This is a genomic window from Planosporangium thailandense (assembly GCF_011947195.1).
Lineage (GTDB): Bacteria > Actinomycetota > Actinomycetes > Mycobacteriales > Micromonosporaceae > Planosporangium > Planosporangium thailandense.
The window spans coordinates 1-56,848 of sequence record NZ_JAATVY010000022.1; the positions used below are offsets into that span (position 1 = coordinate 1).

Annotated in this window: 54 protein-coding genes, 2 tRNA genes and 1 other RNA gene (1 of these 57 cut by a window edge); 36 read left to right on the plus strand and 21 right to left on the minus strand. The window is 71.1% G+C overall.

Features of this window, described 5'->3' with window-relative positions; genetic code table 11:
- Positions 1-109: 109 nt before the first annotated feature.
- Together HC031_RS24170 and HC031_RS24175 are read right to left on the minus strand one after the other, a co-directional pair.
- The gene (locus HC031_RS24170) at positions 110-919 is read right to left on the minus strand and encodes a class I SAM-dependent methyltransferase (protein ID WP_167927705.1); all 810 of its coding nucleotides are present in this window, start codon (positions 917-919) and stop codon (positions 110-112) included.
- 69 nt (positions 920-988) lie between these two features.
- Positions 989-1,393, minus strand: coding sequence for a VOC family protein (locus tag HC031_RS24175; protein ID WP_167927706.1), 405 nt, complete (start codon positions 1,391-1,393; stop codon positions 989-991).
- Positions 1,394-1,514: 121 nt separating this feature from the next.
- On the opposite strand from HC031_RS24175, the gene HC031_RS24180 reads away from it, so the two are divergent.
- The 3 genes from HC031_RS24180 to HC031_RS24190 all read left to right on the plus strand — a co-directional run bounded on the left by HC031_RS24180 (position 1,515) and on the right by HC031_RS24190 (position 4,508).
- Positions 1,515-2,933, plus strand: a complete 1,419-nt coding sequence (locus tag HC031_RS24180) for a sugar porter family MFS transporter (RefSeq protein WP_167927707.1) — start codon at positions 1,515-1,517, stop codon at positions 2,931-2,933.
- Positions 2,934-2,980: 47 nt separating this feature from the next.
- The gene (gene yidD / locus HC031_RS34875) at positions 2,981-3,472 is read left to right on the plus strand and encodes a membrane protein insertion efficiency factor YidD (protein ID WP_167927708.1); all 492 of its coding nucleotides are present in this window, start codon (positions 2,981-2,983) and stop codon (positions 3,470-3,472) included.
- A 223-nt stretch (positions 3,473-3,695) separates the two neighbouring features.
- Positions 3,696-4,508, plus strand: a complete 813-nt coding sequence (locus tag HC031_RS24190) for an LPXTG cell wall anchor domain-containing protein (RefSeq protein ID WP_167927709.1) — start codon at positions 3,696-3,698, stop codon at positions 4,506-4,508.
- A 91-nt stretch (positions 4,509-4,599) separates the two neighbouring features.
- Here the strand turns inward: HC031_RS24190 and HC031_RS24195 are convergent, their stop codons facing one another.
- The 4 genes from HC031_RS24195 to HC031_RS24210 all read right to left on the minus strand — a co-directional run bounded on the left by HC031_RS24195 (position 4,600) and on the right by HC031_RS24210 (position 8,050).
- Positions 4,600-5,469 carry an NAD(P)H-hydrate dehydratase gene (locus tag HC031_RS24195; protein ID WP_167927710.1) on the minus strand — a complete coding sequence of 290 codons (870 nt, stop codon included), beginning with the start codon at positions 5,467-5,469 and terminating at the stop codon, positions 4,600-4,602.
- Positions 5,453-6,184 carry a histidine phosphatase family protein gene (locus HC031_RS24200; protein WP_167927711.1) on the minus strand — a complete coding sequence of 244 codons (732 nt, stop codon included), beginning with the start codon at positions 6,182-6,184 and terminating at the stop codon, positions 5,453-5,455. Before HC031_RS24200 ends, HC031_RS24195 begins: the two co-directional genes overlap by 17 nt.
- A 39-nt stretch (positions 6,185-6,223) precedes the next feature.
- The gene (locus HC031_RS24205; RefSeq protein WP_167927712.1) at positions 6,224-7,207 is read right to left on the minus strand and encodes an aldo/keto reductase; all 984 of its coding nucleotides are present in this window, start codon (positions 7,205-7,207) and stop codon (positions 6,224-6,226) included.
- Positions 7,208-7,282: 75 nt separating this feature from the next.
- The gene (locus tag HC031_RS24210; protein WP_167927713.1) at positions 7,283-8,050 is read right to left on the minus strand and encodes a lysozyme; all 768 of its coding nucleotides are present in this window, start codon (positions 8,048-8,050) and stop codon (positions 7,283-7,285) included.
- A 357-nt stretch (positions 8,051-8,407) separates the two neighbouring features.
- Here HC031_RS24210 and HC031_RS24215 point away from each other — a divergent pair, with 357 nt between their 5' ends.
- From HC031_RS24215 to HC031_RS24240, 6 genes are all read left to right on the plus strand, one after another.
- Complete coding sequence (locus HC031_RS24215) at positions 8,408-9,409, plus strand: efflux RND transporter periplasmic adaptor subunit (RefSeq protein ID WP_338090810.1); 1,002 nt, start codon at positions 8,408-8,410, stop codon at positions 9,407-9,409.
- Entirely contained in the window at positions 9,406-10,119 is a 714-nt protein-coding gene (locus HC031_RS24220; protein WP_167927715.1) for an ABC transporter ATP-binding protein, read from the plus strand. Before HC031_RS24215 ends, HC031_RS24220 begins: the two co-directional genes overlap by 4 nt.
- Entirely contained in the window at positions 10,116-11,417 is a 1,302-nt protein-coding gene (locus tag HC031_RS24225; RefSeq protein ID WP_167927716.1) for an ABC transporter permease, read from the plus strand. Before HC031_RS24220 ends, HC031_RS24225 begins: the two co-directional genes overlap by 4 nt.
- Positions 11,418-11,471: 54 nt before the next feature.
- Positions 11,472-12,065 (plus strand): hypothetical protein, encoded by a 594-nt coding sequence (locus tag HC031_RS24230; RefSeq protein ID WP_167927717.1) that lies wholly within the window; start codon positions 11,472-11,474, stop codon positions 12,063-12,065.
- Between the two features lie 825 nt (positions 12,066-12,890).
- On the plus strand, positions 12,891-13,511 hold the full coding sequence (locus HC031_RS24235) for a DUF6230 family protein (protein WP_167927718.1): 621 nt from the start codon (positions 12,891-12,893) through the stop codon (positions 13,509-13,511).
- 84 nt (positions 13,512-13,595) lie between these two features.
- Complete coding sequence (locus HC031_RS24240) at positions 13,596-15,437, plus strand: DUF6114 domain-containing protein (protein ID WP_167927719.1); 1,842 nt, start codon at positions 13,596-13,598, stop codon at positions 15,435-15,437.
- A gap of 72 nt (positions 15,438-15,509) precedes the next feature.
- Here the strand turns inward: HC031_RS24240 and HC031_RS24245 are convergent, their stop codons facing one another.
- A complete protein-coding gene (locus HC031_RS24245) occupies positions 15,510-17,183 on the minus strand; it encodes a DUF885 family protein (protein ID WP_167927720.1) in 1,674 nt (557 codons plus the stop codon).
- Between the two features lie 117 nt (positions 17,184-17,300).
- Entirely contained in the window at positions 17,301-18,368 is a 1,068-nt protein-coding gene (locus tag HC031_RS24250; protein WP_167927721.1) for a PHP domain-containing protein, read from the minus strand.
- Positions 18,369-18,479: 111 nt separating this feature from the next.
- Here HC031_RS24250 and HC031_RS24255 point away from each other — a divergent pair, with 111 nt between their 5' ends.
- From HC031_RS24255 to HC031_RS24265, 3 genes are all read left to right on the plus strand, one after another.
- Positions 18,480-20,042, plus strand: coding sequence for a M48 family metallopeptidase (locus tag HC031_RS24255; protein ID WP_167927722.1), 1,563 nt, complete (start codon positions 18,480-18,482; stop codon positions 20,040-20,042).
- A gap of 28 nt (positions 20,043-20,070) precedes the next feature.
- The gene (gene mtnA / locus HC031_RS24260) at positions 20,071-21,078 is read left to right on the plus strand and encodes an S-methyl-5-thioribose-1-phosphate isomerase (RefSeq protein WP_167927723.1); all 1,008 of its coding nucleotides are present in this window, start codon (positions 20,071-20,073) and stop codon (positions 21,076-21,078) included.
- Positions 21,079-21,280: 202 nt separating this feature from the next.
- A complete protein-coding gene (locus HC031_RS24265; RefSeq protein ID WP_167927724.1) occupies positions 21,281-21,988 on the plus strand; it encodes a glycosyltransferase in 708 nt (235 codons plus the stop codon).
- A gap of 13 nt (positions 21,989-22,001) precedes the next feature.
- Here HC031_RS24265 and HC031_RS24270 read toward each other — a convergent pair whose 3' ends face one another.
- On the minus strand, positions 22,002-22,727 hold the full coding sequence (locus HC031_RS24270; protein ID WP_338090811.1) for a M23 family metallopeptidase: 726 nt from the start codon (positions 22,725-22,727) through the stop codon (positions 22,002-22,004).
- 149 nt (positions 22,728-22,876) lie between these two features.
- Here HC031_RS24270 and HC031_RS34880 point away from each other — a divergent pair, with 149 nt between their 5' ends.
- The 4 genes from HC031_RS34880 to HC031_RS24290 all read left to right on the plus strand — a co-directional run bounded on the left by HC031_RS34880 (position 22,877) and on the right by HC031_RS24290 (position 25,005).
- Positions 22,877-23,461: a hypothetical protein gene (locus tag HC031_RS34880; RefSeq protein WP_240942896.1), complete on the plus strand. Its 585-nt coding sequence runs from the start codon at positions 22,877-22,879 to the stop codon at positions 23,459-23,461.
- 147 nt (positions 23,462-23,608) lie between these two features.
- Entirely contained in the window at positions 23,609-23,776 is a 168-nt protein-coding gene (locus HC031_RS24280; protein ID WP_167927726.1) for a hypothetical protein, read from the plus strand.
- A gap of 183 nt (positions 23,777-23,959) precedes the next feature.
- The gene (locus HC031_RS24285; protein WP_167927727.1) at positions 23,960-24,493 is read left to right on the plus strand and encodes a tRNA adenosine deaminase-associated protein; all 534 of its coding nucleotides are present in this window, start codon (positions 23,960-23,962) and stop codon (positions 24,491-24,493) included.
- Positions 24,494-24,504: 11 nt separating this feature from the next.
- A complete protein-coding gene (locus tag HC031_RS24290) occupies positions 24,505-25,005 on the plus strand; it encodes a nucleoside deaminase (RefSeq protein WP_167927788.1) in 501 nt (166 codons plus the stop codon).
- 39 nt (positions 25,006-25,044) lie between these two features.
- On the opposite strand, the gene deoD is transcribed toward HC031_RS24290, so the two are convergent.
- Complete coding sequence (deoD, locus tag HC031_RS24295; protein WP_167927728.1) at positions 25,045-25,752, minus strand: purine-nucleoside phosphorylase; 708 nt, start codon at positions 25,750-25,752, stop codon at positions 25,045-25,047.
- 77 nt (positions 25,753-25,829) lie between these two features.
- Between deoD and HC031_RS24300 the strand changes: the two genes are divergently transcribed.
- A tRNA-Ser gene (locus tag HC031_RS24300) sits at positions 25,830-25,916 on the plus strand.
- 60 nt (positions 25,917-25,976) lie between these two features.
- Here HC031_RS24300 and HC031_RS24305 read toward each other — a convergent pair.
- Both HC031_RS24305 and HC031_RS24310 read right to left on the minus strand, forming a co-directional pair.
- The gene (locus tag HC031_RS24305; RefSeq protein ID WP_167927729.1) at positions 25,977-27,596 is read right to left on the minus strand and encodes a methyl-accepting chemotaxis protein; all 1,620 of its coding nucleotides are present in this window, start codon (positions 27,594-27,596) and stop codon (positions 25,977-25,979) included.
- 435 nt (positions 27,597-28,031) lie between these two features.
- Positions 28,032-28,121 (minus strand) — tRNA-Ser (locus HC031_RS24310).
- Between the two features lie 52 nt (positions 28,122-28,173).
- Here HC031_RS24310 and ffs point away from each other — a divergent pair.
- The 10 genes from ffs (at position 28,174) to HC031_RS24360 (ending at position 39,063) form a co-directional block, all read left to right on the plus strand.
- Positions 28,174-28,268, plus strand: an RNA gene (ffs, locus tag HC031_RS24315) — signal recognition particle sRNA small type.
- Between the two features lie 60 nt (positions 28,269-28,328).
- Entirely contained in the window at positions 28,329-31,085 is a 2,757-nt protein-coding gene (locus HC031_RS24320) for a DNA polymerase III subunit gamma and tau (protein ID WP_167927730.1), read from the plus strand.
- Positions 31,082-31,501, plus strand: coding sequence for a GNAT family N-acetyltransferase (locus tag HC031_RS34065; RefSeq protein ID WP_338090812.1), 420 nt, complete (start codon positions 31,082-31,084; stop codon positions 31,499-31,501). The genes HC031_RS24320 and HC031_RS34065 overlap by 4 nt, the downstream gene beginning before the upstream one ends.
- A gap of 34 nt (positions 31,502-31,535) precedes the next feature.
- Complete coding sequence (locus HC031_RS24330; protein ID WP_167927731.1) at positions 31,536-31,859, plus strand: YbaB/EbfC family nucleoid-associated protein; 324 nt, start codon at positions 31,536-31,538, stop codon at positions 31,857-31,859.
- A 7-nt stretch (positions 31,860-31,866) separates the two neighbouring features.
- On the plus strand, positions 31,867-32,460 hold the full coding sequence (gene recR, locus HC031_RS24335) for a recombination mediator RecR (RefSeq protein WP_167927732.1): 594 nt from the start codon (positions 31,867-31,869) through the stop codon (positions 32,458-32,460).
- A gap of 416 nt (positions 32,461-32,876) precedes the next feature.
- Positions 32,877-33,854: an ABC transporter permease gene (locus tag HC031_RS24340; RefSeq protein ID WP_338090813.1), complete on the plus strand. Its 978-nt coding sequence runs from the start codon at positions 32,877-32,879 to the stop codon at positions 33,852-33,854.
- 96 nt (positions 33,855-33,950) lie between these two features.
- Complete coding sequence (locus HC031_RS24345) at positions 33,951-35,720, plus strand: ABC transporter substrate-binding protein (protein WP_338090814.1); 1,770 nt, start codon at positions 33,951-33,953, stop codon at positions 35,718-35,720.
- A 105-nt stretch (positions 35,721-35,825) separates the two neighbouring features.
- Positions 35,826-36,827 carry an ABC transporter permease subunit gene (locus HC031_RS24350; protein WP_167927734.1) on the plus strand — a complete coding sequence of 334 codons (1,002 nt, stop codon included), beginning with the start codon at positions 35,826-35,828 and terminating at the stop codon, positions 36,825-36,827.
- An 11-nt stretch (positions 36,828-36,838) separates the two neighbouring features.
- A complete protein-coding gene (locus HC031_RS24355) occupies positions 36,839-37,915 on the plus strand; it encodes an ABC transporter ATP-binding protein (protein ID WP_167927735.1) in 1,077 nt (358 codons plus the stop codon).
- Positions 37,916-37,944: 29 nt separating this feature from the next.
- The gene (locus HC031_RS24360; protein WP_167927736.1) at positions 37,945-39,063 is read left to right on the plus strand and encodes a dipeptide ABC transporter ATP-binding protein; all 1,119 of its coding nucleotides are present in this window, start codon (positions 37,945-37,947) and stop codon (positions 39,061-39,063) included.
- A gap of 55 nt (positions 39,064-39,118) precedes the next feature.
- Here the strand turns inward: HC031_RS24360 and HC031_RS24365 are convergent, their stop codons facing one another.
- The 4 genes from HC031_RS24365 to HC031_RS24380 all read right to left on the minus strand — a co-directional run bounded on the left by HC031_RS24365 (position 39,119) and on the right by HC031_RS24380 (position 43,151).
- Positions 39,119-39,481, minus strand: coding sequence for a hypothetical protein (locus tag HC031_RS24365; protein WP_420813677.1), 363 nt, complete (start codon positions 39,479-39,481; stop codon positions 39,119-39,121).
- Positions 39,373-40,044, minus strand: coding sequence for an HNH endonuclease family protein (locus HC031_RS24370; RefSeq protein WP_420813678.1), 672 nt, complete (start codon positions 40,042-40,044; stop codon positions 39,373-39,375). The genes HC031_RS24365 and HC031_RS24370 overlap by 109 nt, the downstream gene beginning before the upstream one ends.
- Positions 40,045-40,150: 106 nt before the next feature.
- Entirely contained in the window at positions 40,151-41,881 is a 1,731-nt protein-coding gene (gene leuA, locus HC031_RS24375; protein ID WP_167927738.1) for a 2-isopropylmalate synthase, read from the minus strand.
- Positions 41,882-42,206: 325 nt separating this feature from the next.
- On the minus strand, positions 42,207-43,151 hold the full coding sequence (locus tag HC031_RS24380; protein ID WP_338090815.1) for an aldo/keto reductase: 945 nt from the start codon (positions 43,149-43,151) through the stop codon (positions 42,207-42,209).
- Between the two features lie 113 nt (positions 43,152-43,264).
- Here HC031_RS24380 and HC031_RS24385 point away from each other — a divergent pair, with 113 nt between their 5' ends.
- On the plus strand, positions 43,265-43,627 hold the full coding sequence (locus tag HC031_RS24385) for a MerR family transcriptional regulator (RefSeq protein ID WP_167927739.1): 363 nt from the start codon (positions 43,265-43,267) through the stop codon (positions 43,625-43,627).
- A gap of 22 nt (positions 43,628-43,649) precedes the next feature.
- Here HC031_RS24385 and HC031_RS24390 read toward each other — a convergent pair whose 3' ends face one another.
- On the minus strand, positions 43,650-44,390 hold the full coding sequence (locus tag HC031_RS24390) for a hypothetical protein (protein WP_167927740.1): 741 nt from the start codon (positions 44,388-44,390) through the stop codon (positions 43,650-43,652).
- A gap of 167 nt (positions 44,391-44,557) precedes the next feature.
- Here HC031_RS24390 and HC031_RS24395 point away from each other — a divergent pair, with 167 nt between their 5' ends.
- From HC031_RS24395 to HC031_RS24410, 4 genes are all read left to right on the plus strand, one after another.
- Positions 44,558-45,823, plus strand: a complete 1,266-nt coding sequence (locus HC031_RS24395; protein WP_167927741.1) for an aspartate kinase — start codon at positions 44,558-44,560, stop codon at positions 45,821-45,823.
- Between the two features lie 5 nt (positions 45,824-45,828).
- A complete protein-coding gene (locus HC031_RS24400) occupies positions 45,829-46,887 on the plus strand; it encodes an aspartate-semialdehyde dehydrogenase (protein ID WP_167927742.1) in 1,059 nt (352 codons plus the stop codon).
- Between the two features lie 120 nt (positions 46,888-47,007).
- Positions 47,008-48,519: a DHA2 family efflux MFS transporter permease subunit gene (locus tag HC031_RS24405; RefSeq protein WP_167927743.1), complete on the plus strand. Its 1,512-nt coding sequence runs from the start codon at positions 47,008-47,010 to the stop codon at positions 48,517-48,519.
- 15 nt (positions 48,520-48,534) lie between these two features.
- On the plus strand, positions 48,535-49,140 hold the full coding sequence (locus HC031_RS24410) for an acyl-CoA-like ligand-binding transcription factor (protein WP_167927744.1): 606 nt from the start codon (positions 48,535-48,537) through the stop codon (positions 49,138-49,140).
- A 66-nt stretch (positions 49,141-49,206) separates the two neighbouring features.
- On the opposite strand, the gene HC031_RS24415 is transcribed toward HC031_RS24410, so the two are convergent.
- Positions 49,207-50,850, minus strand: coding sequence for a DNA repair helicase XPB (locus tag HC031_RS24415; RefSeq protein ID WP_167927745.1), 1,644 nt, complete (start codon positions 50,848-50,850; stop codon positions 49,207-49,209).
- Positions 50,851-50,985: 135 nt separating this feature from the next.
- Between HC031_RS24415 and HC031_RS24420 the strand changes: the two genes are divergently transcribed.
- Positions 50,986-51,831, plus strand: coding sequence for a L,D-transpeptidase (locus HC031_RS24420; protein ID WP_240942897.1), 846 nt, complete (start codon positions 50,986-50,988; stop codon positions 51,829-51,831).
- A gap of 44 nt (positions 51,832-51,875) precedes the next feature.
- On the opposite strand, the gene HC031_RS24425 is transcribed toward HC031_RS24420, so the two are convergent.
- Positions 51,876-54,269: a helicase-associated domain-containing protein gene (locus HC031_RS24425; RefSeq protein ID WP_167927747.1), complete on the minus strand. Its 2,394-nt coding sequence runs from the start codon at positions 54,267-54,269 to the stop codon at positions 51,876-51,878.
- Between the two features lie 200 nt (positions 54,270-54,469).
- Here HC031_RS24425 and HC031_RS24430 point away from each other — a divergent pair, with 200 nt between their 5' ends.
- The 3 genes from HC031_RS24430 to HC031_RS24440 all read left to right on the plus strand — a co-directional run bounded on the left by HC031_RS24430 (position 54,470) and on the right by HC031_RS24440 (position 55,778).
- Complete coding sequence (locus HC031_RS24430) at positions 54,470-54,664, plus strand: hypothetical protein (protein ID WP_167927748.1); 195 nt, start codon at positions 54,470-54,472, stop codon at positions 54,662-54,664.
- A gap of 11 nt (positions 54,665-54,675) precedes the next feature.
- A complete protein-coding gene (locus HC031_RS24435) occupies positions 54,676-55,320 on the plus strand; it encodes an HAD family hydrolase (RefSeq protein ID WP_167927749.1) in 645 nt (214 codons plus the stop codon).
- 71 nt (positions 55,321-55,391) lie between these two features.
- Complete coding sequence (locus HC031_RS24440; RefSeq protein ID WP_167927750.1) at positions 55,392-55,778, plus strand: cold shock domain-containing protein; 387 nt, start codon at positions 55,392-55,394, stop codon at positions 55,776-55,778.
- An 80-nt stretch (positions 55,779-55,858) separates the two neighbouring features.
- Here the strand turns inward: HC031_RS24440 and HC031_RS24445 are convergent, their stop codons facing one another.
- Both HC031_RS24445 and HC031_RS32620 read right to left on the minus strand, forming a co-directional pair.
- On the minus strand, positions 55,859-56,680 hold the full coding sequence (locus HC031_RS24445) for an MqnA/MqnD/SBP family protein (protein WP_167927751.1): 822 nt from the start codon (positions 56,678-56,680) through the stop codon (positions 55,859-55,861).
- Positions 56,677-56,848 carry the 3' portion of a futalosine hydrolase gene (locus tag HC031_RS32620; protein WP_338090816.1) on the minus strand. The gene runs 482 nt beyond the window's last position, so 172 of the gene's 654 nt are visible here — the last part of the coding sequence; its start codon lies off the right edge, out of view; the stop codon is at positions 56,677-56,679. The genes HC031_RS24445 and HC031_RS32620 overlap by 4 nt, the downstream gene beginning before the upstream one ends.

Below are 56,848 nucleotides of genomic sequence, written 5' to 3' on the forward strand. Positions count from 1 at the left end.
CCAGATCGGCCGGCTCGGCCGACGGTGGCTTGCTGTCGGTCACCGAGCTGATCCGGTCTCGCCCTGCAGAACAGCCATGTACCACAAGGCGTCAGGACCGCCGGGAACGTCACACCCGGCCGGCGACGGGCCCGCCCGGCGGCTTGCGGATCAGGCCGTACGCGCCGGTCTTGCCGTCCTCGGGGCAGATGAGCAGCGGTGCGGCGGCCCAGCTCCCGAAGTGGGTGAACGCCCCGTTGCCGTCGACGTCGTCGGCCAGCAGCACACCACCGGCGCTGAGGTACCGCCAGACCGTGCCGAACTCGAACAGCATGTTCCCGTGGGTGTGCAGCCCGTCGTGGACGAAAAGCTGGATCGAGCCCAGCCGGGCGAGGACGGTTGGCAGAAACCTCCGGCTCGAGCCACGGACATACGTCCATCGCCGGCGCAGCTCGGGCCGTACCGCCGCCGACGCCTCCCCGCGCCAGGCCAGGCTGAGGTCGGGCAGATCGATGCTCCACAGCGCGCCCCGCCCGTTGCGCTCCATCGCCTCGAGCAGCACGGAGGTCGTGACCCCACGCGCGACGCCGGTCTCCACCACCCGCTCGGGGCGGAGATGCCGGGCCACCGTCCAGACGGTGCGTGCCAACGCGGCGCCCGCGTCGTGCCCGCAGGAGCCGGGCAGCCGTGCGGTGATCGACCCCCAGACGTCGTCGAAGCCGGCGCACTCGGCAGCGTCGGCAGGTAGGTCCAGCAGCTCGTGCAGCCGGTCGTCGCGCTCCCGGCAGGGCGCGACGCGCACGGACAGGACGGTGTCCAGCGATCGTTCGAGCCGGCCACGTACCCGGTCGGCGGCCTCCGTGGGCCGGTGGAGCAGCGCGGCGGCGCGGTACACCTGGTAGCCCAGGCGCCGCCCGGCGGACCGTTCCGGTGAGTTCATCGACCTCCACCCGTGGGCGGTCGGCCTACCCGAAGGCCACCGTGGGAAACCCGTGGCAAATCGGTGGGGTCAGTCGCCGGCGGGCAGGTGGCGCTGGTCGCGCCGCAGCGGGTGGTCGGCGGGCACCTCGATGAGGACGATCCGTACCCCGTCCGGGTCGGAGATCCACATCTCGACGAGCCCCCACGGCTCGAGCCGCGGCGGCCGGATCACCGGTACGCCGGCGGCGAGCAGGCGTTCGTGCTCGGCGCCCACGTCGCGTACCTGGAACGCCAACTCGACCACGGAGCCGGGCTCGCCGCCGGAGCGGCCGGACACTTCAAGCAGCCCCTGGCCGAGAAAGAAGACCACGCCGGGGCTGTCCGGCGGGCCGAACTCACGGTAGATCGCCAGGCCGAGGGTGTCCCGGTAGAAGCTCTGGGTACGCCGGAGATCCGACGGGCGCAGCAGGATACGGCTGGCGAGCACCTCCATGCGTTCGATCCTGCTCCGCGTACGCGCGGGTCGCCGGACGGGTGGCTGCCGGCGCCGATGCCTGCGATCCTGGATATGCACAGCCGCCGACCCGACAGGGGCCTTCACTCGGGGGTGAGCCATGGCGGACCAGGCCGCCGGTGGAGCCACCGGAGCGTCGGTAGCGGGCCCGAGGCCGGTGTGGCCGATCCTCGGGCCGTCGCTGGTCGCCGCGATCGGTGGCTTCCTGTTCGGGTACGACACGGGCGTCATCTCGGCCGCGCTGCTGTACCTGTCGCCCGCCTTCCACCTCTCCGACACCGACAAGCAGGTCGTGGTCGCGTCGCTGCTGCTGGGCGCGATCGTCGGCGTGCTCGCCGCCGGCCCGCTGGTGGACCGGATCGGCCGCCGCCGCATGCTCATGGCCGCCGCCGCGGTGTTCGGCGCGGGTGCGCTGGCGTCCGGGTTCGCGCCGAACGCGGCCGTTCTGGTCGTGGCCCGGTTCTTCCTCGGGGTCGCCATCGGGACGGCGTCGCTCGTCGTACCGACCTACATCGCCGAGATGGCGCCGCGCGCCATCAGGGGCCGGCTCGTCTCGCTCCAGCAACTGATGATCACTGTCGGGATCTTCGTGTCGTACCTCGTCGGCTACGCCTTCGCGGCCAGCCACGGCTGGCGGTGGATGCTCGGTCTGGCCGTGGTGCCGGCCGCCGTGATGTTCGCCGGCCTGCTCGGCCTGGCGGAGAGCCCGCGCTGGCTCCTGGCGCGCGGACGCGACGCCGAGGCCTGCGAGATCATGCTGCGCACGCGGTCGGTCGAGGAGGCGGAGGCGGAGATCGCCGAGATCAGGGCGCTGGCCGAGGTGGAGCGCCGGTTGACGTTCCACGACCTGCTCACGCCGCAGCTACGTCCGGCGGTGCTGCTCGGGGTGGTGGTGGCCGCCACCAACCAGTTGGTGGGCGTCAACGCGATCATCTACTACACGCCGACGCTGCTCACCCGTACCGGCTTCGGGGCGAACGCGGCGATCCTGTCGACCGTCGGCATCGGGCTGGTCAACATGATCGTGACGATCGTGGCCCTGTCGGTGGTCGACCGGCTGGGCCGGCGCCCGCTGCTGCTCGGCGGTATCGCCGTCGTCGTCGTGGATCTGATCTTCCTCGGCGCGCTCTATCTGCTGCCGGCGCAGGCGGGTCCGCTCCGCTGGTTGACGGTCGCTGCCCTCTGTGTCTACATCGCGGCCTTCGCCGCCAGCCTGGGCCTGGGGATCTGGTTGATCAACAGTGAGATCTTCCCGACCGCGGTGCGGGGCAAGGCGGCCGGGTTCGGGACGGTGACGCACTGGGGACTGGACTTCGTGATCTCGCTGACGGTGCTGACGACCATCAACGCGCTGACCGCCACCGGCCTGTTCTGGATGTACGCGTTCTTCGGCGTCCTCGGCTTCGCCTACCTGTACCGGCATCTGTCGGAGACGAAGGGGCGCAGCCTGGAGGAGATCGAGACCTCGCTGCGTGGGCGTCCGAAGGTACGCCGGGCCGCCCGGCCGCGGCTGACCTGAGCGCCGGTGTGCCACTTGCGCGCCCGGGGTACTAGTCGGCTATGCGCATGCGTCGGCCCCGTGGCTACTACGACCCTCGATACGGTGACCCCTACGCGTACCGGGGCTGGGGACGCCCCCGGTACTCGGCCGGCAATTCGTGCCTGCGGGACGCGTGCCTGCTCGAGACCGGCTGCTGCGTCGCCGAGGCGCTCGACGGCAACTGTCTGATCGCGGGGCTGCTCCTGGTGCCGCAGTTCGTCGGAGCGACCACCGCCGCCATGCTGACCGCGGGTCGCCGCGCGAACGTGAGTGCCGGCGGGCGGCCGTCGCGGCTGGCCGCCGGGCTGGTCGGCGCCATCCGGGTCTACCAGCGGGAGATCAGCGCACGTCGCCGGCCGTGCTGCCGGTTCACCCCGAGCTGTTCGGAGTACGCGGTGGGTGCGCTGCAGACCCACGGGGTACGCCGTGGTCTCGGCCTGGCGGCGCGCCGGCTGTTGCGCTGCCGGCCGGGCGGCGCGCGGGGCGCGGATCCCGTACCGGCGCCGGCTGTCGCCTGAACCAGTGGCCCGCGGCGCGGTCGGTGACGGCGCCGCGATCATGGCGCTACGCAGGGTGGTTGCGAGATCGTACGTTCGGACGAGGGCGTGATCATTAAATCGGTGACAGTCGGGACCGTATGAGCAATAGATGGCGTATTGTCCGTAATTGTTCACGTTGCGTACCACGGCCTCTGTTTGGGAAGTTCGACGACGCCCAATTCCCCCCGGACAAGGACATCGAATGATCCATCGTGGGCTCGTGCGCACCGCCATCGCCGCTGGCGCGATGTTTGTGGGCGCAGCCGTCGCCGCCGCCCCGGCCGCAGCGGCGGAAACCCCGTCTCCCGACTTCGGCTTCGCGAAGCTGACGCTCCCGCACGTTCCGCTGAAGGCCGGCGACTTCAGCCCCAAAGGCTGTGACGGCATCCCCGGCGGCGCCAAGACCGGCACCGACGGCTGGGTGTTCAACCAGCCGGTGAAGGGCGCGACCGACTACGGGTACATCGTCGGTCTGCTCGATATGGACAACAAGCAGGTCGTCACGCTCGGAATCAGCGCCGACGGCGTCACCGGCCTCGAACTCGACCAGTCGGCGGCGCAGGGGCTCAAGGACGGCACGCTCGGCAGCAGCGCCGTGAAGTCGCTCGCGGCCGCGGCCGCCGCCGACGACTCGTCCGACGGCGTCAAGGAGGTCCCCGCGCCCAAGGGCGTCGCCGGCGGCCTGACCTCGACCGGCGAGGGTTGGCTGCAGACCCCCGCAGGCTGGCAGTTGGCGAGCGGCGCCCTGCTGTACTCGCCGCAGGTCGAGGGCGCGCCCGAGGACTTCACGCTCGCACGCGTCTGCGCCCCGAAGACCGAGAGCAGTCCGACGCCCACCGCGAGCGTGCCCGCGCCCCCGTCGAAGGCGCCCGGTGCGGGTGGCGGTAGCGGCTCCTCGCTGCCCGTGACCGGCGCCAACGTCGCCGCCGTCGCCGGCGTCGGTGTCGTGCTGGTCGCGATCGGCGCGCTGTTCGTGCTGCGCCGCCGCCGCGACACCACGAAGTTCGTCGCCTGAAGCAGGGCAACGACGCTCGTCGCCTGATACGGCAACGCTGAAAGCGCCGGCCGGGTCACGTAACCGTGGCCCGGCCGGCGCGTTCTCCCTCCTACAGCTCGGCGATCGTGTGCGGTACCTCGTCGAGGAGTTCGCGCGCGAGGAATCCGATCCGGCCGAACCGGGCCGCCAGCCGCTGCCCGCTGCCGGCGTGGGCGTACGCGCCCCAGCAGGCGGCCTGTGCCGGATCCGCGCCGCGCGACAGCAGCCCGGCGACGATTCCGGCGCGGACGTCGCCGCTGCCCGACGTGCCCAGGCCGGCGTCGCCGCTCTCCTCGCGCCAGATCCGGCCGTCAGGAGCGGCGATGTGGCCGAACAACGAGACGACGGCGCCGTAGCGCTCGGCCAGTGCGGCGGCGGCGCGGCCGAGGTCGTCGTCGGGCTCGCGGCCGAGCAGGTACTTCGCCTCGGTGAGGTTGGGGGTCAGGACGACCGGACGGTCGCGCCCGGCCAGCAGGTCGGGTTCGTGGCTGAGCGCGCCCAACGCGTACGCGTCGAGCACCAGCGCGGTGCCCGGACCGGCCGCGTCGAGGATGTGGCGCAGCAGGAGGCCGGTCTCCTCGATGTTGTCCAGGCCGGGGCCGACGGCGATGGCCCGCGCCTGTGCGGCCAGGTCGACCAGCCGCCGCGGTGGGCGTCCGGCGACCGAACCCTCGGCCGTCTCCGGCAACCCGATCACCAGCGCTTCGGGTACCTGGATGCTCAGCGCCGTGGCGGTCGACTCGGCCACGGCGAGCTGGAGTACGCCCGCCCCGGCGCGCAGCGCGGCGACGCCCGCGAGCAGCACCGCGCCGGGCGTGAACCGGGAACCGCCGACGACGAGCACGGTTCCCCGGCTGCCCTTGTCGCCGTCGGGTGCGGGCAGCGGCCACTCCCGCAGCAGCCGCGGGGTGATGACCGTCGCCTCAGACCGGCTCGGCACGGACCTCCTCCTCTCGCGTCGGTGTCGCGCCTTCGCGGTGCAGGTGGTCGATGCGGTTGAAGTCGACCAGGCGGAGGCGCCCGTCGTCGCCGCGCCCCCAGCTGCTGATGGAGCAGTTGGCGATCGTGCCGTCGTGTGCGAGCCGGGTCAGGTCGGCCTCGGTGAGGTCTTCGATGAGGTACCGGAGCAGGTAGACCACCGCCTCGTGCCCGACGAGCAGCACCCGGCCGTCGGCGTGGTCGCGGCGCAGGTCGCCGAGCAGGCTGCGCAGCCGCAGCGCCACGTCCGCCCACGACTCACCGCCGGGGGGCCGGTAGTAGAACTTGCCGAGCCGCCGCCGGCGCTCCGCCTCGGCGGGCAGCCGGGTCTGCACCCCGTGGGTGGTGAGCAGGTCGAGGATGCCCAGCTCCCGGTCGCGTAACCGCTCGTCGCGTACCAACGGGACGGCCAGCCCGGCGAGGGCGAGCTCGGCGGTCTGCACGGTCCGCAGGTACGGGGAGACCACGGCGATCTCGGGCTGCTGCTTGTCGGGCAGGTCGGCGAGCCAGTGCCGGACGGCGGCGGCCTGCTGGTGCCCGGTCTCCGACAGCGGCACGTCGGCGTCCCGTTCCGGGATGTCGATCAGCTCCAGCCCGCCGGCCTCGGCCTGTGCCGCGGCGAGATTGCCGGTGCTCTCACCGTGCCGGATGATGCCGAGCCATTCCAGTTCCGCCATATGCCCACCGGTACCCGTCCGCCGGCTGACGGTAAACCGTCACCAGCGGTGGTGCACCTGCGGCGCGACGAGTTCCCGGTAGATCGCCGCCACCTCGTCGTGGGTGGCCTGCGGCAGCGGTGGCAGGACGGCCGCGGCCGCGTTCGCGCGCGCCTGTTGCGGGTTGCGGGCGCCCGGGATCACCGCGGACACCGCCGGGTGATCGATGATCCAGCGCAGCGCGAACTGTGCGGTCGTGGCGCCAGGCGGAACCAGCGGGGCGAGCCGGCGGACGACCTCGAGGCCGGTCGCGAAGTCCACGCCGGAGAACGTCTCGCCGACGTCGAACGCCTCACCGTGCCGGTTGAAGGTGCGGTGGTCGTTGTCCGGAAAACGGGTGCGCTCGTCGTACTTCCCGGACAGCAGGCCGCTGGCCAGCGGTACCCGGGCGAGGATGCCCACCCCGGCGGCCCGCGCGGCCGGGAACACCTCTTCCAGTGGTTTGAGCCGCAGCACGTTGAAGATGATCTGTACGCTCGCCACGCCGGGTCGCGCGATCGCGGTCAGCGCCTGCGCGCAGGTCTCGACGCTCACGCCGTACGCCTTGATGCGCTTCTCCTGCACCAGGGTGTCGAGGGCGTCGAAGACGGCGTTGGACGAGAACACCGGCGTGGGTGGGCAGTGCAGCTGCACCAGGTCGAGCGTGTCGACGCCCAGGTTCGCACGGGAGCGGTCGGTCCAGGCCCGGAAGTTGTCGAGGGTGTAGAACGCCGGATCCTGCTCGACGCGCCGGCCCATCTTGGTCGCGACGGTGATGCCGGATCCCTCGGGCGAGCGCAGAAAGCGGCCGATGAGCCGTTCGCTGCGCCCGTCGCCATACACGTCGGCGGTGTCGAAGAAGGTGACCCCGGCGGCGACCGCCGCCCGCAGCGTGTCCAGCGCGTCGTCGGTGTCGACGTCGCCCCAGTCCGCGCCGAGCTGCCACGTGCCCAGACCCACCGCACCGACCGGAGTCCCGGTGCGGCCGAGGATGCGTTGCTCCATGATGGAAAGCCTATCGATCTTGGGCGCTTGTGCTACCCGTAGGTCTCACAAGCGCCCAAGGTCCGTTGGGTCCGATCAGCAGGGACCGTCGCAGGCGAGCACCTTGAGCCGGTCCCAGCTGCCGTTCCACACGTCCTGGTCGCCGGGGACGGCGCCGGAGTCGGCGTACTGCCACATCGAGTACGTGCCCCAGCCGGCCGGCAGCGCGCCGACGCTGCTCGCGTACCGGGCTATCCAGAGCGGGTCGTTGGCGGCGAAGCCGGAGTAGTTGCCGGTGCAGGTGCTCCACCAGTCCGTGGTCGTGTAGATGGTGGCCCACCGGCCGGTGCGCGCGTGGTAGGTGTTGATGAAGTCCCGGATCCAGCCGACCATCCCGCTGGCGGACTTGCCGTAGCAGGTGGCGCCGTACGGGTTGTACTCGATGTCGAGCGCCCCGGGCAGCGTCCTGCCGTCCTTGGACCAGCCGCCGCCGTGGTTGACGAAGTAGTCGGCCTGGGTGGCGCCGCTGGACCGGTCGGGCAGCGCGAAGTGGTAGGCCCCGCGGATCATGCCCACGTTGTACGAGCCGTTGTACTGCTGGGCGAAGTACGGGTTCGTGTACCCGCTGCCCTCGGTCGCTTTCACGTAGGCGAACCTGGCGCCGTTGTTCCAGGCGGCCGACCAGTTCACGTTGGTCTGGTAGCCGGAGACGTCCATGCCGGGCACTCCGGCGGGCGCGGCGCTGGCCGCGGTCGTGGTGAGGAAGGTGAGGGCCGTCATGGTCGCGACGGCCGACAGGCCGGCCAGGAGTCGTCGTCCTCTCCGGCGGGTGGAGGCGGGTGTGGCGGGCGTGGGGCTGCTCATCGGTCCTCCAGCAATAGAAGTGTGTCGATGAGACTGGATGCGACGGCTGAATTGCGCAAGGGGTTGATGAGTAACAGTCACGACCTGAAAGATGTAGGAAAGTCACACCGTGGGGCGGCCGAGTCGTCGCGTAGATATCAATCGATATGCTTCCGTGTGCCGCCCGGCGCCGTCGACTGCCGCGCGGCTTGACGCGGGGTCGTAGCTTGCGGGCCCGAGGCGTGGAGCGGGCCGTACGTGCGGGATCGAGCCATCCGCGCGAGCCGCCCGCGCGCCATGCGTCCAGTGAGATCCGTGAAGCCGGAACCGATCCAGCGGGGGTTACGGGTGCGAAGGAAACGACTTGTCGGGGCGGGCGTGTTGGTGGTCGTGGCGGCTGCGGCCGCCGGGTGCGGTTCGTCCGGCCCGGCGCCGACCACCCCCGGCCTCGCCGCCCGTGGCACGACCATGACGACCACCAAGCCCAGCCGGCAGGACCTGGCAAACCGGGTGAGCCTGACGGGCAAGGTCACCATGAACCCGGTGTTCGGCCTGGCGGCTCCCGTCGCCGGGCAGGTGCGCTACTTCGACGTCAAGCCCGCGCAGGCGACCCCGACCAAGCCCACCAGGGTGGCGAACGTCTGGGCCGGCGGCAAACCCACCAACGTGGACGTACCCGCGGGCGCGACGTTCGCCGGCCGACTGGTCGACGACCGGGTGACCGTCGCCGCCGGCATGCCCATCGTCTCGGCGAAGCTCGCCGGGTACGGCATCGTCGCCGACATCGACGCCGCGCAGGCGTACAAGATTTCAGACGGGCTCGCCACGGTCTCCGCTCAGATAAAGAACGGCCCCGGCCCCTTCACCTGCACGGTGCTCGGCACCATCGCCGCGCTACCGGCCGGGACGGTCCCGGCCCCGCCGGCCGCCCAGCCCAGCGGGGCCGCCGACCGGCAGTCGGGCAAGCAGGCGCCACCGCCGGCCGACCCCGGACCGCCGGCCGATCCCGGACAGCAGGCCGGTGGCGGCGGCACCGACGCGGCGTCGGAGCCGACCGGCATGCGCGTGGTGTGCGCCGCGCCGGCCGACGTGAAGCTGATCAATGGGGCTGCCGCGACCGTCGAGGTCGTGACCGCGAAGGCCACCAACGCGCTCGTGCTTCCCGTCGAGGCGGTCGCCGGCGGCCAGGGCAAGGGAAAGGTCGACGTCGTACGACCGGACAAGACCCGGGAGACCAGGGACGTGGTGCTCGGGCTGACCGACGGCAAGGTGGTGGAGATCAAGTCGGGGTTGACCGGTGACGAGACGGTGGCCGTACCCGGCCCGGACCTGGCGCCGGCCAAGCCGGACGGCAACGGCTCGTCGGAGGGGCCCCGATGACCAGTCCCCTGATCGAGCTCACCGGCATCACCAAGACGCTCAAGGGCCAGGGGGAGCCGCGCCCCATCCTGTCCGGTGTGGACCTGACGGTCCACGGTGGTGAGAGCGTGGCCATCCTCGGCCGGTCGGGCTCCGGCAAGAGCACCCTGCTCAGCCTGATCGGCCTGTTCGACCGGCCGGACGGCGGCCGGTACATGCTGGGTGGCCGCGACATCACCCGGCTGCCGGAACGCAAGGCCGCCGCGCTGCGCAGCGCCCAGTTCGGCTTCGTCTTCCAGCGGTTCTTCCTCCTCAAGCACCTGACCGCGGCGCAGAACGTCGCCATGGCGCTCGTCAACGGCCAGGGCTGGCTGCCGCGCCGCAAGCGCCGCGCCAAGGTGATGGCGGCCCTGGACCAGGTCGGCATCGCCCACCTCGCCAAGCAACGGCCGCCCCGGATGTCCGGTGGCGAGCAGCAGCGCGTCGCCATCGCCCGGGCGCTGGTCCGTGAGCCCGGAATCCTGCTGGCCGACGAGCCCACCGGGGCCCTGGACACCGAGACCGGAAAGCTCGTGATCGGCGCGCTGCACGCTGCGACCGAGCGGGGCTGCGGACTGATCCTGGTCACCCACGACCGCGACCACGCCGCCCGGATGGGGCGCGTCCTTCAACTGGACGGCGGGGTCCTGAACCCGGTGACCGAACCGGTAATCGAAAGGGTCGGCGCATGATGCGGCTGTCCGGGCGGCTGCGCTCCTCCCTGATCATCGGTGGGCAGGGCATCCGGGCCCGCAAGCTGCGCACGCTGCTGTCGATGGTCAGCCTGTTCCTGGGCGTGCTGGCCGTCGTGGTGGTGCAGGCCGGCGCCTCGATCGCCGAGCACGCCCTGCTGAGCGAGGCCGAGTTGACCCAGGGCAAGGACGGTACGCGCCAGCTCTTCCTACCGACCGAGGGCGGCGCCCTACCGGTCACCCTCGACACGCTGCGCGGCAGGTCGGACGCGGTCGCGGCCATCCAGTCCATGGCGATCATCGGCGAGCCCCGGGTACGGCCGGTCAACCCCGGCGCCGGACGGATCGACGACCCGGCCGGGTCCGGCCCCGAGGTCGTCTGCGATCCCCGGGGCTGCCATCAGGTCGGCGACGCGGCCGAGGCGCCGCCCGGTAAGGCGATCGCGCTCCAGCTGACCGCGTTGACCGGCGACATCCGAACTTTCCGCCCGTTCCGTCCGTACGCCGGGCAGTGGCTGGACTTCTCGTCGGCGCCGTCGCTGTCGCCCCGGATCGTGCTCAACCGGGAGGCCGCGAAGGGCTTCGCGCGCTACCACGTACCGGCGCAGATGCGTATCGACGGGGCGACAGCGGACGCGACGCCCCGGATCATCGGTGTGGTCGACGACGGCGGGTACCAGCCGGCCGCGTACGTGCGCGCCGACGAACTGCTCAACTGGCTGCCGGAAACGGCCCTCGCCGGCGACCGCGGCGCCTCGATGCTGGTGCTGTCGTCGCCGGACGCCACCGCCGTCGAGCGGACGCTGCGGGCGCGGCTGGTGGGTGCCGGGATGGCCCCGGATGCGATCCACGTGGAGACGCTCGACGCGCGTGGGCACGCCCGGACCGAACTGGCGATCATGCGCTGGATCTTCCTGGGCATGGCCGGCCTGGTGCTGCTGATCGGCGTCGCGGGCATCCTCAACGTCGGGCTCGCCACGGTGGGTGAACGGATCGAGGAGTTCGCGCTCCGCCGGGCCGTGGGCACGCCGCGGTCGCTACTGGCCGGCATCGTGCTGAGCGAGACCCTGCTGACCGGACTGCTCACCGCGGCGGCCGCGATCGGGGTCAGCGCCGTCGCGTTGCGCGCCGTCGGCGCGGTGCTGGGTGACCGGGTACCGCTCCTGCAGGGCATCGTCTTCCCGTGGCAGGCAGGGGTGGCCGGGGTCGTCGCGGGGCTGGTGGCCGGGCTTCTCGGCGGCTTCATCCCGGCCCTGCGCGCGGCACGCATCCCCATCGCCACGGTCATGCGTGCGTAGCGGTCGGTTTCCGGGCTGGAGGGTATGCCAGGGGGATCGGGGTAGCGGACCGGTATGACTGAAGGCAAGTTCCAACCAGGTAACCAGACTCCGAATACTCCGGATCTGAGCGAGACCGCACTGCGCGGCATGCAGATGCAACAGTTGATCGACCTGGCACACCAGGAACAGCTCGAGGGCGTCGATGACATGCGCCGAGACGACCTGATCAGGGCGATCAGCGCCCGGCACCGCGAGCGCCGCGAGCAGTCGGCTGGCATCGGTGGCAGCCAGGGTGGGGCCGGCGGGCAGGGCGGCGCCGGCGGGCAGGGCGGCGCCGGCCGCCAGGGTGACGCCGGCGGCCAGGACCAGCCTCGGGCGGCCGGCGGGCAGGGCGGCGCCGGCCGCCAGGGTGACGCCGGCGGCCAGGACCAGCCTCGGGCGGCCGGTGGGCAGGCCGGCGGTGGTCAGGTCGAGGGGAAGTACCAGCCCGGCAACCAGACTCCGAATACTCCGGATCTGAGCGAGACCGCGCTGCGCGGCATGCAGATGGCGGAGCTGCGCGACGCGGCCCGCCGGGAAGGCATCCAGGGCGCCGACGAGCTCCACAAGGAGGAGCTGATCCGGGAGATCAGCGCCCGCCACCGGGAGCTGCACCCGCAGCAGTGACCGGACCACCGGACGCGGGCGGCTGCCGGTAGGGGCGGCTGTGCCCGGACCGCCCGGCCTGTGCCTGAACCGCCCGGCCTGCGCCCGAACCGCCCGGCCTGCGCCTGAACCGCCCGGCCTGCGCGGAGCGTCGGCACCGCCCGTAGCACGCCGATCGGTGCCCCCGGTCGGGCCCGTGAGTCGGGTGCCAGGAGTAGGGCATTTCCGGACGAATGATTCGGACAGCCGGTACTCGGAGACGGTTAGTCGAACCGTTCTGACATTGGCGCATGCCGCTGTCTGAGATTAGCGCTCCGTCACTCCCGCTGTGTCCCGCTTCACCCCTGTCCCCAGGGGCGTTGCGTGTCGGCTCGGTCATTCGATGTACGAGATGAAGGGTCGAGCAAGGGGGTGCCAAAGGTCGCTCACTGTGCTTGCACGATTAGCGAATAGTGACGGTCATCGCGAACGGAATGGGCGTGACCAGGCCTGACATGCTCTGTTACCGAACCGTAACCAGATTATTTCTCAACTACGTGTGGTAACGCTCACAGCTGCAATATGGCCGCATTTGTCCGCCCGATTTCTATCTGTGATTGTGCCCACATCGCCATTTTAATTACTCGCTGTATTGATTGATCTATGTCGTTGTTACCGGCGAGTAGCGCGGGCTTGAACGAGTTGGGCGGTCACGGCAACATCTCTCGCACGCCACACTTCCGCCGGCACCGTTCGGGGCGGCCGGTGTGGTCCCGATCTGTACTTCATGCATGTCACCGCCGGCGACACCCCCAACCGCATCCCCCCGCGGTCACGCCGGTGGCACTGCTCGCGAGGAGGAACTCCGTGAAGGATGCACAGGGCGGCCCGGTGCGGGGCCGCATCAGATGGCGGCGATTCGCAGCCGTCGTAATCCCGGCCGCCGCAGCCGCTGGCGCCATCGTGTTCGGCATGGCCAACGGCGCCATCGCCGCCCAGTTCACCGTGTCGGGTCAGCCGTTCAAGGTCTCGGCCGACGCGCTCGACGGCCAGCAGTTCATCCAGTACGGCGGCCAGGTGACCGCCAAGAACCATGACGGATCGACGCGCACGGCCTACGTAGCGTCGTCGGTCATCGGCAACGCGACGCTGACCAACCTGTGTCAGTCGGTCAAGCCGGACGGGGTTCCGGTCAGCGTGATCATTCGCGCGGGCCAGGATCCCAAGCACCCAGTCACGGCGTCCAACCTCGCGATCGACATGACGGACCTGAAGGGCGACGCGACCTTCGGCGACATCAACATCGGTCAGGACGCCGGTGACCTCACCAGGAGCCCGGCACTGAACGGCATGTTCGGCCAGTCGGCCGCCACCGTCCACATCGAACACCTCAAGCAGGTCGCGCTCGGGACCCATGCCGGCACCTTCACGCTCAACGGGCTGCACCTGTACCTCAGCCTGGGAGACAACGCGGAGCAGTGCTTCTGACGGACGGCGTGAGGCCCGCGGCACCTGTCGTCCGCGGGCCTCGCCCACGTCGTGCGTCCTGATCGTCGAATGCTGGAGGAGTACGTGCCAAGCGCACACACGCCGCAGCCGGGCAACCGCGCCGGCGCCTGGCAGAAGTTCTCGACCTGGCGTCGGGAGCGGCCCTTCTCGGGCGGCCTGTTGTTGATTCTGTCCGGCATCGAACTGTTCCTCAGCAGCAATCTCGACCTCGGCGCGATGCAGGTCCACGTCGGACCGACCGGCTTCCTGTCGTACGTGATCCCGGCGATGCTGCTGCTCTGCGGTGGCGGCGCCCTGGTAACGCCACACCTGCGCCTGTTCTACGGCGTCGTCGGCTCGCTCGTCGCCGTGTACTCCCTGATCGGGCTCAACCTCGGCGGCTTCCTGTTCGGCCTGCTGCTGGGCATCGTCGGCGGCGCGTTGACCATCGCCTGGTCGCCGGTTGTCACTGCGACCCCCACCGTTGACGGCGACGTCGACGCGGAGGGCACCGATTACGCCGCCGGCCCGCAGGCCGCCGGCCCGCAGGCCGCCGGCCCGCAGGCCGCCGGCCCGCAGGCCGCCGGCCTCGGCGAAGCCGCACCGCGGCCGGGGTACGGGCACCCCCAGCCGTACGCGGGCGCCCCCGCCATGGACGAGACGGCCGAGATTCCGCGGCACGTGCAGGACCCCGAGCGCTGGTGGGGCTCCGAGCCGGCCGGGCAACCGGCGCAGCAGGAGGAGCCGCCCTTCGGTACGAACTCGGGTGGCAGCCACACCCGGATGCTGGCGATCACCCTCGTGCCGGTGACGATCGCCGCCACCCTGGTGGCCGTCGTGCACCGGACCACGCCGGCGTACGCCGCGCCCTGCCCGGTGCCGAGCGCGTCCACGTCGGCGGCCACGGCGTCTGGGCAGGCGACGGCGCGGCCCGGCGCCGCGGCCGGCAACAAGCCGGGCACGTCGGGCAACAAGCCGGGCGCGTCGGGCAACAACTCGGCCGCGCCGGGTAACCAGCCGGCCGTCCCGGCCGGCGCACCGGCCGCCGCGCCACAGGGCGGCCAGAACGCGGCGCCCCAGAGCGGCGCCGGGGACGCCGTGGCGCCGGGCCCGACCGCGTCGGCCGCACCGGCCGCCAAGAGCGGCAACCCGCTGACCGACCTCTGGGACGGCCTGGTCGGCGGCGTCAAGAAGCTCTTCGGCGCCGGTACCTCCGCCACCCCGGCTGCCCCGGCCACCCCCGATCCCTCCGTGGCGCCGTCAGCGAGCGCGGTTCCCGGCCCGAGCGCCGCGCCGAGCGGCGGGGGGAAGTCTCCCGATGCTTCGGCCCCTGCACCGCGGAGCGCGTCGGCGGCGCCGAACCGCCCTCAAGCGTCCGCCACACCGTCGACGTCGGCGTCCACGGCCCCCTGTCCACAGCTCACGATCGCCGCGGTGGAGCCCGGACAGCCGCCGGCCGCCCTGCAGCCGGGACTGATCACCGGCGCGACGCAGGTCATGCACGACTTCAAGTACGAAGGCATCGTCGATCTGCCCACGAGCGGCGGCACCAAGAAGGTCCTCAAGTTCACGATGACGAGCGCCGTGACGACCCCCTTCACCCTCAAGGTCTCGGAGAAGGCGGGCAAGACCACGCAGATCACCAGTTCGGAGCTGACGATTCAGCGCGAGCAGAACGTGGTGACGTTCTACACGAGCAAGTTCACCGGCACGCTGACCCACGTCACGCTGCCGGTGATTCCCATCCCGATCGGGGTGCCCGACATCCTGCAACCGCTCACGACCCTGACCTTCACGCCCGACTCGCCGCCGCCGCTGCCCCCGATCGCGTTCCCCGAGATCACGTTCGAGAACGTCACGCTCGAGCTGGCGTTCGTGCACTCCGACATCTTGACCGCGAAGGCGATGCAGATCCAGGAGCTGTGACCGGCCGGCCCCCGGACCGGCCGGTCACTACCTGCTGGGTACCGCCACCGGCGGTACGCGCGGTCGCGCCGGCTACACGCGCGCGAGCGCCGCCTTGAGCGGGGCGAGGCCGAGCGAGCCGAGGTTCAGCGCGTCGCGGTGGAAGGTACGGAGGTCGAAGTCGGCGCCCTTGCGGGCCCGGGCCTCATCACGCGCCTGCAGCCAGATCCGCTCACCGAGCTTGTACGACGGCGCCTGACCGGCCCAGCCGAGGTAACGGTTGACCTCGAAGCGCAGGTTCTCGTCGGGCACCCGGCAGTGCGCCCGCATGAACTCCCAGCCCAGCACCGGCGTCCACCGCTCACCGGGGTGGAAGCCGAACGGGTTGTCGCGCGGGATCTCCAACTCCAGGTGCATCCCGATGTCGACGATGACCCGGGCCGCCCGGAACGCCTGGCCGTCGAGCATGCCGAGCTTGTCTCCCGGATCGGCCAGATAGCCCAGCTCGTCCATGAGGCGCTCGGCGTACAGCGCCCAGCCCTCGCCGTGGCCCGAGCACCAGCACAGCAGCCGCTGCCACCGGTTGAGCAGTTCCGACCGGGCCGCAGTCTGACCCACCTGCAGGTGGTGACCCGGCACGCCCTCGTGGTAAACCGTGGTCACCTCCCGCCAGGTCGAGAACGTGTCGATGCCCAGCGGCACCGCCCACCACATGCGACCCGGGCGCGAGAAGTCCTCACTCGGGCCCGTGTAGTAGATGGAGCCGTCCGAGGTGGGCGCGAGGCAGCACTCGATGCGGCGTACCTGCTCCGGAATGTCGAAGTGCGCGCCGTGCAGCTCGTGGATGGCGCGATCGGCCAGCTCCTGCATCCAGGCGCGGAAGGCCTCCTTGCCGGCGATGCTGCGCGCGGGATCGGCGTCGAGCGCGGCGACCGCGTCGTCGACGGACCCGCCGGGCACGATCTTGTCGGCGACCTGGCGCATCTCCGCTTCCAGCCGGGCCAGCTCCTCGAAGCCCCACGCGTACGCCTCGTGCACGTCGACGTCGGCGCCGAGGAAGTACCCGATCGCCCGCGCGTACCGCTCGGGGCCGACCGCCTGCTGCTCGCGTCCGCGTGACGCCAGTTCGTCGCGCAGGAACCGGCCGGTCTCCAGGGTCGCTTCGCGGGCGCGGCCGGCGGCGCGCGAAAGGTCGGCCCGCAGCGCGTCGCCCACTCCGGTGCCGGCCCGCTCGGCCAGGGCCGCGTAGAAGTTGTCGCCAGCCGGGTCGGTCCAGATCTCGGCCTGCTTGGCGACCTCGATCATCTGCTGACGGGACGCCACGTAGCCCCGGCCGGCCGAGTCGAGCAGCGTCTGCCGCCACTGCGCCAGGGCGGCCGGAACGGCCGCCATCCGGGCGGCGATGTTGGCGGCGGCCTCCTCGCCCGCGGTCGGCATCAGATCGAAGACACCGCGTACGTAGTGCAGGCCGCTCGAGATCACGTTGACCGCGCTGGTGACGTCGCCGGCGTCGTAGAGCGCCAGCGACCGGCCCAGCCGCTCCTGCATCGCCTCCTTGGCCACGCGTTCGCGCTCGTCGGCCGGTTCGGCCGCGTCGAGCCGGGCCAGCGTGCGCCGGTCGAGGTCGGCGAGGGCCGCGTACCCGTCGGGGGAAAGGTCGGTCATCCGGTCGTCATGGCCGGCGATGCCGGCGTGTGTCGCGCCGGTCGGGTCCAGCGACGCCCACTCGTCCACATAGCGGTCGGCAATGTCGTTTACACGGTCCACGTCTGTGACCCTAGTTGACCGTCCGAGCGCCGGGCGCACCGAAAGCGGGCCGCCCGAGGCGCCCGAGGGTCGGCCGCAGGGTCAACCGCGGGATCTCCCGAGCGGAGACCGACGCGATCATTCGTGGGAGGCGGTCCACTCCAGCAGCCCTTCGGCGGGCATCGTGTTGACGATGCGGTCCGGGCCGACGCCGCACGCGACCGCGCGGGCGCAGCCGTACGGCAGCCAGTCCAGCTGTCCGGGCGCGTGTGCGTCGGTGTCGATGCTGAACCGGCAGCCGAGCTCGTACGCCCGCCGCAGCAGGCGCTTGGGTGGGTCGAGCCGCTCCGGACGACTGTTGATCTCGATCGCCTTGTCGTACTCGACGGCGGCGCTGAACACGGCATCCACGTCGAACGTGCTCTCGGGACGCTTGTTCTGGCCGGTCGCCTTCCTGCCAGTGACCAGCCGGCCCGTGCAGTGCCCGAGGATGTCCATGTGCGGATTGGCCAGCGCCGTCACCATCCGCCGGGTCATCACGGCGGACTCGGCGCGCAGCTTGCTGTGCACCGACGCCACCACCACGTCCAGGCGGGCCAGCAGGTCGTCGGACTGGTCGAGCGAACCGTCCTCCAGGATGTCGACCTCGATCCCGGTGAGCAGCCGGAACGGCTTGATGGCGCCCTGCGCGGCCAGCTCGCTCAGCTTGTCGTTGAGCGAGGCGACGACGTCCAACTGCTCGCGCAGCCGGTCGGCTGACAGGCCGCGCGCCACCGTCAGGCGCGGGGAGTGGTCGGTCAGGACCAGGTACTCGTGGCCCAGCTCGACCGCGGCGAGCGCCATCTCCTCGATCGGCGAGCCGCCGTCGGACCAGTCGGAGTGGCTGTGGCAGTCACCGCGCAGCGCGTTCCGCAGCGCGGCAGTCGCCTCGTCGAGGTCGGTGCCCTCGGTGTCGAGCAGGCGGCGCAGGTAGACCGGCTCCTCGCCGGCCAGCGACTCGGCCACGCACCGGGCGGTCACCTCGCCCACCCCGGGCAGTGCGGTGAGGGTATCGGCGGCGCTGCGCCGCGCGATCTCGTCGGCGGGCAGCGCGGCGAGCGCGGCCGCCGCCGTCCGGAACGCCTTCACCCGGTACGTCGCCTCGTGGGCGCGCTCCAGCAGGAACGCGATGCGACGCAGGTCCTCGATCGGGTCACGGTCGGCCATGCAGCCGAGGCTAATGCCCCCGACCGCCGGGTCGTCGTACATCCGGAGGAGAGACATCGATGATCACGACGATTAAGGTCGCTCGACGGTGCTACGGGAAGAGGAACCGGTATGGTCACCACAGTGCGCGCGGCGGTGTCGGCCGTCCTGCTCGCCGGCTTCTATGTCCTCGCCTTCGGCCTGGTCGCCGCGCTCGGCTGGATCACGGTGTGGCTGTGGCACGAGCACTCGGGCGTCGCCGCCGGCAAGCTGAGCTTCCTGGTCATCGCCATCGCGGTCGGGATCGTGTCGGCACTGTGGAAGGTGGTCACCACCCGGCCGCAGCGACCCGACGGGGTGGTGATCGACGAGCGGCAGGCGCCGGAACTGTGGACGGCCGTGCGCGAGCTGGCCGGGGCCGTGCAGACCCGGGTACCCGACGAGATCCGGCTGGTCGCCGAGGTGAACGCGGCCGTCACCGAGGACGCCCGGCTGCTCGGCCTGCGGGCCGGCCGGCGCTACCTCTACATCGGGGTCCCGCTGCTGCAGGCGCTCACCGTCGACCAGATACGGGCCGTGCTCGCCCACGAACTCGGCCACTACTCCCACAGCCACACCCGGCTGGGCGCCCTGACCTACCGGGGTCAGGCGGCCATCGTGCACACCGTCGTGCAGGTCGGCCCCAAGAGCCTGGCCGGTCGGATCTTCGGCCTGTACGCGCGGCTGTACTTCCTGGTCTCGCTCGCGGTCAGCCGGCGTATGGAGCTCGAGGCCGACCGGGCCGCCGTCCGGGTGGCCGGCAGCGGCGCGACCGCCACCGCTCTCCGCGAGCTGCCGGTACTCAACGCCGCGTGGGGCTTCTACCTCAACAACTATGTCGGCTGGGGCCTCGACTCGGGTTACGCCCCGACCGACGTCCTGGGCGGCTTCGGCCGGATGCTCGCCGCGCGCGGTGACGAGCTGGCTGAGCTGCGCGGGAAGGCGCCCGACGAGAAGTACTCGCGGTGGGACTCGCACCCGCCGATCGCCACCCGGGTAGCGATGATCGAGCGGGAGCCCACCGTGCCCGACAGCGGCGACCACCGCCCGGCGGAGGCCCTTGTACCGGTCCTGCCGGAGCTGCTCGAGGCGGTCGAGCGGACCGCGTTCGACTTCGGCGACCGCGTCCGGGTGCCGTCCGAGGAGTACACGGGCCAGGCCATGCGGATGATTCGTCAGCGGCAAGCCGACGTGCTCTACCGGATGGCCGCCCGGATCGCCGATGTGCCGCGCAGCGACCTGGGCACCGTACTGTCCCTGATCGAGACCGGCCGGGGTGGCGAACTCGGTTCCGCGCTGCGCCCCGGCGAGATCCTCGGCCCCGTCGCCAGTGCCGAGGCGCTCAGGTCGGCGCTGGAGAGCGCGCTCGGCGTAGCCGTGGAGCGGGCGGGCACCGGGCGCTGGCAGCACTCGTGGTCGCAGCGGGCCACCCTGGTCGGGCGGGACGGTTCGCCGCTGGGCCTGGGCCCGCTCGTGGCGGCGGCGATCGACGGTGGGACGGGCGTGGCCGACCTGCAGGTACGCCTGCGTGAGCTGGGCGTGGTGACCTCGGTCGTCGGCGCGGAGGAGACGGTCGGCGCGGAGGAGACGGTCGGCGCGGAGGAGACGGTCGCGACCGCCGCCGACCGGGCAGGGGCCGTGCCGGACGCTCCGTGACCGGAATCGGCCTGGCTAGGCTGAGCCGATGCGGACCATCGACTGGGTCGACGGCGCGGTCGAGATCATCGATCAGACCGCGCTGCCCGACACGACGCGGATCCTCCGGCTGTCCACCGTAGAGGAACTGGTCGCCGCGGTACGCCGCCTCGCGGTCCGGGGCGCCCCCGCGATCGGGGTGGCCGGCGGCCTCGGAGTCGCGCTGGCCGCTCGGCAGTTCGCCGACGACCCGGACGGGCTGGCCGACGCTGTCGAGCTGATCCGCACCGCCCGGCCGACCGCGGTCAACCTGGCCCGCTGCGTGCGGCGGGTCGCCGGCCGGCTGCCGGACGGCCCGGAAGCCGTCCTCGCCGAAGCGCTGCGCATCCGCGACGAGGAGATCGCCAGCGCCGAGCGGATGGGCCGGCTCGGCGCGGATCTGATCGCGTCGCTGTGCGGGGAGCGGCCCCGGCTGCTGACCCACTGCAACACCGGAGCGCTGGCGACGGTGACGGGCGGCACCGCGCTCGCGGTCGCGTTCGAGCTGCACCGGCGGCGCGCGCTCGCCGGCATGGTGGCCAGCGAGACCCGCCCGCTGCTGCAGGGCGCGCGGCTGACCGCTTGGGAGCTGGGCCGGGCCGGCATCCCGTACCGGGTGGCCGTCGACGGCGCCGGTCCGTTCCTGATGGCTCGCGGTGAGGTCGACGCGGTGATCCTGGGCGCCGACCGGATCTGCGCCAACGGCGACGTGGTCAACAAGGTCGGAACGTACGCCCATGCGCTCGGCGCCCGGGCCGCCGGCATCCCGTTCGTCGTGGTGGCGCCCGAGTCGACGGTCGACCTGGACACGCCGTCGGGTGACGCGGTCGAGATCGAGGACCGGGGCGCGGCGGAGGTCACGTCGCTGTTGGGCGCGGCCTGCGCGCCGGGAGACGCTGACGCGGTCAACCCCGCATTCGACGTGACCCCGCATTCGCTGGTCACCGCGATCGTCACCGATCAGCGGGTGGTCCGGCTGGACCGGGGCGAGGGGCTGGGCGCGTACCGCCCGGCGTGAGCATCGGCCCCCGCCCGTTGCCGGGATCTGAGACACTGGCGAATGCTCGTCGAGGCCCTGGCTGGCGTGGTCGTTCGACCGATCGAGCGGGGTCGGTCCGGCCGGATGGCAGGCCCGAGGGCTGTGCTTGTGCGAGAGTTACCCGCGGACCGCGGCGAACGTAGGCTTGCGTCCGTTCTCTCAACGTCTCGGAGTGTGTGCCGTGAAGCTGTCCATCCTCATGCCGGTGTACAACGAGGAGGCGCGCCTGCCGGAGGCACTCAAACAGGCTCTGAACGTCGAATACCCCTGCGAGATCGAGATGGTCGTCGTCGACGACGGGAGCAGAGACCGCACCCGGGAGATCCTCGACCGCGCCGACGACCCCCGGCTGCGGGTGGTCCTGCACGAACGCAACCAGGGCAAGGGCGCCGCGATCAAGACGGCGGTCGCGCACGCCACCGGGGACTACCTGATCATTCTGGACGCCGACCTCGAGTACGACCCGCAGGACATCCCCCGTCTGCTCGCCCCCGTGCTCGACGGGCGCGCCACGGTCGTCTACGGAAATCGGACCTTCGGCGGCCACAGTTCGTTCTCGTTCTGGTACGTGATGGGCAACAAGGGCGTGACCACCGCCGCGAACGTGCTCTTCAACTGCTACATCGGCGATCTGGAGACCTGTTTCAAACTGATGCCGCTGGACCTGTACCGCGCGCTTCAGATCAGGTCCAAGGGCTTCGGCATGGAGGCCGAGGTGACCGGCAAGCTGTTACGCAACGGCTACCGGCCGTACGAGCTTCCGATCAGCTACCGCGCCCGCACCCGGGAAGAGGGCAAGAAGATCACCTGGAAGGACGGCGTCGAGGCGCTGTGGATCCTGCTGCGTGAGCGGGTGCGCCGGCCCCTCCCGGCGGCCGCCGGCAGGTGAGGGCGCGCTGCGCTCACCGTGTGCCGGGCGTCGGCGCGGTAGGGCAGCCGTGCTCGTGCTGCCAGGTGCCGACCTCGTCGACCGGGGACAGGTTGCCGCCGGCCTGCCAGGAGTCCAGGTACTTCCACGGGTAGATCACGCCGCGGCGTACCCACCAGTCGCCGGTGCGCAGACAGATCGGCGACAGGCCGAAATGCAGGTGACAGACGTTGCTGGCGTTGCCGGTGTGCCCGACCGTGCCGAGCTGCGTCCCGGCGGTGACCCGGACGCCGGCGTCGATACCGGCGGCGATCGACGACAGGTGCGAGCCGTAGTAGCGGACGCCGTCGTCACCGGCGATCGACACCGACAGCCCGCCCTTGTCCTCGCCGGCCGGCTGAGCGGGGTCGAACCGGTCCACCCGGCTGACTTCGAGCACGATGCCGCTCACGGCGGCGCGTACCGGCGAACCGCAGGCGGCGAAGATGTCGGTCGCCGGATAGTCGTGGTGGGTGTGGCCGTAGCTGGCACGTGCGCCCACCGGGAACACCCGGCGCACCTCGGCCGGCGTGGACGGTGCCGGGGCGGCGGAGCCCGCGACGCTCGGCGCCGGGGTCGGCGTGAGGCTCGGCGAGCCGCCCGGCGACGCGCTCGGCCCGCGGAGCCCGATTTCGGTGTGACCGTTCGAGACGCCGCAGCCACCCGCCGCCGCGGCCAGGAGCAGGCCACCGGCGAGTACGCGAAGGAAACGGCTCGGCACCGGCCCATCCTGCCAGCAGATGTCGATGCCCGGCTTCCCGGTCGCGGGCCCGCTCCCGCTGCCCGTTCCGGCTGCCCGTTCCGGCTGCATGTTCCGGTCGCTTGTTCCGGCTGCCTGTTCCGGCCGCCGCGACGATAGGCTGCGACGTGGTGGACAGCGGGGGTAACGAGACTGCGGCCGGCCCGAACACGGGCCGGCCGTCACCGTGGGCGCCGCCCGGGGCGGGCGGCGCTCCGGAGGGTCCGCCCGCCCGGCCGCAGTGGACACCGCCGGCGTCCGTGCCCCCGCAACAGCCGGATTGGCCGTCGGCCCCGGCGCGGCCGGGTACGTCGGGCTGGCCACCTGACACCCTGGCCACCCCGCGTACCGGCGGGCAGCCCGCCCGGCCGCCGGCCGCGCCGGCGATGCGGGCAACGTCCGGGCTGTTCTCGTCGGGGCCGCCGCGCCCGACCTTCCGCGAGCCGTTCCCGGTCCGTGGCGGCTCCGTCGCCCTGGGGATGCTCGGTGGCGGGTTGTGGATGATGCTGTTCGGCCTGCTGGCCTCCAACGCCGGCGGCTATGCGTGGATCACGATCCTGGCCGGGCTCGCGGCCTGGCTGGTCGCGCTGGTGCTCGTCCGGATGGGCGACCGTGGCGCCGCGGTCGGGATCGCGGTGTCCGTCGCCGTCGGCCTCGCGATCGCCACGATCGTGGTGGCGGTCCGCTGGGCGGCGGGTGACTGGCTGCTGTGGTGAGCGCACCCGTTCGTCGATCGGGAGGCCGGGGCGGATCGTGCCGGCGCGGCGGCGAAGAGTGCCGATGCCGATAGCCTCCCGTGCCGGGCTGATTGCGGAAGGTACCCCGTCTTGACGGATGGACCGCCGGCCTTCACTCTCGGCCGTATGGCTTTGACGCTGCAACGGCTTGACCCCGACCGGCGCCGTCGTCGGCTCCGGATTCTCGCCGAGCGGGCCGAGGCGAAGGCGGTGCACGACCCGGTGCAGCCGCCGCGCATGCGGGCCGATCGACTGCGGCAACTCATCGCCAAGCGCCGGCGCCTCGTCGGGTAGCCGGCCCGGGCGGTCACCCGACGAGCGATGCGGTCACTCGCAGGCGCGACACGCCGGGGTGTCAGGCCGGACCCAGCGGGAAGCGGACCCGACGGCTGCATATTCTCGCTAGCGGCCGCTTTCTGGGGACATCGTTGTTTCTCATCGGGTTCCCGCAGCACCGACGAGTCAACCGGGGGTACCGTGTCTTACTTCGCTGCCGCCGCCGTCCGCGGCTCCGATGGCTGGACGGTGACCGAAACGGACCTGTCCGGGGTCGCCGACATCGAAGAGGTGGCCGACCTGATGCGCGAGGTCGACCCTGAGGCGCAGGTGTCACTGCTGTTCGTGGAGTCCGACGAGACCTACCTGGTGATCCTTCGCCTCGACGACGGCGAGGACCTGCGGGTCTTCGGCTCCGACAAGGTCTTCGCCGAGGAGTCCAGGCTGGGTGCGCTGCTGCTCGGCGACGTCGAGGAGCCGGCCATCGACCTCGAGAGCGTGGCCGTCGGCGCCGGCGCCCAGCGGGGCGACAGCGCCGGCGACGAAGGTACCCGTCCGGTCCAGACCGACTTCGAACCGGTCGGCGACCCCGAGCTGCTGGCTGATCTCGGCGTGTCCGGCCATCGGCTGCTCGAGCTGTGCGGCCGGGACGGCACCCTGCCTTCCGACGTCACGGCCGAGGTGTGCCAGCTGATCGGGTGCGGCGACGACATGGAGGAGCTGCGCGAAGGGTGAGCCAGCCCGCGATGGTCGCCGGGCGCCGCGCCCGGTACGAGTCCTGGATGCGGCGGGCGATCGAGGTTGCCGGCGACGCCCCACCGCCCGGTAGCGCGGCGACGTCGCCGGCCGACGCCGACGATGTACCGATCGGCGCGGTCCTGTACGGGCCGGACGGGCGGGAGCTCGCAACCGGTCGTAACGAGCGTGAGCTCACCGGCGACCCGACCGCGCACGCCGAGATCGTCGCGATGCGCCGGGCCGCGGCCGTCGTCGGCGACGGCTGGCGCCTGGACGGGTGCACGCTCGTCGTCACCCTCGAACCGTGCACGATGTGTGCCGGCGCGCTGGTCCTGGCGCGGGTCAGCACGCTGGTCTTCGGCGCGTGGGAGCCGAAGACGGGTGCCGTAGGGTCCCTGTGGGACGTCGTCCGCGACCGCCGGCTCACCCACCGGCCCGAGGTCTACGCCGGCGTGCTCGAATCCGAGTGCGCGGCGCTGCTGCTCGACTTCTTTGCCCGTCGGCGGTGACGGGCGCCGCCCGGCCACCCGCTCGGGGCGGCCGGGCGATCACGCGATGATGGTGTCGAGCGCCACCTGGACCATCTGGCCGAACGTCTGCTCGCGCTCCTCCGCGCTGGTCTTCTCGCCGGTGCGGATGTGGTCGCTGACGGTCAGGATGGTCAGCGCCCGGGCCCGGTACCTCGCCGCGATCGTGTACAGCGCCGCGGACTCCATCTCCACGGCCAGCACGCCGTAGTCGGCGAGCCGGTCGTACAGGTCGGGCCGGTCGGTGTAGAACGCGTCGGCGGCCAGGACCTGGCCGACGGTCAAGTGGATGCCCTTGGCCGCGGCGACGTCGACGGCGGTGCGCAGCAGACCGAAGTCCGCGACGGGCGCGTAGTCGATCAGGCCGTCGAAGCGCTGCCGGTTCATCGCCGAGTCGGTGCTCGAGCCGTTCGCCGCGATCACATCCCGCAGGGCGAGGTCTTCGGAGAGGGCGCCGCAGCTGCCGACCCGGATCAGCGTCCGCACGCCGTACTCGTTGATCAGCTCGTGCGTGTAGATGGAGGCCGAGGGCATGCCCATGCCGGTGCCCTGCACCGAGACCGGCACTCCCCGGTAGGTTCCGGTGAAGCCGAACATGTTGCGGACCGTCGAGTAGCACTTCGCATCGTCGAGGAAGTTCTCGGAGATCCACTTGGCGCGCAGCGGGTCGCCCGGCAGCAGGACCCGTTCCGCTATCTCACCCGGCTTGGCGCCGATATGCGTACTCATGCTGTTGATCCTGCCAGGCGACACGACCTACCGGGGGTGCACGACAGCCCTGTCGCTGATCGGGTACCCTTCTCGGCGGTGGTGTGTCCGAGTGGCCTAAGGAGCACGCCTCGAAAGCGTGTGAGGGGGCAACCCCTCCGCGGGTTCAAATCCCGCCGCCACCGCTTCTGACAAGGCGACGGCCCGGACCTGTGCGGTCCGGGCCGTCGCCGTTACCGCTGACGTCAGTACGTGAAGCGGCTCACCAGTTCCTGGAGTTCGGCGCCCATCCGGGCCAGGTCGGACGCGGCCCGGTTGGTCTCGGCGATCCCGGCGTTGGTCGACTGCGCCGCGGAGGCGACACCGGTGATGTTCCCGGCGATGTCCGTGGCGCCCGTGGACGCCTCGGCCACGTTGCGCACCATCTCGCTCGTGGTCGCGCTCTGCTCCTCCACGGCCGAGGCGATCAGCGTCGAGTAGTCGTTGATCCGGCCGATGATCTCGCCGATGTGGGTGATCGCTTCGACCGCGTGGCCGGCGTCGTCCTGGATGACGTGGATGCGCCGGGCGATGTTCTCGGTGGCGCGCGCCGTCTCCTGCGCCAGGTCCTTGACCTCGCTGGCGACGACCGCGAAGCCCTTGCCCGCCTCGCCCGCGCGGGCGGCCTCGATGGTCGCGTTGAGGGCGAGCAGGTTCGTCTGCTCGGCGATCGAGGTGATCAGCTTGATCACGTTGCCGATCTCGGCGGACGACGTGCCGAGCTGGTTGATCGTGGTGCTCGCCGACGCGGCCGCCTGTACCGCGTCCTGCGCGACGCGGGCCGCCTCGGTGGCGTTCGACGAGATCTCCCCGATGGAGGCGCCCATCTGTTCGGCGCCCGACGCCAGGGTCTGCACGTTGCGGCTGATGTGTTCGGCGGCCTGCGAGACGACCGCGGCCTGGGTGGAGGTCTCCTCGGACGACGCGGCGATCTGCTGGCTGACCGCGGTCAGCTCCTCGCCCGATCCCGCGAGCGTGTGCGCGCTGTCGGCGACGGCGCCGACCATCTGGCGCAACCGTTCGGTGGCGAGATCCAGGCCGCGGGCCATCCGGCCCAGTTCGTCGCCAGCGTCGACGTCGGCGGAGTGAGTCAGATCACCTACGGAGATCCGGTCCACGACCGCGGACACCTTCCGGACCGCATGGATGATCGACCGTACGGTGAGCAGGGCGAGCAGCGCCGCCAGCACCATGCCGATCACGGCGGTGACGACGACGGTGGTGCGGGCGGTGTCGTAGTCGTCGCTGTTGATCTGCATCTGCGTCGTCACGCGCTTCTGCGCACTGCCGATCAGCTTGTCGACGTCGGCCTGGATCTGCGTCGCGATCGGCTTGACCTGCTGGCTGCGGATCGCCGCGAACTCGGCCTTCTTGCCGGCCCACCCGAGGGGGATGAGCTGGTTGCTGACGATGTCGGTGAAGGAGTTCCAGTTGGTCGTGAGATCGTCCAACGTGGCCCGCTCGTCGGCGGTCAGCGCGGTTTTGCCGTAGGCGGCGAGCGCGTCGTTCATGGCGGTGACGTCCTTGAGCCACGCCTGGTGCTCCGTACTGCTGGCGTCCGTCGCCAGCGTCTGGTCGGCGAGGCTGTCGACCCGGGACTGCAGGTAGGCCCGGCGGACCTCACTGACCTTCAGCATCGGCGAGATCGCCTCGGTCTGGATCTGCCGGGCGCTGTCGCGAAGGGTCGCCATGTGGATCAGGGAGACGATCAGGACCACGCCGGTAGTGAGGCATGCCACCAGGACGCTGGCGAAGAATTTGGTGGTGAGGCTCTGGTCGACGAACCAGTTGGTACGCCGCCTGCCGGGCGAGGTGTCGGTGCCCATCAAGGCGCCACTTCCTATCGAGTTGTCGTGCCGAGGTACGCGCGGGGCGGGCCCCACCGTGATCGGAGCCCGGAAGCCGCAGCGGAGTCATCGACCCGCAGGGGTGGCGGATGAGAGTTCTGGCGGCAGCAAATGTACGGAGAGTTATCTCAAGGGGGGTACGCGCGCGGCCTGCGTCCGGCGGGGACGGGGCCCGGTTTCGGTGAATATTGGCTGGTCAACCGGGTTGGGGTGGGCGGTTCTTGCGCCGCGGGGCGGGGTGGCAGCCCCTTCTTGCCTGCGGGACAGTTATGCACTGTGTGCAATCAAGCTTTCCCGTGGCGAGGTGCGGCTCTGCGCGTCGAGGAGGGGCGGTCGGAGGGTCCCGGCTGAGGCCGCGAACGCACGTGGGGCCGGTCCGCTGGCGGACCGGCCCCACGTTTCGCCTGTTCAGGCTGGCGGAGGATACGAGATTCGAACTCGTGAGGGGAGTTACCCCAAACACGCTTTCCAAGCGTGCGCCCTAGGCCTCTAGGCGAATCCTCCGTCGAGAAGGATACCCATACGACTTCTGGCGGCGATACCGGGTACAGTAGGTGTCGCCCCTCGTGCGGCGTACATCCTGTGAACCCCCCCAGGGCCGGAAGGCAGCAAGGGTAAGCGGGCTCTGACGGGTGCACGAGGGGCCCTTTTCGTCAGATGCGCGCGCTACCGTGATGCGAGGCTTGACGACGGTGGCGAGGGAGGTCGCAGGTGGCGCTCGCGCTTTACCGTAAGTACCGTCCACGCACCTTCGCTGAGGTCATCGGTCAGGAGCACGTGACCGAGCCGCTGGCCCAGGCGTTGCGCAGCGGTCGCCTGCACCACGCCTACCTGTTCTCCGGGCCACGCGGCTGCGGTAAGACCAGTAGTGCCCGGATCCTCGCGCGCTCCCTCAACTGTGCCAACGGCCCGACCCCGGAGCCTTGCGGGGAGTGTCAGTCCTGCCGTGACCTTGCGCCCGACGGCGCCGGCTCGATCGACGTCATGGAGATCGACGCGGCCTCCCACGGCGGCGTCGACGACGCCCGTGATCTGCGCGAGCGCGCGTTCTTCGCGCCCGTGAGCAGCCGATTCAAGATCTACGTGATCGACGAGGCCCACATGGTCTCGGCCGCCGGCTTCAACGCCCTGCTGAAACTGGTCGAGGAGCCGCCCGACTACGTCAAGTTCGTGTTCGCGACGACGGAGCCGGAGAAGGTGCTCGGCACGATCAAGTCGCGTACCCACCACTACCCGTTCCGGCTCGTCCCGCCCGGTGTGCTCCGGCCCTACCTGGAGAAGCTCTGCGAGAGCGAGGGAGTCAAGGCCGAGCCCGCGGTCTTCCCGCTCGTGGTGCGCGCCGGCGGCGGCAGCGTCCGTGACACGCTGTCGGTGCTCGACCAGCTCATCGCGGGTGCCGGCCCGGACGGGGTGAGCTACTCGCGTGCCGTCGCGCTACTCGGCGTCACCGACGTCACCCTGATCGACGAGATGTGCGATGCGCTCGCCGCCGGTGACGGCGCCACCGCCTACGCGACCGTCGACCGGGTGGTCGAGGCCGGCCACGATCCCCGGCGGTTCGCGTCGGACCTCCTGGAGCGGCTGCGGGATCTGATCGTCCTGCAACAGGTGCCCGACGCGGCGGCCAAGGGTCTGCTCGACGTACCCGACGACCAGCTGGAACGGATGACCGCCCAGGCTGCCCGCCTCGGGCCCGCGTCGCTGTCCCGCTTCGCCGACATCGTCCACAACGGGTTGACCGAGATGCGTGGCACGACCGCGCCGAGGCTGCTGTTGGAGCTGGTCACAGCCCGCATGCTGCTGCCCGGCGCGGATGACTCGTCGTCCGCGTTGCTGCAGCGGCTCGAGCGGATGGAGCGGCGCCTGGGCGCCGCGGGCGAGCCCGCGTCGGCGCCGCCATCCGCGCCTCCCGCCGCCGCGATGCAGGTTTCGGCGGCGCCACCGACCGTGGTCACGCCGGTTGCTCCGCCGCCTGCTGTCGCCCCGTCCGTCCCGGCCGTCGCGTCCTCATCCGCTGCCGAGCGGTCTTCTGCGCCGACGTCCCCGGCGGCGCCTTCGGTGGCCGCGTCCGCGCCGCCGTCGAGGCCATCCACGCCGGTTGGTCCGCGGCCGGCTGAGCCGGCACCCGCCGGTGCGGTCGCACCCGCGCGGCCCGCAGCCGAGGCGCAGGCTTCCGACCGCGGGCAGGCGCCGGGTGTGCTGGACGCCGCCGCGATTCGCCGGCGATGGGACGAGATCGTCAGCGCCACCGGCCGTAAGAAGAAGGCCACCGCCGCGCTCGCGCGTGACGCGACCGTGCGCGACGTCGAGGGCAACACCGTCGTGCTGCTGCTCCAGCACCGACCCCTTGCCGAAATGCTGTCCCGGTCGGCCGACGTGTTGAGTCAGGCGATCACCGAGGTCTTCGGTGGCACGTGGCAGATCCGCTGCGACGTGGGTGGCGGCACGCAGGCTGAGGTGTTACGAGGCGCGGGCGCAGCGCGGAGCGCGCCCGCCCCCGCGCCGCAGCCCGCCCCGAGGGACGCTCCCTCATCCGGGCACGCCATGGCCTCGCCTCGGGACCCTCGCCCGGCCTCCCGCAGGAGCGACCCGGCGGACGGAGGCGACGACGACTGGCCGACCCCCGCCCGACCCGGCGGCGGGATCGCCCCGACGGCATCCGCATCGCCGGCCGAGGACCCGGCCGAGGACCCGGCCGACGACTGGCCCACGCCCGCGCGCCCGGGCGGGCAGGCGGTTGCCGACGGCGCCGCGCCCGGCGACGCCGTGAACGGCGGCCCCGCGCCGAGCGGCCCTGTGACCGGCGTGCCCGGCGCTGCCCCGACCGCGGTGGCTGGCGCTGCCCCGACCGCGGTGGCCGGCGCTGCCCCGACCGCGGTGGCAGGCGCCGCACCGACCGCGGTGGCAGGCGCCGCACCGACCGCGGCCGCCGGCCCTACCCCACCGGCCGCCGGCCCTACCCCACCGGCCGCCGGCCCTACCCCACCGGCCCCGACCGCCGCCGGCTTCGCGACGGCTGTCCGGTCGCCGTCCGCGCCGTCCGCGCCGCCCGCGTCAGCCGGGCCGGCCCCAGCGGCGGCCCCGGTGTCGAGCGGCCGGTCGGCCGCCCTCGCGGCGGCACGAGCGGCCGCGGCGGGCCTGTCGGGCCGGCAGGCGGTCGACGGCCGAGCCGGTGGCCCGGTGCCGGCCGTGCAGAGCGCGCCGGCGAGCGCGCCGCCCGGCAGGGCAGCGGCTCCGACGGCAGGCGGCGGGGGCTGGCGCGACGGGTCACCCGTCGACGAACCGCCGTACGACCCCGACTACGACGGCCCGGTGAGCGATCCCGAGTACCCCGGCTTCGATCCCGGAGACGAGCCGACCGACGAGGTGCTCGACGAGCGCGTGATCCGGGAGTCCACCGAGGAACAGGCGTTGCGGCTGCTCGCCGAGGCGCTCGGCGCGGAGAGGATAGACGACGGCCACCGGTGAAAGACAAGATCACTTATCGGAGCGGGTACGGTTACGAGCCCGTCGCCCGGGCGAGTGACTTCTTCGAAGGCTGGCCGAATCCGCCCGGTGAGGCGACCTTCCAGGCCGCGCTGCGGGGCAGCTACGCCGTCGAGTTCGCCATCGCGCCGGAGGAGCGGGTCGTCGGGTTTGTCAACGCGCTCTCCGACGGCGTGGCTGCCGCCTTCATACCGTGGCTCGAGGTCGTGCCCGAGTACCGCGGACGCGGTATCGGCAGTCGGCTGATGCGCCGCATGCTCGACCGGCTCGGCCACCTGTACTCGGTGGATCTCCTGTGCGATCCGCCGTTGGTCGCGTACTACCGGCGGTTTGGGCTCATGCCGATTCCGGGCATGGGGCTACGTGCGCCACGTAATCTCGACCGCACAACAGGCTAGGCTGCGAATCGCAGCCGACACGAAGGAGTATCCCGTGCGCCCCGGTGGACAGCCGAACCTGCAGCAGCTGATGAAGCAGGCACAGAAGATGCAGCAGCAGATGGCTGCGGCTCAGGCCGAGCTGGCTGAGACCGAGCTGACCGGCACGGCCGGCGGTGGTCTCGTGACGGTGACGGTGACCGGCACCGGCGAGGTGACCGCAGTCAAGATCGACCCGAAGGCGGTCGACCCCGACGATGTCGAGACGCTGGAGGACCTGGTGCTCGCCGCGCTGCACAACGCCGCGGAACAGGCCCGGGAGCTGACCGAAGAGAAGATGGGTCCACTCGCGGGCGGCCTCGGCCTGCCCGGAATGTAGGCAGGACGTGTACGAAGGCGCCATTCAGGATCTGATCGACGAGCTCGGCCGGCTGCCGGGCGTAGGCCCGAAGAGCGCGCAGCGCATCGCCTTCCACGTCCTGTCGGCCGACGCCGTGGACGTGAAGCGGCTGGCCACCGCGCTCCAGCGGGTCAAAGACCTGGTCAAGTTCTGTTCCACCTGTTACAACGTCGCCGAGTCGGAACAGTGCCGGATCTGCCGTGATCCGCGGCGTACCGACGAGGTGCTGTGCGTTGTCGAAGAGCCCAAGGACGTCGTCGCGATCGAGCGGACCGGCGAGTTCCGGGGGCGCTACCACGTGCTCGGCGGTGCGATCAATCCGCTCGAGGGCGTCGGGCCCGACAACCTCAAGGTCCGCGAGCTGATGGCCAGGCTGTCGTCGGGTGACGTGAAGGAGTTGATCCTCGCCACGGATCCGAACACCGAGGGGGAGGCCACGGCAACCTATCTGGCGCTGCTGGTCAAACCGATGGGGCTGAACGTGACCCGGCTGGCGAGCGGGCTGCCGGTCGGCGGCGATCTCGAGTACGCCGACGAGATCACGCTGGGCCGCGCCTTCGAGGGCCGACGCGCCATGTGAAGGCCCCGGACCCGCGGACGTTCGCCGACGGCGGATCCGGGGTGGCCGGTCACTGCCCGCCGAGCGGGTGGGATTTGTCGCCGAACGGCCGACTTCCGATCACGCCATCATCACGGTGCGGCCTGAAGTTGGTTACATCAGCGGGCCCGGCTATTGACGGCGAGGAGTACGAGAGACAGGGTTCCCCCAACGAAGGTGACTGACCGAGTCGCCTTCGGTTGTACTCCCTGCAAAGGCACCGTACGGGTGTCCTAAGGTGGGGAGCCGCAGGAGTCCATGCAAGGGCGACCAGATCGGTTGCCGCCTGCAACGGGCCCCAGTTCCGCCGGCGTGGCAGATGCGTCTGCCCGACGGTCGCTGCTTGGGCGCGGTGCGGCGGTCGGAGGAGGGCACGGCGTTTCATGACACTCGGACCGGTGACATCGAGCACCGACGTGGCGACGCCAGCCGGGGAAGAGACGCCCACGATCGCGGATGGCAAGAAGATCGAGGGCCGATCGCTCGGCCGCATCGCCTGGATGCGCCTCAAGCGCGACAAGCTGGCGATGGCCGGTGGCGGGTTCATCATCTTCCTGATCCTGGTCGCGATCCTGGCGCCGCTGATCAACAAGGTGCTTGGTCACCCGGTGAACGAGTACCACCAGGACAAGATCGACCCTAACCTCGGCGGCATTCCGCCGGTCGGCACCTGGGGCGGGATCAGCAAGGACTTCCTGCTCGGCGTGCAGCCGGTCACCGGCCGTGACCTCTTCAGCCAGATCATCTACGGGGCGCAGACCTCGCTGCTCATCGCGCTCCTCGCCACGCTGCTGGCCGTGGTGATCGGCATCGTCGTCGGCGTCACCGCCGGCTACTACGGTGGCTGGGTCGACTCGCTGTTCAGCCGGTTCATGGACCTGATCCTGGCGTTCCCGCTGATCCTGTTCGCGATCGCGCTGATCTCGGTGCTGCCGCCGACCAAGGGCTTCCGGATCGCGGTCATGGTTCTCATCATCGGTGGGTTCAGCTGGCCCTACATCGGCCGGATCGTCCGCGGGCAGGCGCTGTCCCTGCGCGAGCGCGAGTTCGTGGAGGCGGCGCGCAGCGTCGGCGCCGGCAGCTTCCGGATCATCTTCCGCGAGCTGCTGCCCAACCTCGCGGCGCCGATCCTGGTCTACAGCACGCTGATCATCCCGTCGAACATCCTCTTCGAGGCGGCGCTGTCGTTCCTCGGGGTCGGTGTACCGCCGCCCACCCCGTCGTGGGGCCGGCTGTTGTCGGACGCGGTCGACTACTACGAGTACGACCCCATGTACATGCTCATCCCCGGCTTGGCGATCTTCGTTACCGTGTTGGCCTTCAACCTTTTCGGTGACGGGCTGCGCGATGCGCTCGACCCCAAGTCCAACCGCTGACCACCCGGACCGGGTGTTCACCGCCACCCCGCACGCAGTACCGCCCCGGACGGCCCACTCCTGGTGTGGGCCGCAGCAACAAGGAGGGAATCCGCAGTGAGAATCACAAGAGGAGCGGTGGTGGCCGGTTCGGTCGCCCTCGCCCTAGGGCTGTCCGCCTGTGGCGGCGGCGGCTCGTCCAGCAATAGCAGCAACAACAACACGGGCTCCAGCTCCGGCTTCAACGCCGGCACGAAGGGCATCGTGAACCCGTCCACCAAGAAGGGCGGCACGCTGCGGATCGGGTACAGCTCGGACGTCGACTCGTTCGACCCGACCCGGATCTACTACGCCTCCGGCGAGAACTTCATGGCGCTGTACAACCGGACGCTGCTCGCCCCGGCCCAGAAGCCGGGCAAGGACGGCCTGGTCCTCCAGCCCGACCTGGCCGAGTCGCTGCCGCAGATCAGCGCGGACAAGCTGACCTACACCTTCAAGCTCCGCAAGGGCCTGAAGTTCGAGGACGGCAGCCCGATCACGTCCAAGGACGTCAAGTACGCCGTCGAGCGCAGCTTCGCGCAGGACGTCCTCTCCGGCGGTCCGACCTACATCGTCGACCAGCTGGACCAGGGCCAGAACTACCCCGGCCCGTACAAGGACACCGACCCCAACAAGATGGGGCTGAAGTCGGTCCAGACGCCGGACGACAGCACGATCGTCTTCCACCTCGCGCAGCCGTACGCGGACTTCCCGTACCTGCTGCCGATGCTCGCCGGTGCGGTGCCGGCGGCCAAGGACACCGGTGAGAAGTACACCGACCACGTGGTCTCCGACGGCCCGTACAAGTTCGAGTCGTTCGACCCGGGCAAGAAGGTCGTGCTGGTCCGTAACCCGAACTGGGACCCGGCGACCGACCCGATCCGCAAGGCGCTGCCGGACCGGATCGAGATGACGCTGCAGATGAACCCGGACGAGCTCGACAAGCAGCTGCTTGACGGCACGCTCGACATCGACTTCGGTCAGACCGGTGTGCAGCAGGCCGCCCAGGCCAAGATCCTGCTCGACCCGAAGCTGAAGGCGAACGCCGACGAGCCGAACACCGGCTTCATCCGCTACGTCACCATCAGCAGCAAGGTCGCGCCGTTCGACAACATCCACTGCCGCAAGGCCGTGCAGTACGCCGCCGACAAGGTGGCCCTGCAGACCGCGCGTGGTGGTGCGGACGCCGGTGGTGACATCGCCACCAACATGCTGCCGCCGAACATCGCCGGCTACGACCCCAACCTCGACCCGTTCAACACCAAGAGCGGCAAGCCGCAGATCGACAAGGCCAAGCAGGAGCTGGCGGCCTGTGGCAAGCCGAACGGCTTCGAGACCAAGATCGCCGTGCGTAACAAGGGCAAGGAGCCGAAGACCGCTGAGGCGCTGCAGCAGGCTCTCGCCGCGGTGGGCATCAAGGCCACGATCGACCAGTCCGACGCGTCGCTGTACTTCCGGTCGACCATCGGCTCGCCCGACAACGTGCACGCCAAGGGCTACGGCCTGATGTTCGCCGGCTGGGGCGCCGACTTCCCGACGGCCGGTGGCTTCCTGCAGGTGCTCGTCGACGGTCGCAAGATCCAGCCGAGCGGTAACAACAACTACGGGGAGCTGAACGACCCGGAGATCAACAGCCTGATCGACAAGGCGAACTCCGAGCCGGACCCGAAGAAGTCCGCCGCCATCTGGAGCCAGATCAACGCCAAGGTGATGGACACCGCGACCCAGCTGCCGTTCGTGTACGACAAGGCGCTGAACTACCGCAACCCGCGGCTGACCAACGTCTTCGTCTGGTCGTACTACGGCGAGTGGGACTTCAGCGCGCTGGGTCTCAGCGACGGCAAGTAAGTCCCACCCTTACCCCTTACGCGAGTAGTCGAAGGCAGGTGAAGGCCACCGCGCCGGCCGGTGCCGCGGCAACCCCGCGGCGCCGGCCGGCGTGAGGCCGACGACGTGATCAATTACATCCTTCGCCGGGTGGTGACCTCGGTCGTACTGATGATCATCATCTCGGTGGTCACGTTCGGCGTGTTCTTCATGGTCCCCAAGCTCGCCGGCACCAACCCGGCCGAGCTCTACGTCGGAAAGTCGGCGACCCCGGCCGACGTGGCGGCGACCGCCCGCAAGCTCGGACTCGACCAGCCCGTCTACGTGCAGTACGGGCGCTTCGTGAAGGGCATCGTCGCCGGCCGCGACTTCAACAGCGGCCCGAGCAAGACCCACTGCCCGGCGCCGTGCTTCGGCTACTCGTTCCGTAACGACCGCCCGGTATTTCCGCTGCTGCTGGACCGGCTGCCGGTCACCATCTCGCTGGCCATCGGCGCCTCGATCATCTGGTTGATAGGTGGCGTGCTCGCCGGGGTCATCTCGGCGCTACGCCGAGGGTCGATCCTCGACCGGTCAATGATGATCCTTGCGCTGGCCGGCGTGTCCCTTCCGATCTACTTCACCGGCCTGCTCGCCCAGCTCATCTTCGTGCACAATCTGCACTGGCTCCCCGGCGGCGAGTACGTGAACTTCCGTGACAACCCGATCGGCTGGGCCAGCAAGCTTCTTCTCGGCTGGATCACCCTCGCGCTGCTGTACGCCGCCACGTACGCCCGGTTGACCCGCGCCACGATGCTCGAGACGGTGAGCGAGGACTACATCCGCACCGCGCGCGCCAAGGGCCTGCGCGAACGGGTGGTCATCGGCAAGCACGCCATGCGTTCGGTGCTCACCCCGATCGTCACGATCTTCGGCCTCGACATCGGACAGCTGCTCGGCGGCGCGATCCTCACCGAGTCCGTCTTCGGCCTGCCCGGCATCGGCCGCCTCTCCATCGACGCGGTCAACACCAAGGACCTGCCGGTCGTACTGGGCGTCACCCTGTTCGGCGCGCTATTCATTGTCGTTGCGAACTTCGTCGTCGACCTCCTGTACGCCGTGATCGACCCGCGCGTCCGGCTGGCATGAAAGGGAAGGGCATGGCAACCGACCTGCTCGCAAGTGGACAGCCGGCGTCCGGCGGCTCGCGGCCGTCCGCGCCGCGCTCCTTCCTGGACGTGCGCGACCTGCGGATCCACTTCAACACCGACGACGGCGTGGTCAAGGCCGTGGACGGCCTGTCGTTCCAGCTCGACCGCGGCAAGACGCTCGGCATCGTCGGCGAGTCCGGCTCCGGCAAGAGCGTGACCAGCCTCGGCATCCTCGGCCTGCACCGGCACAGCAAGGCGCGGGTCTCCGGCGAGGTGTGGCTCGACGGCGAGGACCTCATCGCCGCCTCCGACGAGCGGGTACGCGCGCTGCGCGGCCAGCGGATAGCCATGATCTTCCAGGATCCGCTCACGGCCATGCACCCGTACTTCACGGTTGGCGCGCAGATCATCGAGGCGTACCGGGTGCACAACAACGTCTCCAAGAAGGTCGCCCGGCAACGCGCCATCGACATGCTGGGCCGGGTCGGCATCCCGCAGCCGGCCAGGCGGGTGGATGACTACCCGCACCAGTTCTCGGGCGGTATGCGCCAGCGGGCGATGATCGCCATGGCCCTGGTCAACAACCCCGAACTGCTCATCGCCGACGAGCCCACCACGGCGCTCGACGTGACCGTACAGGCACAGATTCTCGACCTGATCCGTGATCTCCAGGAGGAGTTCCACTCGGCGGTCATTATGATCACCCACGACCTCGGGGTGGTCGCCGAACTGGCCGACGACATCCTCGTGATGTACGGCGGCAAGGCCGTCGAGTACGGCACCGCTGAGACGATCTTCCGGCGCCCCGAGCACCCGTACGCCTGGGGCCTGCTCGGCTCGATGCCGCGTGTCGACCGGGACGTGCGGGACCGCCTCATCCCGGTCAAGGGCACGCCGCCGAGCCTGATCAACCTTCCGAGCGGGTGCGCGTTCCATCCGCGCTGCCCGTACGTGGGCTACAACGGCATCCCCTGCCGTACCGAGATCCCGACCCTGGCCGAGGGCAGTGACCACGGCGTCGCGTGCCACATTCCGCCGGCGGAGCGGCAGCGGATCTTCTCCGAAGACATCGCCCCGGCGCTGTGACAGCGGATCGCTGCGTAGAAGGAGCACCTGTGCCGACGAGTACACCCCAGACCGAGCGCGCCGCGACCCGCCCGGCAACCGAGAACCTGCTCGAAGTGAGCGGGCTGGAGAAGCACTTCCCGATCACCCGTGGCGCCTTCATCCGGCGCACGGTCGGCGCCGTGCGGGCGGTCGACGGGCTCGACTTCACCGTTCGCACCGGCGAGACGCTCGGCGTGGTCGGCGAGTCCGGCTGTGGCAAGTCGACCACGGGACGCCTGGTCACGCGCCTGCTGGAGCCGACCGGCGGGAAGATCACGTTCGAGGGCCGCGACATCACGCACATGTCGGTGCGGCAGATGCGTGAGCTGCGCCGCGACGTACAGATGATTTTCCAGGACCCGTACTCCTCGCTGAACCCGCGGCACACCGTCGGCACCATCGTCGGCGCGCCGCTGCGCATCCAGAACATCCCGACGCCGAAGGGCCAGAAGCGGGCGGTCCAGGACCTTCTGGAGCTCGTCGGCCTGAACCCGGAGCACTACAACCGGTACCCGCACGAGTTCTCGGGCGGACAGCGTCAGCGCATCGGGATCGCCCGGGCGCTCGCGCTGCGGCCGAAGCTGATCGTCTGCGACGAGCCCGTGTCGGCGCTCGACGTGTCGATCCAGGCCCAGGTCGTCAACCTGCTCGACGACCTGCAGCGCGAACTGAACCTGACGTACATGTTCATCGCGCACGACCTGTCGGTGGTCAAGCACATCTCCGACCGGGTCGCGGTCATGTACCTCGGGAAGATGGTCGAGCTCGCGCCACGGGACGCCCTCTACGCGACACCGATGCACCCGTACACGCTGGCCCTGTTGTCGGCGGTGCCGGTGCCCGACCCGTCCCGGCGTGACAAGGCCCAGCGGGAGCGGGTCCTGCTCACCGGCGACGTGCCCAGCCCGATCGACCCGCCGTCGGGCTGCCGGTTCCGCACCCGGTGCTGGAAGGCGCAGGACAAGTGCGCCCAGGAGGTGCCGCCGTTCGTCGAGCTCGCCCCCGGGCACCGGGTGGCCTGCCACTTCCCGGTGACGGACGCCGAGCGCACCCCGCAGGGCCGGATGGCGGCGCAGCATGCCGCCGCGGAGGTCCCGCCGGACACCGCCGCCGAGCCGGCGCTGTAACGACAGCAGCGACTCGAAGGGGAGGGACGGCCAGGCGTCCCTCCCCTTTTCGTTTTCAGCCCTCGGGCCGGTTGAGCAGGGCGACCGCGATGCCGTGCACCGCGTCGAGGTCGGCCGGCGCGGCCAGCTTGGCCTTGCCGCCGGTGACCGCGTACCACTCGGCCGCGTCCTTGTACTGCACCCGGAGCGTCACGGCGCCGGCGTCGTCCAGCTCGCTGCGCAGGGTGAGATCCCCGGTGACGACGCCGACCTCGTCCGTCATGACCCCGCCGGGGCCGGCCTTGATGTCGGTTGTCCGCTGTTCTGCCACTACTGACACGTCCCCAACATATCGACAAGCGCCTGCTTCTCCGCCGTGGTCACCGTCAACTGCCAGTACCGCTTCACGGTGATCCAGTTTTCGGCGTACTGGCACCAGTACCCCTGGTACGGCGGCTTCCACTGTGATGGATCCTGGTCACCCTTTGCCCTGTTGGTCGTCAATGAAACGGCTACCAGCTGTGGTCGGGTGAGGTCGTTGGCGAACTGGGACCGCTTGTCGTCGGTCCACGCGTTGGCCCCGGAGCGCCACGCGTTCGCCAGCGGAACCACGTGGTCGATGTCGAGCTTGGCGGCGTCGGTGACGGTCTTGTGGTCGTACGGGCTGAGCCACTTTCCGCCGGTGGCGTGGCAGCTCGTGCTGGTCGTGACCGATGTGCCGTCCCGCTTGAGGACGTACTCCCGGGTGTCGCAGCCGTTGCCCTGCTGCGTCCAGTGTGGGAAGCGGTCGCGGCTGTACCCGGCCATCGACCGTGGCGCGGCGACGGTCAGCGCGTCGAGGTCGGCGCGCGCCTGGGACGCGTCGCCGCTCGCGGCGGACGTGGGGCTGTCCGAGACGGCGCCGCCCGGAGCGGAGCCGTTGGGGACGCAGCCGGTGGCCGACAGAGCTGCGGTGAGGACGAAGGCGGCGGCGAGCCGGCGAGGGGTACGCATACCGCCAATGTGGAGGAGACGTACGCGCGGCGGCCAGCACAACACGGCCACAGCTTTTGGGATCTTGGACACGTGGCGGGGTCATAGGCCCGCCACGCGTCCAAGATCTGCGTGCTTACGCCCGGTTGACGGCGCTCACGACCGCGCGCAGCGAGGCCGTCAGGATGTTGGCGTCCACACCGACACCCCAGTACGCCTGCCCGCCGACCGAGCACTCCACGTACGCCGCCGCCTGCGCGTTCTCACCCGAGGTGAGGGCATGCTCGGCGTAGTCGAGCACCCGTACGTCGAGGTCGACGCCGGACAGTGCGTTGACGAAGGCCTCGATCGGGCCGTTGCCCCGGCCGTCGAGCGCGTGTCGCGCGCCGTCCAGCTCGATGACCACCGACACCTCGACCTTGTCGTCGACCGTGGCGCTGTTGTAGTCGCGCAGCGCCAGCCGCCCCGGCCGCAGGTACTCGCCGGCGAAGATGTCCCACATCTCCTGCGGGCCGACCTCGCCGCCCTCGTCGTCGGTGTGGCGCTGGACGACACCGGAGAACTCGATCTGCAGCCGGCGCGGCAGCTCCAGCTGGTGCTCGGACTTCATGATGTACGCGACGCCGCCCTTGCCGGACTGCGAGTTGACCCGGATGACCGCCTCGTACGAGCGTCCGACGTCCTTCGGGTCGATCGGCAGGTACGGAACACCCCATTCGCAGTCATCGATCGAAATCCCGGCGGCGTCAGCGGAACGCTGCAGCGCTTCGAAGCCCTTCTTGATGGCGTCCTGGTGGGAGCCGGAGAAGGCGGTGTACACCAGGTCCCCGGCGTACGGGTGCCGCTCGTGTACGGGCAGCTGGTTGCAGTACTCGACGGTGCGCTTGATCTCGTCGATGTCGGAGAAGTCGATCTGCGGGTCCACGCCCTGGCTGAACAGGTTGAGCCCCAGCGTGACCAGGTCTACGTTGCCGGTGCGCTCGCCGTTGCCGAAAAGGCAGCCCTCGACCCGGTCGGCGCCGGCGAGCAGCCCCAGCTCGGTGGCGGCCACGGCGGTGCCCCGGTCGTTGTGCGGGTGCAGCGACAGGATGACCGAGTCGCGCCGTGGGAGGTTGCGTGACATCCACTCGATCGAGTCGGCGTACACGTTGGGCGTCGCCATCTCGACGGTGGCCGGGAGGTTGACGATGAGCGGCCGGTCCGGGGTGGGCTGCAGCACGTCGATGACGGCGCTGCACACCTCCAGCGCGTAGTCGAGCTCGGTGCCGGTGTACGACTCGGGGGAGTACTCGTAGAAGATCTCGGTGTCCGGGGTGATGGCCTCGGCGTACTTCTGGCACATCCGCGCACCGCTGGTCGCGATGTCGGTGATGCCGGCCTTGTCGAGGCCGAACACGACCCGTCGCTGCAGTGTCGAGGTGGAGTTGTAGAAGTGGACGATCGCGCGCTTGGCGCCGCGCAGCGATTCGAACGTCCGCTCGATCAGGTGGTCCCGGCACTGCACCAGCACCTGGATCGTGACGTCGTCCGGGATCATGTCCTGCTCGATGAGCTGGCGGACGAAGTCGTAGTCGGTCTGGCTGGCCGACGGGAAGCCGACCTCGATCTCCTTGTAGCCCATGGCGACGAGGAGGTTGAACATCCGCCGCTTGCGCTCGACCGACATCGGGTCGATCAGGGCCTGGTTGCCGTCGCGCAGGTCGACCGCGCACCAGCGGGGAGCGGTGTCGATGTGGCGCGACGGCCACCGCCGGTCGGGCAGATCGACGGCGAACTGCTGGTGGTACGGCTGGTAGCGGTGGACGGGCATCCGGCTGGGACGCTGGCGTGCAATGGGGTCGACGACGGTCGATTCTTGATCAGACATGTGGTCCTGCTCCCGGTGTCATGAGATGTGGGCACGATCCGTTCGATGGGATCTCGAGGGGATCGACCGGCTGCGCTCGGAGCTCTCAGGCGGTGGCGCGCGTGCACTCCGCGACGAGGTGCCGGCCGGATGGGGCCTCGTCGCGGCACGGAAGAAGAAGGGTCGCCTGCCACATGACGCCTGCCACGGTACACCTGTGCAGGTGGCGATGTCAGGGGCCGTCCGGTTGCCAACTAGTGATGTACGTCCTGCTCAGGGCGTTTTGGGGTCCGGGCCATGGAAGTCTGGCTCACATGTTGGGATCGACCGGTGTGACGGGGCGGCGTCAGCCGGCGGCATCCAGCCGGTCGCGTTGGGCATCGGTCAGGCGCAGGGACACGCCGGCGATCGCCTCGTCCAACTGATCGGGGCTGCTCACTCCCACGATCGGGGTCACCGCCGGCCGTCCGCCGGTCAACCAGGCGAGCACCACCTGGTTGCGGCTCACCCCGATCTCGCCGGCCACGTCGTCGAGCGCCGCGAGCCGGCGCGCCGTTCCCGGGTGGTCGTAGCTGTCCGGCAACGGCCGGTCCGCCCGCGTGTACGCGCCGCTCAGCAGCGTGCGGTACGCCCACAGCGCCAGGCCCTCGGTCGCAGCGTAATCGAGCGTCTCGTCGGTCGCCGTACCGAACCGGTGGTTGGGATCCAACCGGATATCCGGCCTGGCCGACAGGTACGTGTGGTGCAGTTGCAGTGCGCGGTAGGCCGCCCGGCCGTCGGCGGCGGCGGCGAGCCTACGCGCCTGTTCCACCCGCCACACCGGGTGGTTCGACGCGCCCAGTTGGAGCACGGAGCCCGCCTCGACCAGTCCGGCCAGCGCGCCGACCGTCTCCACCAGCGGGACGGACCGGTCCTCCATGTGCGCCCAGTACAGGTCGATGTGGTCGGTGCGCAGCCGGCGCAGGCTGGTCTGGCAGCCGGACCTGATGGTGTCGGCCGACAGACCCTCCCGGTGCCGCGGCCACTGGCCCGCGGCGGTCGGCTCCGCGCCGACCTTGGTGCTGATGAACACCCGGTCCCGCATGCCGGGCCGGGCCGCGAGCCAGGCGCCGATGACCCGCTCGCTCGCGCCGCCCGTACCGATCGGGCCTTCCCAGAAGCAGTAGCAGTTGGCCGTGTCGATCATCGTGCCGCCGGCGTCGACGAACCGGTCCAGCAGGTTGAATGAGGTCCGCTCATCCTGTCGGGTGCCGAAGAACATCGCTCCCAGGGCGAGGTTCAGTCGCTCCACCGTGCCTCCTTTGTCGTCGTAGGTGTTTCAGGCTGGTACCTGGAGCGCGCTCCAGGTCAAGCGCGGCGGAAAGGGGTTGGCAGGGCGGGAACGTGCGGGCAGGGTGTGACGCCATGGGGAGCTACGCACCGGGCGAGGCCGCCGAGAGGAGCGGCTTCTCCCTCGACACCCTGCGCTACTACGAGCGCATCGGCCTGCTCACCTCGGTACGGCGCACCGCCGGGGGACAGCGCGTCTTCACCGACGACGACCTCAGCTGGCTGGGCATCCTGCGGTGCCTGCGTGACACGGGCATGCCGATCGCCCGGATGTGCCGCTACGCGGAGCTCAGCCGGGGCGGCGAGGAGACCATGCCGGAACGGCTGGCCCTGCTGGCGGAGCACGACCGGGCGGTCGAGCGGCAGATCGCGCGGCTACGGGCCCAGCAGGAGCACATCAGGGAAAAGATCCGGTACTACCGCACGCACGCCGTCTGAGGTGACCCCGGACCTCCTCCGGCTACTGGCCGGAGGAGGTCGAGGTGGGCGCGGCGGCCGCCAGCAGCGAGTCGCCGGAGACGGGCGCCGGTGGCTGGACCGACGCGGGCGGCGGCGACACCGGCGCCGCGAGGACGAGCGTGCCGAAGTCGGCCTTCGCGCCGGTGAGCGTGCCGTCGGCGTCGTAGCAGTAGACACCGGGGTCGACCGGTGGGGTGAGCGCCGCCGAGTCGGACTCCACCGAGAAGCAGGTGCCCCGCGCTCCCGTCAGGAGCGGGGCGACCGCCACCGACAGCGCCGCCCGCCGGTCGGTGAGCGGGTCCAGCCAGTCGACGAACGGGTGCTGCACCCGCGGGTCGGCCCACGCCGGCAGCGACCCGTCCGGGGCCTTCGCGCACGCCGGGTTCGCACCGGAGGTCCGGCACTGGAACAGGCCGTCCTTGTCGCCGACGAGAGCGATGTCGGCCTTCCCGCCGAGCGCTCCGCCGGGGACGTCGACGCGCCACGAGCCGTCGCCGGCCAGGGCGACCGTGACGGTACGCGGCGCGCCCACCGTCGGGCGGTAGGTGTACCCGGCGGTGAAGCGGTGGTCCTTCGCCGTCGCGACCAGCCCGGCCAGCTGGGTGCGCGCGTCCAGCTGCGGCGCCGACGTGGCCGGCTGCTCATTTGCCGTGGTCGATGGGGTGGCGGCCGGGGCGGCGCAGCCGCTTGTGATCACAGCCACCAGGACGAGGGGGACGGCCGGAGCCGTGAGGCGGCGCATCGGGCCATTCTCACCGATGTGCCGGTCGGATGGTGGGAACGCCACTGCGGGCGGGTCCGGGCCGCCGGTACGCTCTCTGGAGTCCCACATGCGCCGCCGGCTGCGTGTCCGCACCGCAGACATCAGACCACCGGCGGCGTTGGCACGTGTGAAGGGAGCTGACCGACGTGGCGCTGGTCGTCCAGAAGTACGGTGGCTCGTCAGTAGCAACCGCCGAGCGCATCAAGCGGGTTGCCGAACGCATCGTGGCCACCCGCAAGGCGGGCAACGAGGTCGTGGTGGTCGTCTCCGCGATGGGCGACACGACCGACGAGCTGCTGGACCTGGCCCACCAGGTCAGCCCGCTGCCGGCCGGCCGTGAGCTGGACATGCTGCTCACCGCGGGTGAGCGCATCTCCATGGCGCTGCTGGCGATGGCGATCCACAACCTCGGGTACGAGGCCCGCTCGTACACCGGATCGCAGGCCGGGGTCCTGACGACGTCGACCCACGGCAAGGCGCGGATCATCGACGTCACGCCGGGGCGCCTGCGCGGCGCGCTCGACGAGGGCGCGATCGCGATCGTGGCCGGCTTCCAGGGGGTCTCCCAGGACACCAAGGACATCACCACGCTCGGGCGGGGCGGCAGCGACACGACGGCGGTGGCGCTCGCCGCGGCGCTGCACGCCGACGTCTGCGAGATCTACACCGACGTCGACGGGGTCTTCACCGCCGACCCGCGGATCGTGCCGAACGCCCGGCACATCAAACAGATCACGTACGAGGAGATGCTCGAACTCGCGGCGTGCGGCGCGAAGGTGCTCATGCTTCGCTGTGTCGAGTACGCGCGGCGGTTCGGGATGCCGATCCATGTGCGCTCGTCGTACTCGAACAACCCAGGCACGATGGTGACCGGCTCGATGGAGGACGTTCCCGTGGAACAGGCAATGATCACTGGTGTCGCCCACGACCGGAGCGAGGCGAAGATCACGATCGTCGGGGTGCCCGACGAGCCGGGCGCCGCCGCCCGCGTCTTCGAGACCGTCGCGAGCGCCGAGAGCAACATCGACATGATCGTGCAGAACGTGTCGACCGAGGCCACCGGGCGTACCGACATCTCCTTCACGCTGCCGAAGACCGACGGCCCGGCCGCGATGGCGGCGCTGGGCAAGGTCCAGGACAAGATCGGCTTCAAGGGCCTGCTCTACGACGACCACATCGGCAAGGTCTCGCTGATCGGCGCCGGCATGCGGTCGCACCCGGGCGTGGCCGCGACCTTCTTCGCGTCGATGGCCGACGCCGGCATCAACATCGAAATGATCTCGACGTCGGAGATCCGCGTCTCCGTGGTGTGTCGCGACACCGACCTGGACGCGGCCGTCCGGGCCGTGCACGACGCGTTCGAGCTTGGTGGTGACGAGGAGGCGGTCGTCTACGCCGGGACCGGGAGGTGACCTCCGTGCGCCAGCTGCCCACCCTGGCCGTGGTCGGGGCGACCGGAGCGGTCGGCGCCGTCATGTGCGAGCTGCTCTCGTCACGCAGGAACGTGTGGGGCGAGATCCGGCTCATCGCGTCGGAGCGCTCGGCCGGTAGGACGGTCGTGGTCCGCGGCGAGGAGCTGACGGTACGGGCGCTGGCGCCGGAGGTCTTCGACGGCGTGGACGTCGCGATGTTCGACGTGCCGGACGAGGTCTCCGCGGAGTGGGCGCCGCTGGCCGCCAAGTACGGCGCCGTCGTGGTCGACAACTCGGGCGCGTTCCGGATGGACCCGGACGTGCCGCTGGTGGTGCCGGAGATCAACCCGGAGCAGGTGCGCAACCGGCCCAAGGGCATCATCGCCAACGCCAACTGCACGACGCTCGCGATGATCGTCGCGATCGCGCCGCTGCACCGCGAGTACGGGCTCAAGGAGTTGGTGCTCGCCAGCTACCAGGCCGTCTCGGGCGCTGGCAAGGTGGGCATCGACACCCTGCTGGCACAGCTGGACAAGGTCGGCGGCGACCGTACGCTCGGCTCCCGCTCCGGCAACGTGCGCCAGGTCGTCGGCGACGACCTCGGCCCGTTCCCGGCGCCGCTGGCGCTCAACGTGGTCCCGTGGGCCGGCTCGCTGCGTGATGCCGGCTGGTCGAGCGAGGAGCTGAAGATGCGCAACGAGTCGCGCAAGATCCTCGGCCTGCCCGACCTGAAGGTCTCTGCGACCTGCGTACGCGTGCCCGTGGTGACCGGGCACTCGGTGGCGGTGCACGCGGTGTTCGGTACGGAGGTGGACGCCGAGGGCGCGCGCGAGGTGCTCCGCCACGCGCCGGGTGTGATCCTCGTCGACGATCCGGCGGCCGGCGAGTTCCCGATGCCGATCGACGCCGTGGGTACCGACCCGTCCTGGGTCGGCCGGATCCGGCGCTCGCTCGACGACCCGCGCGCGCTGGACCTGTTCGTGACCGGCGACAACCTGCGCAAGGGTGCGGCGCTGAACACCGCTCAGATCGCCGAACTGCTCGCGGCGGAGTTCTCCCGCTAGTCCACATCCCGCATATCGCGATCTCGGGCGTCCGGCTTGAAGCCGGGCGCCCTTTGTTGTCCCCGAATATTCTGACAGCTACTCTCATTTTCTATTCACTATCAGATAGGAGTAGCTGCCATGTCTGCCACTCGTCGCTGGTGGGCGCTCGCCGCGATCATGCTCAGCATGCTGACCATCGGGTTCGACGCGACGATCCTCAACGTCGCGCTGCCCACCCTCGCCACCGCGCTGCGCGCCGGCACCGATGGCCTGCAGTGGATCGTCAACGCGTACACCCTGGTCTTCGCCGGGCTGCTGTTGCCGATGGGCGCCCTCGGCGACCGGTACGGGCGCAAGCGCCTGCTACTCGTCGGGCTGGCGCTCTTCGGTGGGGCGTCGGTGGTCGCCACCTATGCCGGGTCGGTCGGCGCGTTGATCGCCGCCCGCGCCCTCATGGGCCTCGCCGCCGCCGTGCTGACCCCGATCGGGATGGCCGTACTCCCGGTGATGTTCGCGCCGCACGAGCGGGCGAAGGCGATCTCGTACGCCGCTATCGGCATGGGCGTGGGCGTCCCGCTCGGCCCGATCATCGGCGGCTACCTGCTGCGCCACTTCTGGTGGGGTTCGATCTTCCTGGTCAACGTGCCGGTGGTGGTGTTCGCACTGCTCGCCATCGGCGCGCTGGTACCCGAGTCGCGAGATCCCGCGCCGCGCCGCGTGGACGCGCTCGGCGGCGCGCTGTCCACGCTGGGCCTGATCGGCTTCGTGTACGGGGTCATCGAGGTCCCGCGCCGCGGCTGGGGCGACCTGCTGGTGGTCGGGTCGATCGCGATCGGCGTCGCGCTGCTCGTTGCTTTCGTGGTCCGGGAGCGGCGTACCGCGGAACCGATGATCGACCTCTGGCTGTTCACCCGCCCGCGGTTCCTGTGGGGCGGCGTCGCGATGACCGTCGCGTCGTTCGCGCTGTTCGGGCTGCTGTTCGTGCTGCCGCAGTACCTGCAGGACGTGCGAGGTAACGACGCGCTCGGCACCGGGGTGCGGCTGCTGCCGATGATGGCGGGGCTGATCGTCGGTTCCCGGGTGAGCGAAGTGATCGGTCGCAGCCTCGGCGAGAAGGTACCGGTCACCGCCGGCCTGCTGGTCATCGCCGGTGGACTTGCCCTCGGCGCCACCACGGGCGTCGACAGCGGGTACGGGCTCGCGGCGAGCTGGCTGTCGATCGTGGGGTTGGGTACCGGCCTGACCCTCGCGCCCGCGATGGACGCGGTCCTCGGCGACCTGCCGCCCGAGCGCGCCGGCGCGGGCAGCGCCTTGACCATGGCACTGCGCCAGGTCGGTGGGGCGCTCGGCGTCGCGCTGCTGGGCAGCCTGCTGGCCGGCGCGTACGCCGACCGGGTCGTGGTGGCCGGCCTCCCCAGGCAGGCAGCGGACGCCGTCACGGGCTCCGTCGCGGGCGCTGTGGCCGTCGCCGGCCGGCTGCACGACACCGTGCTGGAGGCGAGCGCGCGGGCCGCGTACGTGCGCGCCATGGACCTCGTGCTGGTCGCCTGCGGCAGCGTGGCGCTGCTCGGGGCGGTACTCGCGGCCGTGTTCCTGCCGGCCCGTGCCACGCCGCCGGTCCCGGAGCGTGATCGGATCACCGTCCGGTAGGGGACAATCGTCGGCATGGGCTCACCTGGGCTGCGGGAACGCAAGAAGCAGAAGACGCGCTGGGCGATCCAGGAGCATGCGCTGCGCCTGTTCGCCGAGCAGGGTTACGAGGCGACCACCGTGGAGCAGATCGCGGCCGCGGCGGAGGTGTCGCCCAGCACGTTCTTCCGCTACTTCCCGACCAAGGAGGACGTGGTCGTCCAGGACGAGTACGACCCGATGCTGATCTCGGCGTTGGAGTCCGCTCCGGCTGAGCTCGCGCCCGTGCCGGCGGTGCGGCACGCCATCCACACCGCGTTCGCGCAGCTGGGCCCGGCTGACACCGCGAAGGTCCTGGAACGAGGGCGGCTGTCGATGTCGGTGCCCGCGCTGCGCGCCCGGGTCGTCGAGAACCTCACCGGAACGATCGACGTGCTCGCCGGCCCGCTGGCGCGCCGCTCGGGCCGGGAACCGGACGACTTCGCGGTACGCGCGCTTGCCGGCGCCTGTCTGGGCGCGCTGCTCGCAGCCGTGTTCGCCTGGCTCGAAAGCAACGGGGAGCAGGACCTGCCGGGACTGATCGACGAGGCGCTGGCCCATCTGGAGTCCGGGTTCCTCACCCAAGATCCGCGCAAGGCGTGACTTCTTGCTGCTGTCCGAGCGGCGGAAGCAGCACAGTGCGCACCATTGTGTAGATCTTGAGGGCCGTCACGCCGACAGCACGTCGTCGGCGTCGACGATGCTGTACGCGTAGCCCTGCTCGGCCAGGAACCGCTGCCGGTGCGCCGCGTACTCGGTGTCGATCGTGTCCCGCGCGACCACCGTGTAGAAGTGCGCCTGCCGCCCGTCGGCCTTCGGCCGCAGCACCCGGCCGAGGCGCTGCGCCTCCTCCTGCCGCGAGCCGTACGTGCCCGACACCTGGATCGCCACGGCCGCCTCGGGCAGGTCGATCGAGAAGTTGCCGACCCGTGAGATCACCAGCGTGGACAGCTCGCCGGCACGGAAGGCGTCGAACAGCCGCTCGCGCTCCTTCGTCGTCGTCGCGCCCTGGACGACCGGCGCGTCGAGGTACTCGCTGAGCTGGTGCAACTGGTCGATATAGGCGCCGATCACGAGGACCTGATCGCCGGCGTGCTTGTCGACGATCGCCTTCACCACCGGCAGCTTGGTACGGGCCGTCGCGGCCATCCGGTACCGCTCCTCGGGCTCGGCCGTCGCGTACGCCATCCGCTCCTCTTCGGTCAGCGTGACCCGCACCTCGGTGCAGTCGGCCGGCGCGATCCAGCCCTGCGCCTCGATGTCCTTCCACGGCGCGTCGTACCGCTTCGGGCCAATGAGGCTGAACACGTCGCCTTCGCGACCGTCCTCGCGGACGAGAGTGGCGGTGAGACCGAGCCGGCGGCGGGCCTGGAGGTCGGCGGTGAACCGGAAGATCGGCGCGGGAAGCAGGTGCACCTCGTCGTAGATGACCAGGCCCCAGTCGCGGGCGCTGAACAGGTCCAGGTGCGTGAACGCGCCGCCGCGACGGGACGTCAGCACCTGGTACGTGGCGATCGTGACAGGCCGGATCTCCTTGCGCTCCCCGGAGTACTCGCCGATCTCGTCCTCGGTCAGCGAGGTGCGCGCGAGCAGCTCACGCTTCCACTGGTGGCCGGCGACCGTGTTGGTCACCAGGATCAGGGTGGTCGCCTTGGCCTCCGCCATCGCGCCCGCCCCGACCATCGTCTTGCCCGCGCCGCACGGCAGCACGACCACGCCCGAACCGCCGGCCCAGAAGGAGTCGACCGCCTCGCGCTGGTACGAGCGCAGGCTCCAGCCGTCCTCCGTGAGGCTGATCGGGTGCGCCTCGCCGTCGACGTACCCGGCGAGGTCTTCGGCCGGCCAGCCCAGCTTGAGCAGCGCCTGCTTGAGGCGCCCCCGCTCGGACGGGTGCACCGCGACGGTGTCGGCGTCGACCTTCGCGCCGAGCATGCCGGCGAGCTTCTTGGACTTGGCGACCTCGATCAGCACCGCCCGGTCGGACGCCTGCAGGACCAGGCCGTGCGTGGGGTGGTTGGCCAGCTGCAGCCGGCCGTACCGGTCCATCGTCTCGGCGACATCGACCAGCAGCGCGTGCGGCACCGGGTAGCGCGAGAAGCGCAGCAGCGCGTCCACCACGCTCTCGGCGTCGTGCCCGGCGGCGCGGGCGTTCCACAGCCCGAGCGGCGTCAGCCGGTAGGTGTGCACGTGCTCGGGCGAGCGCTCCAGCTCCGCGAACGGCGCGATGGCCATGCGGCAGGCGCCGGCGTCCGGGTGGTCGACCTCGAGGAGCAGGGTCTTGTCGGACTGGACGATCAATGGGCCGTCGGTCAAGGGGACCTCCGTGGAAGACAGACGTTCCAGTGTGGCACGGGGCGCCAGGACGGTGCCGGAGAAAGGTCCACTCCGCGTGCAACCTCCGACGGGGGCATGGGCGTCTTCAGTCACGACGGTCACGAGGAGGGACAGATGGCAGGTAGGCGCAGGCCCTGGGGTGCGATCACGATGGGCGTGGTCGCCGTGGCCGTCGCGGTGGGGGCCGGGGCGTACGTGTTCGGGTCGGCCCGGGCGGCCGCCGCGCAGCAGCCGCTGCCGGGCGCCGCGGCCGGCGCGACGGGGGCGAGCACGTCACCCGACCCCGCCCCGTCCGGCTCCGGGAAGGCCACGCCGTCGCCCGCCGGGACGGCCGAGGCGGCGGTACCGCCCGGGTGCCTGGGCGGGGACCACCAGCGCGCTGTCGAGACCGCCCTGGCGCGGCTCGACGGCTACTCGTCCGTGGCGGTCGACGGCGTGCAGACGGCGCCGGACTGCGAGTTGATCAAGAAGTTCCAGACCAGGTACGGCATCAGCCCGGCCGCCGGCCGGGCGGGCCCCACCACCGCCGATGTCGCACGGCGGCTGGCCGCCAGCGCCGACGCCGACGAGCAGGGCAGGTGCCGGGTGCGTGGCACGGGGACGACGATCTGCGTCGACCTGACCCAGCAGACGGCGTGGGCCATCCGGGACGGCGCGCTGGTGTGGGGGCCGACGGTCGTGCGTACCGGCATGGGCGGCGGCTACCAGACCCCGACCGGCACGTACGAGATCTACTCCCGGGCCGAGCGCGAGTGGTCCGTGCCCTACAAGGTCTGGCTGCCGTACTGGCAGGCGTTCAACGGTGGCATCGGTTTCCACGAGACCACCACGTACCTCCACGACGGCTCGCTCGGTTCGCACGGCTGCGTCAACCTGCTGCACGCCGACGCGGTGGCGCTGTGGAACGCGGCCGGCGTCGGCGCGACCGTGAAGGTGTTCGGCAACCGCCCGGGTACGTGATCCTGAAGGATTTTCCGTGTCCCCGCACGGAAAATCCTTCAGGATCACGGAGAGGGAGATTCCTCCGGGACCGCCGCGGTGATCCGGTGCAGCGCGAACGTGTGGAGCATCTCGGTCCGCTCGTCCTCGGCGCGCAGGTAACCGGCGCCCATCGACACCGGCCGTACCAGGCGGGAGTTGGTGGCGCCGTGCGCGTCGACGTAGCCGACCCATACCCGTGCCTTGTCCCGCAGCGCCTGTTGGAGCACGGCCATGGCCTGCGCGTGGGCCTGGGCGCCGGCCAGCCCGGCGGATCCGGGCTGCGACCGTACGGTCGTCGGCGCCCGGCGGGCCGCCCGCGTCGCGGCGTCCCCGCGCCGTAGCTGCTCGACGATGCCCGCGAGCCGGGCCGGCGTGAGCCTGGGCTGGTTGCGCGGGTCCTCGATCCGGCGCGACGGCGCGGCGGGCCGGGCGGGCGCGCGCGGCGATCGCGGCCGGCTCAGCACGGCGGCGCCGGTGGCGTCCTCCGGAACGGGCGAGTAGCCGGCCTCGCGGAGCGCGGCGAGCAGCCGGGCGGGCGCGTACGGGCTGATCAGCACGGTGGGCGCCAGCCGCCGCAGGCTGAGCATCGCCAGCCGCCGGTCGGCGAGCACCTCGGCCAGCAGCGCCTCGTCGTCGCCGCGCAGGTAGGCCCCGGCGGAACCGACCCGCAAGCCGCCGTGGCGGCGCGACACGTCGTCGACGAGGTACGTCAGCGCCTGCGGAACGGGGGTGCGCGACCGCCGCTGGAACAGGGCGTGCAGGTCGGCCGCGACGTATCCGCTGTCGAGCGCCCGGCGTACCGAGTCGGGCGTGACCCGGTAGACGCTGGGCGACTCGGCGTCGGCCACCAGCGCCAGCTCACCGGCCAGTCCGGGCTCCGGCGGGCCGGGGACGACCACGGTCAGGTCGGTCTGTACCAGCACGTGGTCGACCGGCGCCGGAAGCAGGGCGTCGAGCGCTTCGAGCGCCCGCGACGGCGGCTCGTCCGGTCCGATGCCCAGGGGGTCGGCGTCCGGGTCGGCGCGGTCGGCCGCGTCGACCTCGGCCAGCAGCCACCGGGCGTACGAGGTGAGCGCCCCGAGCCCGGTGAACCCCAGCGTGGCCGCCTCGGACAGGGCGGCGTCGTACCCGGCCGAGGCCGCGGCCCGGCCCATCCGGCGCGGGGCCCGCCAGGCCAGCACCGACCGGAGGTCATCGGGGGTCGGCGCCGTGCCGGGTGGAAGGTCGGCCAGGACGCCGAGGATCGCGCGGCGCTGGGCCGGCGCGCCGACCCGTTCGACGTCGTTCGACAGCGCTGGCAGCAGCCGCTCACGGTCGTCGCGCTGGCCTACCAGGCTCGGCATCCGGGTCATGAGCAGCCAGGCCTGTGCCAGGCGCGTCCACCGCTGCGCGAGCGTGCCGATCCGCCAGGTGTCGTAGCCGGCTGCCGGTAGGACCACCGCGTCGCCGGTCTCGCCGCCGGACTCGCCGAGCAGGCCGGCCGCGTAAGCCACCTCGAGCAGCAGCGCGGCGTCCGGCTCGGTCAGCCCGATGGCGCGGGCCAGCCGACGCAGCTCACGTACCCCGAGCCCGCCGGAGCGCAGGATGGGTGCGGGGTCGGCGGCGAGCGCCTCGGCGAGGGCCTCGGCGTTGCGTACGGCCTCCATCGCCTGTCCGGCGCCGGCCCGGTCGGCGGCGGAGATCTCGCGTACCGGCGCGTCGACCTCGGGCGGTGTCGGGTGCAGCTCGCCGAGCGGCCCGGTCTCGCGCCGCAGCAGCAGCGAGATCTCGCGGGGCAGTTCGACCGTGTCGCCGCCGGTCGGCACGAGCAGGTGCCGGGTGACCAGCCAGCGCACGGGCGAGTCGGAGTCGGGGTCATTGAGCACCGCCCGGTTGGCCGTGCCGATCGGCGGGCCGGCGGCGAGCCGATCGAGGACCGCGCGGGCGGCCGGGGGCGCGGCCAGCAGGGTGCGGCGCAGCCGGGCCGCGTCGGAGACCAGGGCCGCCGCTGCCGGGCTCAGCTCGTCGGCGGGCCGGCCCAGACCCGAGGGGTACGGGGAGCAGACGTCGTCCACGCCGTCCGACAGGTGCAGCGTCGCGTCCGACCCGTAGATGATCGCCAGCTCGCGCAGCCGGCCGAGCGCCTCGCGTACCCGGGTTTTGTCGACGCCGCCCTCGCCGGTCAGCAGCAGGACAGCCTCGACCGAGGTGGTGGCGGTCTGCGGGTCACGGGTCACGCGTACCGCGTCGAGCACTTCGAGGGTGAACCGGTCGAGCGCGTCGAGGGAGCGGGCGACCGACAGCCGCGACTGGGCGCGTACGGCGAGCGCCGAGATGTCCCCCGGTACGGGCATGACGAGGTCCGGACGCAGCGCGATGAGCGCGGCTAGCTCTTCGTCCGGAAGTGCGCGCAGGTGATCGGCGAGTGTGACGGCCATCGTGAATTACGCTAGCCGGCCGCCCGTGACTTGCGACGGGCGGCGACCCGGACGGCGCGTCGCGACGTCCATCCGGGCCTGTGATTTCAGCCTCATCCCGCCCCGTTCACTGGTCGGGACCGCGCGCTGGGCGGTGGGATTGCCGACCGGGCCCAGCGGGTCGTGGCAGACTACCCGGGCTGCGTGACGAAAGGATCGAGATGTCTTCTTCGGTGGTTTCCGGCAACGCCGGCAAGAAGGGCGCCGTCAAGGACGGGCACCTTCCGGTGAACGAGTTCCTGTCGGACCGGCCGGCCTCGGCGTCGCCGTTCGGCGACGACCAGACCTTCCCGCTGCCGGTGAGCAGCCTGGTCTACCTGCACCCCAGCGAGAACCCCTGGGCGAAGGGTCACTGAGAGCGGCATCGATGTCGACCCAGCCAGCCCTGACCGTCGGGTTCGACCTCGACATGACGCTGATCGACAGCCGGCCGGGGATCGCCGCGGCGTACCGGTCGCTGATGGCGCGTACCGGCGTGTACATCGACGTCGAAGCCGCCGTGAGCCGCCTCGGCCCGCCGTTGACCCACGAGCTGGCCAACTGGTTCCCGCTGGAGCGGATCGACGAGGCGGCGGCGATCTACCGGTCGCTGTACCCCGATGAGGCGATCGCACCCACCCTCGCGCTGCCCGGCGCGGCGGAGGCCATCGCGGCGGTACGCGCGGCCGGCGGCCGCGTCGTCGTGGTCACGGCCAAGCGGGCACCGCTCGCCCGGCTGCACCTGGATCACCTCGGGTTGGCCGTCGACGACCTCGTCGGCGACCTCTGGGCCGAGGGGAAGTCGGTGGCGCTGCGCGCGCACGACGCGCACGTCTACGTCGGCGACCACATCGCCGACATGGCCGCCGCGCGCGGCGCGGACGCGACCGGCGTCGGGGTCACGACCGGCCCGTGCGACGCCGACGCGCTCCGGGCGGCCGGCGCGACCGAGGTCCTGCCCGACCTGCGGGCCTTTCCTGCGTGGTTGGGAAGTGACGGGATCTCGGTTGGTCCAATGAGCACAACTAGATAGCCTTGTGTCGGGTGCCCGGTCTGGCGACGAGCGGGCGGTTGTCCCTTCGAATCAGAAGTAGAGGGCGAGCAGTGCCGACGGGGCGTGTGAAGTGGTACGACACGGACAAGGGCTTCGGTTTCCTGACCCGTGACGACGGTGGCGACGTGTTCGTGCACAAGGCCGCCCTGCCGACCGGCGTGGCCGACCTCAAGACGGGCCAGCGCGTCGAGTTCGGCGTCGTGGAGAGCCGCAAGGGCAACCAGGCGCTGCAGGTGAAGCTGCTGGAGGCCCCGCCGTCGGTGGCGGAGCTGCGGCGGCGGCCGGCCGAGGAGCTGCACGGCCTCGTCGAGGACATGATCAAGGTTCTCGAGGCGAAGGTGCAGCCGGAGCTGCGGCGTGGCCGCTTCCCCGACAAGAAGACCGCGCGCACCGTCGCGGAGCTTGTGCACGCGGTCGCCCGGGAGCTGGAGATCTGAGCCCGCGCCGGTACCCGGGGACATCCGGGCACCGGCGCGTCGCGTTCAGCGCAATCATCACGGTCAGCGCAGCATCACGGTCAGCGCAGCGGAGCGGGCAGCGGCGGCGTGAGGCCGGCGGCGGCCGCGCGGCCGAGTAGCGCTTCCACCGCCGCGTACCCTTCGTCGCCCAGGTTGGCGGTGAAGTCGTTGACGTACAGGGCGATGTGCTGGCTCGCCACGGCCGGCTCCAGCTCCTGAGCGTGCGTCAGCACGTACTCCTGGGTCGCCTCCGGGTCGTCCCAGGCGGCGTGTACGGACGCGCGTACCCACTCCGCGGCCGCGTCCGCGTCGACGGTGCCGCGGCGGGCCAGGATCGCGCCGAGCGGGATGGCCAGCCCGGTGTCGCGTTCCCACCACTCGCCGAGGTCGACGAGCGAGTGCAGGCCGTGCTTGTGGTAGGTGAACCGCGCCTCGTGGATGACGAGCCCGGCGTCGTACCTGCCGGCCGCGACGCCCGGCATGATCTGGTGGAACGGCACGATTTTGATCCGGGCGGGCTGGGCGTCGGCCGCCCACAGCCGCATCAGCAGGTACGCGGTGGTGCGGTCACCCGGCACGGCGACCGTGCGCCCGGCGAGGTCGGGGGTGGCCTCGGGGTCACGCACCAGCACGAGCGGGCCGCAGCCGCGGCCGAGCGCCCCGCCGCAGGGCAGCAGCTCGTACTTGTCCAGCAGCCACGGCAGCGCCGCGTAGCTCACCTTGACCAGGTCGTACTTGCCCTTCGCGGCGGACATGTTCGTGACGTCGACGTCCGCGTACGTCACGTCCATCGGCGGTGCGCCCGGTACGAGACCGTGCACTAGCGCGTGGAACACGAACGTGTCGTTGGGGCAGGGGGAGATAGCGAGAGACAGCGTCACAGGGTCAACTTTGCCAGGCAGGCAAATGTTTCGCTCAGCCCCTCCAGGGCCTCGCCGATGCGCCACGCGGCCCGATCACGCGGACCGACCGGGTTCGATACGGCCCGTACCTCGCCGAATGCGACGCCGGCCTGAATCGCGGCCGTGGCGACGCCGAACCCCTCCATC

What these genes read in the sequence shown, in the direction of transcription:
- HC031_RS24170 (WP_167927705.1), bottom strand. Translation starts at nt 919, where the DNA reads ATGAACTCACCGGAACGGTCCGCCGGGCGGCGCCTGGGCTACCAGGTG.
- HC031_RS24175 (WP_167927706.1), bottom strand. Translation starts at nt 1,393, where the DNA reads ATGGAGGTGCTCGCCAGCCGTATCCTGCTGCGCCCGTCGGATCTCCGG.
- HC031_RS24180 (WP_167927707.1), top strand. Translation starts at nt 1,515, where the DNA reads ATGGCGGACCAGGCCGCCGGTGGAGCCACCGGAGCGTCGGTAGCGGGC.
- yidD (WP_167927708.1), top strand. Translation starts at nt 2,981, where the DNA reads ATGCGTCGGCCCCGTGGCTACTACGACCCTCGATACGGTGACCCCTAC.
- HC031_RS24190 (WP_167927709.1), top strand. Translation starts at nt 3,696, where the DNA reads ATGATCCATCGTGGGCTCGTGCGCACCGCCATCGCCGCTGGCGCGATG.
- HC031_RS24200 (WP_167927711.1), bottom strand. Translation starts at nt 6,184, where the DNA reads ATGGCGGAACTGGAATGGCTCGGCATCATCCGGCACGGTGAGAGCACC.
- HC031_RS24205 (WP_167927712.1), bottom strand. Translation starts at nt 7,207, where the DNA reads ATGGAGCAACGCATCCTCGGCCGCACCGGGACTCCGGTCGGTGCGGTG.
- HC031_RS24210 (WP_167927713.1), bottom strand. Translation starts at nt 8,050, where the DNA reads ATGAGCAGCCCCACGCCCGCCACACCCGCCTCCACCCGCCGGAGAGGA.
- HC031_RS24220 (WP_167927715.1), top strand. Translation starts at nt 9,406, where the DNA reads ATGACCAGTCCCCTGATCGAGCTCACCGGCATCACCAAGACGCTCAAG.
- HC031_RS24225 (WP_167927716.1), top strand. Translation starts at nt 10,116, where the DNA reads ATGATGCGGCTGTCCGGGCGGCTGCGCTCCTCCCTGATCATCGGTGGG.
- HC031_RS24230 (WP_167927717.1), top strand. Translation starts at nt 11,472, where the DNA reads ATGACTGAAGGCAAGTTCCAACCAGGTAACCAGACTCCGAATACTCCG.
- HC031_RS24250 (WP_167927721.1), bottom strand. Translation starts at nt 18,368, where the DNA reads ATGGCCGACCGTGACCCGATCGAGGACCTGCGTCGCATCGCGTTCCTG.
- HC031_RS24255 (WP_167927722.1), top strand. Translation starts at nt 18,480, where the DNA reads ATGGTCACCACAGTGCGCGCGGCGGTGTCGGCCGTCCTGCTCGCCGGC.
- mtnA (WP_167927723.1), top strand. Translation starts at nt 20,071, where the DNA reads ATGCGGACCATCGACTGGGTCGACGGCGCGGTCGAGATCATCGATCAG.
- HC031_RS24280 (WP_167927726.1), top strand. Translation starts at nt 23,609, where the DNA reads ATGGCTTTGACGCTGCAACGGCTTGACCCCGACCGGCGCCGTCGTCGG.
- HC031_RS24290 (WP_167927788.1), top strand. Translation starts at nt 24,505, where the DNA reads ATGGTCGCCGGGCGCCGCGCCCGGTACGAGTCCTGGATGCGGCGGGCG.
- deoD (WP_167927728.1), bottom strand. Translation starts at nt 25,752, where the DNA reads ATGAGTACGCATATCGGCGCCAAGCCGGGTGAGATAGCGGAACGGGTC.
- HC031_RS24305 (WP_167927729.1), bottom strand. Translation starts at nt 27,596, where the DNA reads ATGGGCACCGACACCTCGCCCGGCAGGCGGCGTACCAACTGGTTCGTC.
- HC031_RS24355 (WP_167927735.1), top strand. Translation starts at nt 36,839, where the DNA reads ATGGCAACCGACCTGCTCGCAAGTGGACAGCCGGCGTCCGGCGGCTCG.
- leuA (WP_167927738.1), bottom strand. Translation starts at nt 41,881, where the DNA reads ATGTCTGATCAAGAATCGACCGTCGTCGACCCCATTGCACGCCAGCGT.
- HC031_RS24385 (WP_167927739.1), top strand. Translation starts at nt 43,265, where the DNA reads ATGGGGAGCTACGCACCGGGCGAGGCCGCCGAGAGGAGCGGCTTCTCC.
- HC031_RS24390 (WP_167927740.1), bottom strand. Translation starts at nt 44,390, where the DNA reads ATGCGCCGCCTCACGGCTCCGGCCGTCCCCCTCGTCCTGGTGGCTGTG.
- HC031_RS24405 (WP_167927743.1), top strand. Translation starts at nt 47,008, where the DNA reads ATGTCTGCCACTCGTCGCTGGTGGGCGCTCGCCGCGATCATGCTCAGC.
- HC031_RS24410 (WP_167927744.1), top strand. Translation starts at nt 48,535, where the DNA reads ATGGGCTCACCTGGGCTGCGGGAACGCAAGAAGCAGAAGACGCGCTGG.
- HC031_RS24420 (WP_240942897.1), top strand. Translation starts at nt 50,986, where the DNA reads ATGGCAGGTAGGCGCAGGCCCTGGGGTGCGATCACGATGGGCGTGGTC.
- HC031_RS24425 (WP_167927747.1), bottom strand. Translation starts at nt 54,269, where the DNA reads ATGGCCGTCACACTCGCCGATCACCTGCGCGCACTTCCGGACGAAGAG.
- HC031_RS24430 (WP_167927748.1), top strand. Translation starts at nt 54,470, where the DNA reads ATGTCTTCTTCGGTGGTTTCCGGCAACGCCGGCAAGAAGGGCGCCGTC.
- HC031_RS24435 (WP_167927749.1), top strand. Translation starts at nt 54,676, where the DNA reads ATGTCGACCCAGCCAGCCCTGACCGTCGGGTTCGACCTCGACATGACG.